Here is a 57,671-nt window from a genome sequence, read left to right as displayed (position 1 = left end):
ACCGCGACATCGCTTTGATCAGGGCTTGTTTTGAATTTGGGCCCCACTTGAACCGGCGTGACCAACAACACCCGGCCCTCGTAACCATAGTTGGCCATGCTGCCCACCGGAATTTTTTGGGGGGCGGGCCAAATTAAATTGCCTGCCGTCAATCCCTCAGGCAACTGCCACTGCAGTTCGGTGGCTAAGCCCGAGTCGCCCGGATTGCGCCAATAAGTGTGCCAATGCGGTTGATGCTCTATTTGCAAACCCAACCAAAAAGTCTGCCCAGCGCCAAGGCCATTGGGGGCATAGACCTGCAAAGTGGCCTGAACTTGGGCGTTGCTGACCACCTGACCCTTGGCTTTGTTGGCCGCATTGACATTGGCGCCTCCCAATATTTGGGTTTGCGCTTGAACCGCACCCAGTAAAAACATCAACAAGCCGAAGAGCCATAGGGCGCGTAGCTTTTTGATTGCATGGTGAAGAGAGAAAACGAACATCAGATGCTGGCCAGAGAAAGAATTACGACACTCTACACCCGAAATTCTTTTCCCCAGGACCGCCAGTCTATTAAACTGACACCCTAGTCAACAGGCTTCCCATGTCACTCAACACCCATTTTTGGTCAGATTTAAACACCCAAGACTTTGCGGGCATGGACAAGTCGCGCGCCATTGCGGTCTTGCCACTGGCGGCCACCGAGCAACACGGCCCGCACCTGCCCTTGTCGGTCGATACCGACATTGTCAATGCGGTCATTGCCCGCAGCGTGAGCGTGTTGCAAACCAAGGCCTCTAGCCTGCCTGTTTATTTTTTGCCAACCCAAGCGGTGGGCCTCAGTCCAGAGCACGCAGCATTTGCGGGTACCCTCACCCTGAAGCCCGAAACCCTCATTCGTTTGTGGACCGACATCGCTGAATCGGTCAAAGCCGCTGGTATTCACAAATTGGTCCTGTTCAATGCCCACGGCGGCCATGTGGGTGCCATGGATGTGGTGGCGCGCGATTTGCGGGCGCGTTTGGGCATGTTGGTGTACTGCGTCAATTGGTACCAATTGCCTTTGCTTGACGCGCAGGGTCAAGATTTGAACGCGCTGTTTTCTGACCACGAACACCGCTTTGGGGTGCATGCAGGAGATGTCGAAACATCGGTCATGCTGGCCCTCAAGCCCCAAGCGGTCCGTATGGACCAAGCCAAAAACTTCAGGTCATCTTCCGAAGATCGGGCTGCACAGTTCCCTATTTTGGGCAACGGCAAAAGCGCCAAGCTGGCTTGGCAAATGCAAGACTACAACCCTGCTGGTGCAGCCGGCAATGCAGCAGCAGCCACGTCCGAAAAGGGTCAGGCCTTGCTGAATGCCGCGGGCCAATCCTTGGCGCAGTTGTTCGTGGAAATAGATCAGCTGCCAGCAGACACGCTCAAGCCTTAAGCTGACTGCTTAATAGAATTCTTAATAAGACGGCAGACGCAATTCGTTGCTGCCCGGGAAAATTTGCTTGGGATATTCACGGGTTGAATCCAAGCACCCGCCATCCGCATAAACGCCTTTGGGATCGCGCATTTTCATCATGCGTTCAAGGACGCGCTTTAACTTTGTCGGGTTGCGCATGGTGTCGGCCATGCGTGCTTCCACCACGCTTTCGTCCATCCACTTCTCACCCTCAGAGTCGGTTTGCAGGCCATCTCGCCAGTGATAAATTTCGACGCATTTGGCCAACAAGCTATAGGGCTGGTCGCGTTTCCAAAAGTTGCTGAACAAGCCGCTGCCCATGTAAATGACCCACGAGCCTTCGTAGCCAGTGACATCCGAAGAGGCTTCGTCGGGGTTTCGAAACCAAAGGCGATCGCCAGGGACAAAGAAATGGCTGGGTAAAGGCTTTTCTAGGGTGCCGTATTCATGTAAATAGACATCGTGAAACAGTCCCGACCGCACGGCATGAATCTCATTGAGTTTTTGCAAATCTGTGAGCAGCGGCGAGTTGTGGTTTGACGCCTCTTGGGCCAAACCCAACAAAATCACGTACTCGCTGGCGCGGTAACAGGAAAAATCGTAAAGCTTGCCTGTGGCTTCGGGTTGAGTCGCGCTGACCAAGGCATCAATCAAGCACTGGCCTGGCTGCAAAATAAAACCAGCTTCTTCTTCGTAGTGCCAATACGCCTCGGGTCTTTCGGCCGCTTCGGTTTTGAAGGCCAAAGCGGTTTTGCGGGCCGCTAGTGCAATGTTTTTGCGAACGCGCACGCTACTGGCCAAGGCTTCTAGCGATTTGAATTCAAAGCCGACTGGGCTGACCAACAAGGCCCACAAAATTTCTTGAGAAATTTGGGTGGCAATGGCATGGAAAGACAGGGTGTTGTTGTCAGGCGCAAAAACGGCCATCCATGCATCGCTCATTCGGCATTGCAAGGCGCCTGAGCTAGGCCGTATTTGAATTTCTTCTTCAATGCCGTGGGCGGCAAAAAAAGTACGGCATTCTTCGGCACTGCACCCGCCTACCGTCACGCCCTCCACTTGGAAGCGTTGCAAAAAAGACGAGGGTGCGACTTGCATGATAGGCATTCTTACAAGGATTTGAAAGCGCCTCTATCGGTGAAAACACTACAAAAATTGGGGGCTTTTGAAAGCCTCGTGTCAAGAATAAGTCACCCAGTCTTGATGAGGGGCCTTATCTAAGTGCGGCAAGTTGTTGTAAGACAGCAGCATGTGGCGTTTGGGCGTGAACGCAAATTCAGTCACCGCCGTGTTGCGAATTCTTAAATTCAGTTCAATGGCTGTTTCTGAGGGGGCCGATAAGACCTGACTCACGGCCGTCGCAATCGGGCCACCACTTGAAACAATCAGCACCCGCCCCTGATGTGTTTCCCGCACATGTTTCAGCACAGCTTGAATACCACCAGAAAACTCTGCAAAGCTGGGCATGCCTTTCGGTTGAGTTTCACCGGCCATCCACTTTTGTAAAGCAGTGCGTAACAAGCGGAAGTGGTGCTTGTACATCTCGGGTGTATCGGGCTTGGCCAAAGGCTCGGGATGCACCGTTTCAATCAGTGCATGGCTGTCGTATTCGTTCAAGCCTGGCCATATTTCGGGGGCCATCTGAAGGCCTGCACCTTCCGCAATGGCTTCCCAGGTTTGGCGATGGCGTTTAAGACTGCCGATCAGCACCGCATCAAACTGAAGCTCTTTGGCGCGCGCAGCTGTTTGACTGGCCTCTCGCCAATATTCACCCAAGCGATAGCCTTGGCGTTTGCCCAAGTCGCTCAGTTGGTCGTAGTCTTCTGCGCCGAAAGAAGCTTGGCCATGACGCACGAGTATCAGTTGTCCCATGCGGAAAGTCTAAAGTGAATTGGGCACATTCACTGTCGCCAAGTTGATGCCAACGACTGTTAAGCCACAGAATCAAAGACCGCTTTGAAACATCCAGATGGCCGTGATGACCAAGGCCAAAGCCATGCTGCGATTAAAAATCAGCAAGCGACGACCACGCGAGAGCCAATCTCGCAGCAAGCTGCCAACCAAAGCGTAGGCTAAGTTGCTGCTCAAACCAAATCCCATCATGATGGGCAGCAAAAACAGACAGCGCTCTAAAGTATTGTCTTTGCCGACCACCCAGCCCGCCACCACCGACAAAGCCAACATCCAGGCCTTGATGTTCAAAAACTGGACGGCCACACCTTGCAAAAATGTGATGTTCAATCTTTGGGTGTCGGCCTGAGCCAATTGTTGTGTGCCCCAAAGCTTGAAGGCCAGCCACAACAAATAAGACGTACCGCCCAGCATGATGAGCCATCGCAAGGCGGGTGCCGCCAAGACCAATTGCCCCACCCCCACCATGCAAAGCGTTAGCAGCAAGCCCCAGCCAACCGGCACAGACACAATGAACTTCATGGCCGAGCGCAAGCCCTGATTGGCTGCAATGGCCGTCGACAAAGCCGTGTTGGGTCCGGGCGTGAAACTCGCCGCAGTCGACAACACCAAGAGCGCCGTCAATTCCTCAGGGCTCAGGACGCTCATGCGGCAGAAAGCACTTCCCAGCGCTCGAGGGCGGCCAACAAGGCTTCGTCAATTTGTGCATCACGTGCAAACATGGCGGTAGCTTTGGCAGGATCTTTGGCAAACAAACTGCTGTCTGCTATGGCTTCGCGAATCTCTTGTTGCTCTTTCTCTAGGGATTCAATCAGCCCAGGCAGCCCCTCGAGTTCTTTTTGTTCTTTGTAGCTCAGCTTCACGCTGGACTTTGGCTTGCTAATGGGTGCCGGCGCTGCTGCTGGCGCGGGTTCAATTTGTGGCGTCTTGGGGGCGTTGTTGGCCGCCAATTTGTTTTGCGCTTGCAGAATTGCTTGGCTGCGCTGTGATTGCGTTAACCAATCTTGAACGGAGCCTTCGTATTCGCGCCAGAAGCCTGGTTTGTCGTCGGTGGCTTCGCAGGCAATGATGCTGGTCACGACGTTGTCCATAAAGGCGCGGTCGTGGCTCACTAAGAAGACGGTGCCTTCGTAGTCTTGCAGCAACTCTTCTAACAACTCCAAGGTGTCGATGTCCAAATCGTTGGTGGGCTCGTCCAACACCAGCACATTGGCGGGCCTTGCAAACAAGCGCGCCAACAGCAACCGGTTGCGCTCACCACCCGACAAAGACTTGACAGGCGACGTAGCGCGCGCGGGTGAAAACAAGAAGTCGCCCAAATAACTTTTGACGTGCTGGCGCTTGTTGCCAATCTCGATCCATTCACTGCCTGGGCTGATGAAGTCTTCGAGTGATGCCTCCAAATCCAAAGCGTTGCGCATTTGGTCAAAGTAGGCCACTTGCAAATTGGCGCCTTGGCGAATGCTGCCACTGTCAGCGGCCAATTCACCCAGGATCATTTTGAGCAGCGTTGTTTTGCCAGCGCCATTGGGGCCCAGCAAGCCAATCTTGTCGCCGCGCAACAAGGTGGCCGTGAAGTCTTTCACAATGACTTTGGTCTCACCATCGGGCGACACAAAGCTTTTGCATACGTCGGTCAGCTCTGCCACCAGCTTGCCGCTTGGCGCGCCAGAGGCTACTTCCATTCGCACACGGCCCACTTGCTCTCGGCGAGCGCTGCGTGTGGCGCGCAAATTTTCTAAACGCACAATTCTGCTTTGGCTGCGGGTGCGGCGCGCCTCTACGCCTTTGCGAATCCACACTTCTTCTTGCGCCAACAACTTATCGGCCTTGGCGCTGATGACAGCCTCTTGAGCCAGTTGTTCTTCTTTGTTAATTTGATACTGCGCAAAATTGCCAGGGTAGCTACGCATGCGGCCACGGTCTAATTCCAAAATGCAGGTGGCAATGCGGTCCAAGAAAGCGCGGTCGTGCGTGATGGCCACCACACTGCCTTTGAAATCGATAAGCAGTTGCTCCAGCCAAGCAATGGAATCTAAATCCAAATGGTTGGTGGGTTCATCCAGTAACAATACATCGGGATGCGTGACCAATGCTTGTGCCAGCGCAACACGTTTGCGATTGCCACCGGACAAGGTGCCTACTTTGGCGGTGGGATCTAAATGCAGACGATGCAATGTTTCATCGACGCGCTGCTCCCAGCCCCAGCCATCAAGCGATTCAATTTGACTTTGCAGTTGATCCAAATCGCCGACGCAGTTGCTGTAGTCTTCAATGAGCTGCAGCACAGGGGCCAAGCCCCTTTGTACAGATTCAAAAATACTGTCCTCTGGATTGAGGGATGGCTCTTGCGCCACATAAGCAATACGGATGCCCTGTTGAATGTGCAAGGTGCCGTCATCGGCATGCTCCATGCCTGCAAGGATCTTGAGGAAAGAAGATTTGCCTGTGCCGTTGCGACCAATTAAGCCAATGCGCTCTGAAGTTTCGAGGGCAAAGTCTGCGTGATCAAGGAGGGCCACGTGGCCAAAAGCCAGTGACGCGTCTAAGAGTGTGATAAGAGCCATGTCTTGATTATCATTGCCTAGAGAAAATTTTTTGCAAAAGACTTGCGCGCTCTAAAAAAGCTGTGCTATAGTCGCGGTCTTCGCTAAAAAACACAAGTTGATTAGCAAAGCAGTAAACGTCTACAGGCGCTGTGAAAGCAGTTAACGAAGAAGACGGCAACTGAAGAAGCCTGCAGAGGCTTTTAAAGACAGCGCAAAAGCTTCGGCCAAGCAAGTTTTTAAAAAAAGTGAAAAAAGTTAAAATTTTTTTCACCGGGCACAAAAAACCGTGCTAGACTGCAAGGCTTCGCTGAAATGAATTGAATTAATTTCAACCAGCTCAGCAAATCGGAATAAGCCCCGAGCAGTTTGAAGAAAATTAAAAAGTTTTGAAAATTTTTTAAGATTCATCAAAAGTACTTGAAAATAGTGCTACACTGCAAGGCTTCGCTGATCGCAGCGCAGTGCAACAAAACGACACTCAGTGTTCGCAAGTTGCGCAAGAGATCTTTAAAAATATACAGCCGATAAGCGTGGGCGTTTGATGGCGATTGCCAAGTTCTACGGAACTAAGTCTTAACTGACTTACAAACGCTCATGAGAATAGAAGTGAAGTTCACTTCAATTCCGTTTTTATGAGTTGCTCGAAAGAGCGAAAAAATTCAAGATCGAACTATAGAGTTTGATCCTGGCTCAGATTGAACGCTGGCGGAATGCTTTACACATGCAAGTCGAACGGTAGAGGGGGCAACCCCTCGAGAGTGGCGAACGGGTGAGTAATATATCGGAACGTGCCCAGTCGTGGGGGATAACGTAGTGAAAATTACGCTAATACCGCATACGATCTAAGGATGAAAGCGGGGGATCGCAAGACCTCGCGCGATTGGAGCGGCCGATATCAGATTAGGTAGTTGGTAGGGTAAAGGCCTACCAAGCCAACGATCTGTAGCTGGTCTGAGAGGACGACCAGCCACACTGGAACTGAGACACGGTCCAGACTCCTACGGGAGGCAGCAGTGGGGAATTTTGGACAATGGGCGAAAGCCTGATCCAGCCATTCCGCGTGCAGGATGAAGGCCCTCGGGTTGTAAACTGCTTTTGTACAGAACGAAAAGGTCTCTATTAATACTAGGGGCTCATGACGGTACTGTAAGAATAAGCACCGGCTAACTACGTGCCAGCAGCCGCGGTAATACGTAGGGTGCAAGCGTTAATCGGAATTACTGGGCGTAAAGCGTGCGCAGGCGGTTATATAAGTCAGATGTGAAATCCCCGGGCTCAACCTGGGAACTGCATTTGAGACTGTATAGCTAGAGTACGGTAGAGGGGGATGGAATTCCGCGTGTAGCAGTGAAATGCGTAGATATGCGGAGGAACACCGATGGCGAAGGCAATCCCCTGGACCTGTACTGACGCTCATGCACGAAAGCGTGGGGAGCAAACAGGATTAGATACCCTGGTAGTCCACGCCCTAAACGATGTCAACTGGTTGTTGGGTCTTAACTGACTCAGTAACGAAGCTAACGCGTGAAGTTGACCGCCTGGGGAGTACGGCCGCAAGGTTGAAACTCAAAGGAATTGACGGGGACCCGCACAAGCGGTGGATGATGTGGTTTAATTCGATGCAACGCGAAAAACCTTACCCACCTTTGACATGTACGGAAGGATCCAGAGATGGATTTGTGCTCGAAAGAGAACCGTAACACAGGTGCTGCATGGCTGTCGTCAGCTCGTGTCGTGAGATGTTGGGTTAAGTCCCGCAACGAGCGCAACCCTTGTCATTAGTTGCTACATTTAGTTGGGCACTCTAATGAGACTGCCGGTGACAAACCGGAGGAAGGTGGGGATGACGTCAAGTCCTCATGGCCCTTATAGGTGGGGCTACACACGTCATACAATGGCTGGTACAAAGGGTTGCCAACCCGCGAGGGGGAGCTAATCCCATAAAACCAGTCGTAGTCCGGATCGCAGTCTGCAACTCGACTGCGTGAAGTCGGAATCGCTAGTAATCGTGGATCAGAATGTCACGGTGAATACGTTCCCGGGTCTTGTACACACCGCCCGTCACACCATGGGAGCGGGTTCTGCCAGAAGTAGTTAGCCTAACCGCAAGGAGGGCGATTACCACGGCAGGGTTCGTGACTGGGGTGAAGTCGTAACAAGGTAGCCGTATCGGAAGGTGCGGCTGGATCACCTCCTTTCTGGAAAAACTGCAATCTAAATTGAACGCTCACACTTATCGGTTGTTGGAAGGTTGTCGCCGACGACATTGGCTTAATGCTGGTGCAAGACGCGACCGGCTTGGGTCTGTAGCTCAGTTGGTTAGAGCACCGTCTTGATAAGGCGGGGGTCGTTGGTTCGAGACCAACCAGACCCACCAGTCCTTTCACACAAGACGCATAATAATAAACGGGGGATTAGCTCAGCTGGGAGAGCACCTGCTTTGCAAGCAGGGGGTCGTCGGTTCGATCCCGTCATCCTCCACCAATTACTTATCGTATTGATGATTTCATTCAAAACCAAAATTGCTTTAACAAAGGCTATTTTGGTGTTGGTTGGTATCTATCAATTAACAAAGAGTCGCAAGACTCACGGCTGTTCTTTAAAAATTCATAGAGTCGAATTAGATGTCATTAAGGGAAACTGCACATTCGTAAAGGTTTAGTGCAGACCGTGCCCTTAATGACGAGATTTTTGATTGCGTCAAAACGAATATTCAAACCTAGTTTGAATTCAGTAATGACGAATAAAGTTCTCGATATAGGCAGCAATGTCTGTGTCAAAGAGTTATTCACATTACGGCATAACGCGTCAGGTGAAAGACCTGACAATCAGTCCTTGAAATAAACGATGAAATCTCGAAAGAGAAATCAAAGTTATAGGGTCAAGTGACTAAGAGCACATGGTGGATGCCTTGGCAATGATAGGCGACGAAAGACGTGAAAGCCTGCGATAAGCTTCGGGGAGCTGGCAAATAAGCTTTGATCCGGAGATTTCTGAATGGGGAAACCCACCCTTAGGGGTATCGCATACTGAATACATAGGTATGCGAGGCGAACCGGGTGAACTGAAACATCTCAGTAGCTCGAGGAAAAGACATCAACCGAGATTCCGAAAGTAGTGGCGAGCGAAATTGGAAGAGCCTGTTAGTGATAGCACGATCTTTAGCAAAACAGTCTGGAAAGGCTGACCGTAGGGGGTGATAGTCCCGTATGCGAAAAGGAACGTGTGGTACTAAGTTAACGACAAGTAGGGCGGGACACGAGAAATCCTGTCTGAATATGGGGGGACCATCCTCCAAGGCTAAATACTCATCATTGACCGATAGTGAACAAGTACCGTGAGGGAAAGGCGAAAAGAACCCCGGGAGGGGAGTGAAATAGATCCTGAAACCGTGTGCTTACAAAAAGTAGGAGCCTCGCAAGGGGTGACTGCGTACCTTTTGTATAATGGGTCAGCGACTTACATTCAGTGGCAAGGTTAACCGAATAGGGAAGCCGTAGAGAAATCGAGTCCGAATAGGGCGTCATAGTCGCTGGGTGTAGACCCGAAACCAAGTGATCTATCCATGGGCAGGATGAAGGTGCCGTAACAGGTACTGGAGGTCCGAACCGACTAATGTTGCAAAATTAGCGGATGACCTGTGGATAGGGGTGAAAGGCTAAACAAACTTGGAAATAGCTGGTTCTCTCCGAAAACTATTTAGGTAGTGCCTCAAGTATTACCGACGGGGGTAGAGCACTGTTTTGGCTAGGGGGTCATGGCGACTTACCAAACCAAGGCAAACTCCGAATACCGTCGAGTACAGCTTGGGAGACAGAGCACCGGGTGCTAACGTCCGGACTCAAGAGGGAAACAACCCAGACCGCCAGCTAAGGTCCCTAAAATTGGCTAAGTGGGAAACGAAGTGGGAAGGCTAAAACAGTCAGGATGTTGGCTTAGAAGCAGCCATCATTTAAAGAAAGCGTAATAGCTCACTGATCGAGTCGTCCTGCGCGGAAGATGTAACGGGGCTAAGCCAGTTACCGAAGCTGCGGATTTGCAATTTATTGCAAGTGGTAGGAGAGCGTTCTGTAGGCCTGTGAAGGTGTCTTGTAAAGGATGCTGGAGGTATCAGAAGTGCGAATGCTGACATGAGTAGCGTTAAAGGGGGTGAAAAGCCCCCTCGCCGTAAGCGCAAGGTTTTCTACGCAACGTTCATCGGCGTAGAGTGAGTCGGCCCCTAAGGCGAGGCAGAGATGCGTAGCTGATGGGAAACAGGTCAATATTCCTGTACCGATTACAAGTGCGATGTGGGGACGGAGAAGGTTAGCTCAGCCAACTGTTGGATATGTTGGTTCAAGCCTGTAGTCATGCCCGGTAGGCAAATCCGCCGGGCTTAGATGAGGGGTGATAAGGAGTGTGCTTGCACACGAACTGAGTGATACCCTGCTTCCAGGAAAAGCCACTAAGCTTCAGCTTGTAACGACCGTACCGCAAACCGACACTGGTGCGCGAGATGAGTATTCTAAGGCGCTTGAGAGAACTCTGGAGAAGGAACTCGGCAAATTGATACCGTAACTTCGGGAGAAGGTATGCCCCTAGTAGGTGAACTCGAACAGAGGGAGCCCAATGGGGTTGCAAAAAATCGGTGGCTGCGACTGTTTAATAAAAACACAGCACTCTGCAAACACGAAAGTGGACGTATAGGGTGTGACGCCTGCCCGGTGCTGGAAGATTAAATGATGGGGTGCAAGCTCTTGATTGAAGTCCCAGTAAACGGCGGCCGTAACTATAACGGTCCTAAGGTAGCGAAATTCCTTGTCGGGTAAGTTCCGACCTGCACGAATGGCGTAACGATGGCCACACTGTCTCCTCCAGAGACTCAGCGAAGTTGAAATGTTTGTGATGATGCAATCTCCCCGCGGAAAGACGGAAAGACCCCATGAACCTTTACTGTAGCTTTGTATTGGACTTTGAACAGATCTGTGTAGGATAGGTGGGAGGCTTTGAAGCCGGAACGCTAGTTTCGGTGGAGCCAACGTTGAAATACCACCCTGGTGTGTTTGAGGTTCTAACCTAGGTCCATTATCTGGATCGGGGACAGTGCATGGTAGGCAGTTTGACTGGGGCGGTCTCCTCCCAAAGTGTAACGGAGGAGTTCGAAGGTACGCTAGTTACGGTCGGACATCGTGATAATAGTGCAATGGCATAAGCGTGCTTAACTGCGAGACTGACAAGTCGAGCAGATGCGAAAGCAGGACATAGTGATCCGGTGGTTCTGTATGGAAGGGCCATCGCTCAACGGATAAAAGGTACTCTGGGGATAACAGGCTGATACCGCCCAAGAGTTCATATCGACGGCGGTGTTTGGCACCTCGATGTCGGCTCATCTCATCCTGGGGCTGTAGCCGGTCCCAAGGGTATGGCTGTTCGCCATTTAAAGAGGTACGTGAGCTGGGTTTAAAACGTCGTGAGACAGTTTGGTCCCTATCTTCCGTGGGCGCTGCAGATTTGAGGAAGCCTGCTCCTAGTACGAGAGGACCGGAGTGGACACACCTCTGGTGTATCGGTTGTCACGCCAGTGGCATTGCCGAGTAGCTAAGTGTGGAAGAGATAACCGCTGAAAGCATCTAAGCGGGAAACTCGTTTCAAGATGAGATCTGCCGGGGCCTTGAGCCCCCTAAAGAGTCGTTCAAGACCAGGACGTTGATAGGTCAGGTGTGGAAGCGCAGTAATGCGTTAAGCTAACTGATACTAATTGCTCGTGCGGCTTGACCCTATAACTTTGATCGGTTGTTTGCTTGGAAATATTCAGGTAGGCAACTTCATGATCAAGGAAGTTATGCCAAGTTTGACGCATTCAAAATATGGCTGAAAAGCCGATCTAATTCGAACTCTGTGAATTTGCTGGTTTGACCGTGGTGGTCAGACGAGCACAAAAGTTTTGCCTGATGACCATAGCGAATTGGTACCACTCCTTCCCATCCCGAACAGGACAGTGAAACGATTCAGCGCCGATGATAGTGCGGGTTCCCGTGTGAAAGTAGGACATCGTCAGGCTCTTATAGCGAGAAACGCCCCATAGAAATATGGGGCGTTTTTTTTCGTCTAAATTTTTTGCTTGACTATTGCGTTTAGCTTCTTTGGAAGCGTAATGGCCGTGTAACTTACAAGTTAACAAGCCATTTTTCTTGAGAGACGTCTTTAAATGCCAGCGCCTTGCTGCGCTCTAAATCCAATAGCAACTCATCAAGCCACTCATCTACTTGCAAATGGGGGGCATGCATGCTGTGCAATGCTTGGATATAACGAATATTGGCAGCCCATGTCATGAAATCTGACTTCTGAACTTGGTTCAATTCAAGCAGTTTGTATTTCAATAAAACTTTGGCGCCATAGCGAGCGTGCTTTTCAGAATTCCTGACAAACCCGTCGAGTTTTTTTCTGGCATTGGACAAGGCCAAATCAACATCTTGAAAAATAGCCCCATGGCCTGGAATGACCCATTCAGGCTGAAGCGACTCAATCAAATCAAGCGTATCGGCTACTTCTTGAAAAGCTGAAATGCCCTCCAGCTCAGGAAAAACAACACCAAACCCATTGGCCCACAGCGCATCGGCTGAAATCAATATCTTGTGAGAAGCTTCAAACAAAATAACAGAGTGGGGGTCGTGGCCAGGCGCAGCCATCACTTGCCAATCTAAGTTGGCCAGTTGCAAAATTTGACCCGCTTGTAACAAGCCATCAAATTTAAATCGAGGGCAAAGTTGGCCAGTGGGCTCGTAACTTAAGGCGGATTCATTCCAAACAGCAACGGCAGGTGCTTCGCCTGGTGGAATGAAAGTTTTTAAATCGGGGTACTGTGATTGAAGCACCGCATTGCCACCACAGTGATCGCTGTGTAAGTGAGTATTCACCAATCGATCAAGTTGACGGCCGTTCAAGGCGTGGGCAATGAGTGCTACGGTTTGGTCTTGATGCGTCACATAGCCACTGTCAATCAAGGTGGCGGAGTTGGCATCGGTCAACAGAATGTTGTTGGCCGATAACCAGCCGCGTTCAAAGAACTGCAAACCGGGTATCTTCAAAATACTTTGCATCAGAGTTGGGGCATCAAGCGCATTGCACAATTTTCAGAAAATCACATTCAATGTGTATTGGTTCTTAATTCTCTGCGCAAAATTTTGCCGACGTTTGACTTGGGCAATTCGTCTCTGAATTCAATGTACTTCGGTTGCTTGTAACCTGTGAGGTTGTCACGGCAATAGCGCGCCACAGCTTCTTCGGTCAGCATGCCGTCGCTGCGAACCACAAACACCTTGATGGTCTCGCCTTGCATCGTGTCGGGTATGCCAATGACAGCGCACTCCAAAACACCTGGGCACAAAGAAATGACATTTTCTAATTCGGAAGGGAACACATTGAAGCCGCTGACAATGATCATGTCTTTGATGCGGTCAACAATTCTGAAGTAGCCCTGTTCGTCCATGATGCCCACGTCACCCGTGCGCATGTAGCCATCGGGGGTGAAGGCTTTTTTGGTTTCTGCTTCTTGCTTGTAGTAGCCCACCATGACGTTGGGGCCGCGAATGCAAATCTCGCCTGACGCGCCTTGAGGCAAGCTGTTGCCCGCCTCATCTTTGATGGCCATGTCAATGCTGGGCAAAGGCAAGCCAATGTTGCCGCTGAATGTGGAGCGTGTGACTGGGTTGTTGGTGCCAATGGCACAGGTTTCACTCATGCCCCAACCTTCAATCATGGCGCTACCTGTGGCCGCTTGCCATGCGCGCGCAGTGCCTTCAGACGCCGCCATACCGCCAGCCTGAGTCAGGCACAGGTGTGAAAAGTCAATGGTCTTGAACATGGGGTGCTGCAACAAAGCATTGAACAATGTGTTCACGCCAGGCAACAAGTGGAAGGGACGTTTCTTGAGCGTCTCAATGAACTTGGCAAAGTCTCTGGGGTTGGGAACCAAGGTGAGGTGCGAGCCCTGACGCATGGCCAGCAAACACAGCGTTAAAGCAAAGATGTGATACAGCGGCAATGCCGCAATGCTGTTGACTTTGCGCAGATCGGGAATTCTGGCCAAGGCCGGTGCAAACCAAGTTTCGGCCTGCAAGATAGAAGCCACAATGTTGCGATGAGTGAGTACGGCACCTTTGGACAAACCTGTGGTACCACCTGTGTATTGCAAAAATGCGATGTCATCCAAAGTTTGTGACACCGCTTTGAAACTCATTTGGCGGCCCTCGGCAATGGCTTGCTTGAAAGAGGTGACCTTGTGCTTTTCATGCAATGGCAACTCAAACTCGGGCACCATCTTGGCCAAATGCCTGACTGCAAACGTGATCCATCGGCCATAGAAGGGGCCGAGCAAGTCGCCCATCGAGGCCAGCACTGTGTGTTGAATGCCTGTGCGTTCTATGACCTCTGACAAAGTTAGCGCAAAGTTTTCCAAAATCACAATGGCGGTGGCGCCAGAGTCTTTCAGTTGATGTTCTAGTTCGCGCGCCGTGTACAAGGGGTTGACGTTGACGCAGGTGTAGCCGGCTCGCAAAACCGCGGCCATGGTGACAGCAAACTGCGGCACATTGGGCAGCATGATGGCAATCCGGTCGCCTGGCTTTAAGCCCTGCGCTTGAAACCAAGCGCCCAATGCTTGCGACAGGTGGTCCAACTCTTTGTAGGTCATCCACCGTTCCATGCAAACCGAGAAGGGGCTGTCGCCGTGCTTTTGGAATGCTTGATTCAACAAATCGGTCAATGACGCATATTCGTTGGGGTCGATTTCGTGTTTGACGTTGGCGGGATAACTATTAAGCCAAAGCTTGTCCATGTACTGCTCCTAGGAATGTGAGCATTGTCGCTATTCTGAATAGCCCTTGCCATGAGGCATTACCCCTGATATAAGTGTAAACCCTATGAAGCAATTCAAAGCACTTACAAAATCGCTCTGGCGGCGGTGGACACGCTGGATTCCTATTCGAATCTTGAGTGAAAAACATCGCCCCAAAATCATTGCGCACCTGCAAAGTTTGGGCGCGCAAGACCGTTACTTGCGTTTTGGCTACCCCGCCACCGACGAGCAAATTGAAAACTACGTCAACAAACTCAAATTTGAGCGCGATGACATTTATGGCGTGTTCAATCGGCGCCTAGACATCTTGGCCATGGCCCATTTGGCGTTTTCTGTCGATCCCGAGTGGTCCGCCTGCGCCGAGTTTGGGGTGTCGGTGGATGTGCGCTTGCGCGGCAGGGGCTTAGGAGCCAGACTTTTCGAGCGCGCAATGACGCACGCCCGCAACCAAGGCGTGGCCTTGATGTTCATTCATGCCCTTAGCGAAAACACGCCCATGCTCAAAATTGCCAAAAAAGCGGGTGCCCGTGTGGAGCGCGATGGCAGCGAAAGCGATGCTTATTTAAGCTTGCCAGTCGCCGATTTGGACAGCCAGGTGAATGAATTGCTGGAGGAGGGTATGGCCGATTTGGACTTTCAAATCAAGGCCCGCGCCAAACAATTCATGCAAATTCTCCATACGCTGCAGGAAGTCAGAAGGGGCGTGCGCGACGCGCGTCACCAATCCGGCATTTAATCCGCTATCCTAGAGGCTTAGCAACAACGGCGATTTGCCACCCACACTGTGTCCGACCCTCACCCTGCGCGCGAAGACAAACGCTCATTCCTGCAAAAACTGGCCGAGTTCATTCACCCAGGCCCAGACTCCAAAGACGAGCTCATCGAGACGCTCGTAGAAGCCGAAGACAACCGCATCATTAACGCCGAAAGCCGCGCCATGTTGGAAGGCGTCATTCGCATGGCCGACATGACAGCAGGCGATGCCATGGTGGCTGCACCGCGCATGGAGTTGTTGTCCATTGACGCGCCCTTCGATGAAATGTTGAACCAAATCATTGACACCGCGCACTCGCGTTTTCCGGTGTACGAAGGCGATCGTGAAAACATCATTGGCATCTTGATGGCCAAAGATTTATTGAAGTTGCAGCGCGCCCCCGAACTCAATATTCGCGCCTTGTTGCGACCCGTTGTGTTTGTGCCCGAGAGCAAGGGCCTGAACGATTTGCTCAGTCAATTTCGTTACAACCGCCAACACTTGGCCATGGTCATTGACGAGTTTGGCCGCACCGCTGGTCTGATCACCATTGAAGATGTGTTGGAAGAAATTGTGGGCGAAATTGAAGATGAATTTGACATTGACGATGACGCCGGTGACATCTTTGGTTTGGCCGATCAAACCTACCGCGTCAGTGGCGACACCTCCCTCGAACGCGTCTCAGAAGCCTTTGGCGTCAAGCTCAATCCCGAAGTCGAAAACGAAGAGACACACGACTTCGACACCATCGGCGGATTGATTGCGCACGAGATGGGCCATGTGCCCAAACGCGGAGAGAAATTCAGTTTGTCGGGCCTTGACTTTGTGGTGCTGCACACCCGCGGTGGTGCCGTACGCTGGTTCAAGGTTTCGCCCACCAACAAGAACAAGTAATGACCATGTGGCCATGGCTCGTGTCCATTTTGGCGGGCGTGCTGCATGGTTTCTCTATGGCTTGGCCCGCTTTTTTAGGCGGTGATGCGCTTTTAATTTCTGGAACGGCTTCTGGTGTTTTGCAGTGCCTGAGCACGGCTGTGCTGGCCACTTTGCTGCTGCGTTTGGCCGCTAGCGACGGGCCGCAAAAACGTTTGTGGCTCAAAGCATTTTGGTTGTCGGGCCTCTTTGCAACCAGCGCCATGGCCGCTACGTGGGGCTGGATGTACATCTCTATGCACCGTTACGGCGGCCTGCCGTCTTGGCTTTCTGCACTTGCCGTTTTGCTCTTGGCCATGGCCTTGTCCATTTACTTTGCCGCTGCGGGTGGCCTGTGGGTCGCTCTTTATAGGCGCTGGATATTGAGCGACAGAAACAATGAAGCGCGCTATGCCAACCAAGCAAGCGGTTTGACCTGGGATGTGCTCCGTCAAGGTTTGGTGGGCAGCAGTTTGTTTGCCGCTTTGTGGACCTTGGCTGAGTTGTGCAGAGGCCAGCTAATGACAGGATTTCCATGGGGTGCTGGGGGCTATGCGCACACCGACAGTTGGCTGGCCATTTATTTGCCCTGGGTGGGCGTGTATGGCGTAGGCGCAGTGTCTGCTTTTGTGGCGATGGCCTTGCCTATTGCGGTGGCCATGTTCATGGCGCAACGAACCCACGCGTGGCGATGGTTGGCGTTGTCTGTCGTGGGCGTAGGGGCCGTCATACCTTGGGCGCTTGAAACTTCTGGCACTTCATTTTCGGATGCGGCGGGGCGCATGTCAGTGCGCTTGTTGCAGGGCAATATTCCTCAAGACGAAAAATTCATTCCAGGCCAAGGCGTGAAGTTGGCCATTGATTGGTACCGGCAGCAGTTGTTAGAAAGCACAGAAAGTTTGGTGGTGACACCCGAAACGGCCATGCCTGTTTTGCCACAGCAATTGCCGCGCAGTTATTGGCAGCCGCTGCAGGACAAGTTTGCGCCTCCAGTTGCTTCAATGAAGCCTCAGTTGACGTTGCTTGGCTTGCCTTTGGGAGGGGGCGGCATAGGTTATAGCAACTCTGCAGTTGCCATTGGCCCGCACAACGGTTCTCAGAACGACCCGCATACCAGTCTGAAGAATGGCCCGTCATCGGTTGCTGATGCAGCATTTCAAAATTGGCTGTATCGCTACGACAAGCAGCACCTCGTGCCTTTCGGTGAATTCGTACCGCCTTTTTTCCAGTGGTTTGTGCGCATGATGAACATCCCTTTGGGCGACTTTGGTCATGACCGCCCGCCACCTTCGGCGCTGCATTGGCAAGGTCAGCGCTTGCTGCCGCAAATTTGCTATGAAGACTTATTTGGCGAAGAAATGGCACAGTATTTTTCAGACGCCGCAGCCGCACCCACAGTCTTGGTCAACATGAGCAACTTGGCGTGGTTTGGCGACAGCACCGCGTTGCCCCAACACTTGGCCATTTCACGCATTCGCGCCCTTGAATTTCAAAGGCCTGTCATTCGGGCCACCAACACGGGGGCAACGGGGTGGGTTGATCACAAAGCCCAGGTCAAGGCGGTCTTGCCAGCCTTCACGCGCGGTGCTTTGGTCGTAGAGTTTGAAGGCCGGAAGGGGCTCACACCCTACGCCCAATGGACCTCGCGTTGGGGATTGGCACCGCTTTGGATCCTTTGCGCTGCAATTGTTCTGGTTTTGGGCTTTATTTCTCGTCGCTCAGGCGCTCGGGCGCTTTAAAATCAAGGGTTGCCGCCGCTGTTCGGGGGCGTTCTCATTTTGAAGCCATGTTGACCTTCCAACAAATTATTTTGAAATTGCAGTCCTACTGGGACGCACAAGGCTGCGCGCTGTTGCAGCCCTATGACATGGAAGTGGGTGCAGGCACTTCGCACACCGCCACTTTTTTGCGCGCCATTGGCCCCGAGCCATGGAAGGCAGCGTATGTGCAACCCAGCCGCCGTCCTAAAGACGGCCGCTACGGCGAGAACCCCAATCGCTTGCAGCACTATTACCAATACCAAGTGGTGCTGAAGCCTGCGCCTTCTAATATTTTGGATTTGTATTTGGGCTCACTTGAAGCTTTGGGTTTCGATCTCAAAAAGAACGACATTCGTTTTGTCGAAGACGATTGGGAAAATCCAACCTTGGGTGCTTGGGGTTTGGGTTGGGAGGTTTGGCTCAATGGCATGGAAGTGACGCAGTTCACATACTTCCAACAAGTGGGAGGCATCGACTGCAAACCCATCACTGGCGAAATTACTTATGGCCTCGAGCGCTTGGCCATGTACTTGCAAGGCGTCGACAATGTCTACAACTTGAAGTGGACCGACACCCTCAGCTATGGCGATGTGTATCACCAAAACGAAGTGGAGCAGTCCACTTACAACTTTGAACACTCCGATGCCGAGTTCTTGTTCACCGCGTTTTCTGCTTATGAAAAACAAGCGCAACATTTGATTGGTGCACAACTGGCTTTGCCCGCTTACGAGCAAGTGCTTAAAGGCGCGCACACTTTCAACTTACTAGACGCACGTGGCGCCATCAGCGTCACTGAGCGTGCCGCCTACATTGGCCGCATTCGCAATTTGGCACGCGCTGTGGCGCAAAGTTATTTCGAAAGCCGCGAGCGTTTGGGCTTCCCTATGGCGCCACGCGAGTGGGTCGAACAGCTCAATGCCTTGAGCAAAAAAGCAGCCTGAAGGTAAGCATCCAAATGACACATCAAAACCTTCTCGTTGAATTGTTTGTTGAAGAGTTGCCACCCAAGGCACTCAAGAAATTGGGCGAATCCTTTGCCAACGTGTTGTTCGAGCAACTGCGCGATGCAGGCCTGGCCAATGCGCAATCGGTAGTCACTGCGTATGCCTCGCCACGCCGATTGGCCGCGCACGTCACGCAAGTGGCCGCACAAGCTGCCGACAAAGGCATCCAGCAAAAGCTGATGCCTGTTGCGGTGGGCCTCGATGCCAGCGGCAATGCTTCACCTGCTTTGTTGAAGAAGCTGCAAGCTCTGGGTGCCGACGTCAGCAATCCCGCAGCGCTTGTGGCTTCTTTGAAGCGCGCGCCCGATGGCAAAGCTGAAGCTTTGTTTTACGACAGCGTGGCCAAGGGTGCTAGCTTGTTACAAGGTTTGCAAAAAGCCTTAGACGAAGCCCTGGCTAAATTGCCCATCCCCAAGGTCATGACGTACCAATTGGAAACCGACTGCGAATTGCCAGGCTGGACCAGCGTCAACTTTGTGCGCCCAGCCCACGGCTTGGTGGCTTTACATGGCAAAGATGTGGTGCCTGTCAAAACATTGGGCCTTAAGGCCGGTCAGCAAACGCATGGCCATCGCTTTGAAGCCAGTGTATCGCCCGTCGTCATTCAAGACGCCGACAGCTATGCCGCCACATTGGCGCGCGATGGTGCTGTCATTGCCAGCTTTGCCGAGCGCCGCGCAGAAATTGTGAAGCAACTCAACGCTGCAGCCGCCAAAGTAGGCGGTGGTGCCAAGGCCATTGACGACGATGCTTTGCTTGATGAAGTGACCGCCTTGGTCGAGCGCCCCAATGTGCTCACTTGCGAATTTGAAAAACAGTTTTTGGAAGTGCCTCAGGAATGTTTGATCCTGACCATGAAGGCCAACCAAAAATACTTTCCGCTGCTGACGGCAGAAGGCAAGCTCACGCACCAGTTTTTGGTGGTTAGCAATATTTCGCCATTAGACGCCAGCGCTGTCATTGGTGGCAACGAGCGCGTGGTACGTCCACGTTTGGCCGATGCCAAATTCTTCTTCGACCAAGACCGGAAGAAAACTTTGGCATCGCGTGTCGAAGGTCTGAACAAAGTTGTGTACCACAACAAACTGGGCACGCAAGGCGAGCGCATGACGCGTGTGCGCGGCATCGCCAAGGCCTTGGGTCAAGCTCTGGGGGGTGATGCGTTAGCGCAAGCTGCCGACACGGCCGCTCAGTTGGCCAAAACCGATTTGCTCACCGACATGGTGGGCGAGTTCCCTGAGTTGCAGGGCATCATGGGTGGCTACTATGCGCGCCACGATGGTTTATCCAACGACATTGCCGACGCCATTGAAGACCACTACCGCCCCCGCTTTGCCGGTGACGAATTGCCTCGCAACAACGTGGGCTTGGTCGTGGCCTTGGCCGATAAGCTAGAAACTTTGGTGGGCATGTTTGGCATTGGCAACTTGCCAAGCGGCGACAAAGATCCGTTTGCACTGCGTCGTCACGCATTGGGCGTCATTCGCATGCTCATGGAAAAAGATTTGGCGCTCGATTGGCGTCAATTGCTGGCCATGGCGGTGCCTGTGTTTGGCGACAAAATTACAGACCCTTCAGAAGCCCTGCCCACATTCTTGTTTGACCGCTTGGCTGGCGCACTGCGCGAGCAAGGTTATAGTGCCCAAGAGGTCGATGCTGTGTTGGCATTGCATCCGGCACGCTTGGGCCAAGTGCCTAAGCTGTTGGCCGCTGTACGTGCCTTTGCGGCCTTGCCCGAAAGCCCCGCATTGGCCGCAGCCAATAAGCGTATCGGCAACATTTTGAAGAAGGCCGATGAAGTAGATGCGCATGTCAATTCTGCGCTTCTTAAAGAAAATGCCGAACAAGCTTTATACGAAGTGATGCAACGATTGTTGCCCGAGTCTGAAGCCTTGTTCAAAGCGGGTGACTACACCGGCTCATTGCAAACCTTGGCGGCCTTGCGCTCGCCCGTCGATGCGTTCTTTGACGACGTGATGGTCAATGCAGAAGAAATGGACGTGCGTTTAAACCGCCAAGGCTTGCTCAAGTGCTTGCATGTGGCCATGAACCGTGTGGCCGATTTGTCGCGCTTGGCTTCTTAAGTATTTATGAAGCTCGTCATACTCGATCGCGATGGCACCCTCAATCACGACAGTGATGAGTACATCAAATCGCCTGAAGAGTGGCAGGCATTGCCGGGCGCGTTAGAAGCAGTGGGCCGTTTGAATCATGCGGGCTATCACGTCATTTTGGCCACCAACCAATCGGGCTTGGGTCGTGGTTTGATCGATGTGGCATCGCTCAACGCCATTCACAAACGCATGATGAAACAATTGGCCGCAGTGGGTGGCCGTATCGATGCTATTTTTTATTGCCCGCACACCCCCGAAGACACCTGCACTTGCAGAAAACCTTTGCCTGGTTTGTTAGAGCAAGTGGCCGATCGCTTTGGCGTAGACATCAAAGGCGTGCCCTTTGTGGGCGACAGCCTGCGCGACATGCAGGCCGCAGTGGCCGCAGGTTGCGCGCCGCATTTGGTCTTGACGGGTAATTCTGAAAGTCTGCGCGGCAGTGGCTTGCCACCCACATTTCCAGCGGGCACGCATATGCATTTAGACCTCAACGCATTTGTCGATGCGCTACTGAAAAAAACGGTGGATCTCGCTGTATGAACTTCATTCGATCGCTGCTTCACATGATTTGGATGACGGTCACGGTCATTCCTTGGGCCCTGGTGGTGGTGGTGGCTTCCGTGTTTATAAGCAGCAACCGTTTGTATTGGTGGTGTGCGGCTTGGCTGCGCAACGCCATCAACAGCGGCACATTGATATTGGGCATTGAAAACAGAATCACGGGCATGGAAAATTTGCCCTTGGGCGAAAAAGATCCCGTCATTTTGTTGGTCAAGCACCAATCGACATGGGAAACTTTTTTGATGCCGGCCATCATGCCGCACCCCTTGGCTTATGTGTTCAAAAAAGAATTGTTGAGCGTGCCATTCTTTGGTTGGGCCATGGGTCGTTTGGACATGATTCACATTGACCGCAGCCAGCGCGCGCAGGCCTTTACCAAGGTGGTCACGCAGGGTAAGCGTTTGATGGAGCAAGGTGTTTGGGTCATCATGTTTCCTGAAGGCACACGAATTCCACGCGGCCAAAAGGGCGTCTACAAAACAGGCGGCACACGTTTGGCCATTGAAGCGGGCGTGCCGGTCATCCCAATTGCCGTCACCTCCGCCAAATGCTGGCCCACCAAAGCTTTCATCAAGAAGCCAGGCATTGTGGACATCTCTATTGGCAAGGCCATTTCTAGTGAAGGCCGTCAACCCGAAGAGTTGATGCAAGAAGTAGAAACTTGGATTGAGGCGGAGATGCTGCGCTTGGATCCCGAGGCTTATTCAGCAGCCTCTCAAGTTGCAAGCCTAGAAGTCAATTCAAAGTCCTAATTAGAAACACCCGATGCGAAATCCGCTTCAACTTGTTTTTGATTTCTTAAGCCCGCCGCCAGCGACGCCATCTCTTCGGCAAACTATTTCACCATCGACGCCGAGTTCCTCTCCAGCATCCAATTCAAATGTCACAGTCTCGCCCTTCATCAGCGTAGCGTCGCCTGCGTCTGGTGCTGGCCGCATGCCTTTGGCTTCATCGCATCGACCCTTGGTGCATCCCCGCGCCAATCGCGAAACTGTGCTGGAAGGCATGCATGTGGCTTATTTGTTTCAGCGAGTTCGCCGCCGTTCTATTGGCTTTGTGGTGGGGCCCGACGGCTTAGAGGTGCGCGCGCCCAAATGGGTCACCATCAAAGAAGTGGAGTTGGGCCTGCAAGAGCGCGGCGAGTGGGTGCTGCGCAAATGGGCGGAGATGCAAGAGCGCCAGAAAAATATTCGACAAATTGAATGGCGCGAGGGTGCCAGCTTAGATTATTTGGGCGCCCCTATTCATTTACACCTTAGCCCAGAAAACGGCCGCAGCGAATTGAACGATCAACGCGAGTTGTTGCTGGCCTTGCCCCACAACGCAGAGCCCTCCCAAATCAGAGATGCGGTGCAAGCATGGCTAATGCGTGAAGCCAAAGTGCTGTTTGAAAGCCGCCTGAATTTTTATGCGCCGCTAATGGGCGTGCAGTGGCGCCGTTTGAGTTTGTCCAACGCCGGTTCACGTTGGGGCAGTGCGCGTGTGGATGGCGCCATTCGTTTGAACTGGCGCCTCATTCACCTTAAGCCCGATGCCATTGACTATGTGGTGGTGCATGAGCTAGCGCATTTGCACGAGATGAATCACAGCCCTGCATTTTGGAAAGTGGTGGCCAGCATCCTGCCCGATCACATGGCGCGTCGCAAAGAATTGCAAAAAGAGAATTTGGCGAACTGGGCCTGAAGTTCAATGTCACGTTCAATTTGACGGTCGATTTGAGGCTGAATTTGAGACGCTAGGCCTGCGCCATCAAATGGTTTGAAACCGCCAAACACCTTGGTCGTCTTGAAAGCGTTTCATCTTGCCGGCGTGCCATAGCGCATGCAAATGGGCGACCGATTCGCCCATGGCGAATGTGGTTTGATGAAAGTCCAAAGGTCTTTTGAAAATAACGCTCAGCATGTCGTAGGCGCTGCTTGGTTTTTCTCTACACGCTTCCTGCACATCGACCAAGCGCTCTTCGTGATGTTGTACCAATTGTGCAATGCGCGTGTGCAGGCCGCGAAACACGCGGCCGTGCGAGGGCATGACCAAGGTGTCGGCGGGCAAATCGGCAAACTTCTTCAAAGAGTTCAAAAACAGCGTCAGCGAATTGGCTTCTGGCTCTTGGGTGTACACGCTCACGTTGGTCGAAATTTTCGGCAAGACCATGTCGCCGCTGATAAGTACCTTGGCTTCTTCGCTGTACAGCGCGATGTGCTCTGGCGAGTGGCCAAACCCACTGATACAGCGCCAAGTGTTCTGACCAATTTTGACAAGCTGGCCGTCCATCAAGCGGCGGTAAGTCTCGGGCACAGCGGGCACCATCTTGCTGTAATAAAAAACCCGCTCGTTCACCTTGGCTTGGTCTTCAGGATTGTTCCAACCGTTGGCGGAAAAGAATTGTTGTGTGCCCACACCGCCAAAATTAGAGGTGCCATGTGAAGACATGGTGGCCGATTGGTATTCTGTGGCGCTGATCAGCAGGGGCGCTTTGAATTTGTCGCACAACCAATGCGCCAAGCCCATGTGGTCGGGGTGCATGTGCGTGACCAGCACGCGCAAGATAGGCAGCCCTTTCATGGGGCCAGCAAACACTTGTTCCCACGCTGCCTGCGTGCCGGGGTTGGTCACACCGCAATCGACGGCGGTCCAGCCTTTGCGCACACCTGTTGGGGTTTCTTCAGAATCCTCTAGCAGCCACAAGTTGATGTGGTCCAACGCAAAAGGCAGTTGCATCCGAATCCACAAAATGCCGGGCGCCACTTCCAAGGCCTCGCCCAATGCGGGTAAGGCGTCACCCAATGGAAAGCTCAGCGCTTTTTCGCCGGCCGGTGCGGGTGAGACGGGCGTCGTGACGGCTGGGGCAGAGGCTGAAGTCATGAAATGGGGAACCTGTTTTTGCCCAACGGGGGCGGAATCTTGCATAATTGACGTTTACGTTAACGTCAATTATATTGATGGCATTGTAAAACGCAGCGTAATGACCTTCTGTCGCCTGTGTGCAATTGGGAACTAGCATGGCAAATCAATATTCAATCAGTGACCTGGCCAAAGAGTTTGACCTCACCACCAGAGCCATTCGCTTTTACGAAGACATGGGTCTTCTAGAGCCAGAGCGATCAGGTCCTGGGGGTCGCAACCGAATTTATTCAGCCCGTGACCGCACGCGCCTCAAGCTGACATTGCGTGCCAAGCGTTTGGGTTTGTCGCTCAAAGAAGGCAAAGAGCTGATTGACATGTATGACAGCCCCCGCGACACGGGGCCTCAGCTCAAAAAATTCTTGATAGTGTTGGCCGAGCATCGTCGTCAGTTGGAATCTCAATTGTCTGACCTGCATGCCACTTTAGAAGAAGTCAAAACCCACGAAAAAGAAGCGCGCAATTTGTTGTCGCGCGTTGAAAAACCAGCCAACAAAAAGGTGGCAGCATGAGCTTGGATTTATCGACACCCGTTGCCCAAAGAGTGGCCGCCAGCTTTGCTCGCCAAGGCATGATGAACCATTTAGACGCCAAACTGCTCAGGGTTGTCGCAGGCGAGGTAGAAATTGCTTTGCCCTATGGCGACAAAGTGACGCAACAACAAGGCGGCTTTCATGGCGGCGCCATGGGGGCGTTGGCCGACATTGCAGGTGGCTATGCCGCGCTAACCGTATTGCCAGAAGGCATGGAAGTCACCACCGTCGAATACAAAATTAATTTTTTAAGTAGCAAGCAACAAGGCGAATTGCGTGCGGTGGGCAAAGTGGTGAAGGGCGGCAAGCGAATTGTTGTGACCACCGCCGAAGTGTTTCACCTAGACGCGCTAGGCCAGTCAACTTTGTGCGCTGTGATGCAGCAAACCTTGGTGCCTGTGGCCCAAACATATTGAATCAAAAATTTTTGGAGAAAACCCCATGAACATGCCCGGCCTGAATTTCCAATTGGGTGAAGACATCGATGCCCTGCGCGACGCCGTGCGCGATTTTGCGCAAGCCGAAATTGCCCCTCGCGCTGCAGAAATAGACCACAGCGATCAGTTTCCGATGGACCTGTGGCGCAAGATGGGCGAAATCGGCGTGCTTGGCATCACAGTGCCCGAAGTCTATGGCGGCGCCAACATGGGCTATCTGGCACACATGATTGCCATGGAAGAAATTTCTCGCGCATCGGCCAGCGTGGGCTTGTCGTATGGCGCGCACAGCAATTTGTGTGTCAATCAAATTAAGCGCAATGGCTCTGAAGCGCAAAAGCAAAAGTACTTGCCCAAACTCATTACCGGTGAGCACGTCGGTGCGCTGGCCATGAGCGAGCCCGGCGCTGGCTCTGACGTCATTAGCATGAAGCTCAAAGCCGAAGACAAAGGCGGCTACTACTTGCTCAATGGCAACAAGATGTGGATTACCAACGGCCCCGATGCCGACACCTTGGTGGTCTATGCCAAAACCGAACCCGAGATGGGCGCGCGCGGCGTGACGGCTTTCTTGATTGAGAAAAACATGAAGGGCTTCTCGGTGGCGCAGAAGCTCGACAAACTGGGCATGCGCGGCAGCCACACTGGCGAGTTGGTATTTCAAAACGTCGAAGTGCCCGCCGAAAATATTTTGGGCGGCCTCAACATGGGCGCCAAAGTGCTCATGAGCGGTTTGGATTACGAGCGTGCGGTGTTGGCGGCGGGCCCCTTGGGCATCATGCAGTCGGTGATGGACAACGTCATTCCGTACATTCACGATCGCAAACAGTTTGGTCAAAGCATTGGTGAGTTTCAACTCATTCAGGGCAAAGTGGCCGATATGTACACCGTGTTGCAAGCGGGCCGCGCCTTCTGCTACACCGTCGGCAAAAACCTCGACATGCTGGGCACCGACCACGTACGTCAAGTGCGCAAAGACTGCGCCAGTGTTATTTTGTGGTGTGCCGAAAAAGCCACTTGGATGGCGGGCGAGGGCGTGCAAATTTTTGGCGGCAACGGTTACATCAACGAGTACCCCTTGGGCCGCTTGTGGCGCGATGCCAAGTTGTACGAAATTGGCGCGGGCACCAGCGAAATTCGCCGCATGCTGATTGGCCGTGAATTGTTTGCGGAAACGTGCTGAAGATTTTTCAGAGTTTTTCAAACATTGAGACAATGCAGGCATGACTTCAAAACACCTCTCTCATCTCTTCGACAACAACCGTGCATGGGCTCAGCGTATGGAGCGCGAGCAGCCCGGTTTCTTCAACCATTTGGCGCAGCAGCAGTCGCCCAAATATTTGTGGATTGGTTGCTCCGACAGCCGTGTACCTGCCAACCAAATCACCGGCCTTGAGCCTGGCGAAGTGTTTGTCCATCGCAATGTGGCCAACGTGGTGGTGCACTCCGACTTGAATGCGCTGTCGGTCATTCAATATGCCGTCGATGCTCTCAAAGTAGAGCACATCATGGTGGTGGGCCACTACGGTTGTGGTGGTGTGTTGGCCGCGACGCGGGGCTCGCGCATTGGCTTGGCCGACAACTGGCTGCGCCATGTTCAAGACGTGCGTTTGCGTCACCGTCAGCGTTTGAATCATTTGCCGCAGCAGCAATTAGAAGACGCCATGTGCGAGATGAATGTCATCGAGCAAGTGGGTAACGTGGCTTTGTCCAACGTCATGCAAGACGCTTGGAGCCGTGGCCAAAAAGTGGCGGTGCATGGCTGGGTCTATGGCCTGAACGATGGCTTGGTCAAAGACATGGACGTCACCATGACCAATGCCAATGAAGTGGTCGATGTGTTTCGACGGGCCTTCAAGCGTTATCCACGCGGCGAATAAAGCAATTTAAATTTTTAACATTCAGGAGTATTTCAAATGACCACATCCCACGACCCCGTCGTCATTGTTAGCGCAGCCCGCACACCGATGGGCAGTTTCCAAGGCGACTTTGCTGCCTTGTCCGCACACGATTTGGGCGGCGCCGCCATCAAGGCCGCTGTTGAGCGTGCTGCCAATGGTTCCAAGTTCAGCGCTGAGTTGGTCACAGAAGTATTGTTTGGCAATTGTTTGATGGCGGGTCAAGGCCAAGCGCCTGCACGGCAAGCTGGCTTTAAGGGCGGCTTGCCCAAGAGCGCTGGCGCTGTCACCATGTCCAAGATGTGTGGTTCGGGTATGCGTGCCGCCATGTTTGCGCACGACATGTTGTTGGCTGGTTCACACGATGTGTTGGTGGCGGGCGGCATGGAAAGCATGACCAACGCGCCTTACCTCATGCTCAAAGGTCGCGGTGGCTATCGCATGGGCCACGACAAAATTTACGATCACATGATGCTCGATGGTTTGGAAGACGCCTACGAAGCCGGTCGCTCGATGGGCACCTTTGGCGAAGACTGCGCTGCCAAGTACAGCTTCACGCGGGCCGAGCAAGACGCCTTTGCCACAGCCAGTGTGGAGCGCGCAAAAGCTGCTACGACCTCTGGCGCTTTCCAAGCAGAAATTACCCCTGTCACCGTCAAGTCTCGCAATGGTGAAACCGTGGTCAGCATTGACGAAGGCCCTGGCAAAGTGAAGCTCGACAAAATCACCTCGCTCAAGCCTGCGTTCAAAAAAGACGGCACCATCACGGCGGCTTCTAGCTCTTCCATCAATGACGGTGCAGCCGCTTTGGTCATGATGCGTCAAAGCACTGCCGACAAATTGGGCTGCAAACCCTTGGCACGCATTGTGAGCCACGCTACACACGCTCAAGAACCCGAATGGTTTGCAACAGCGCCAGTAGGTGCAACCCAAAAAGCTTTGGCCAAAGCAGGATGGCAAGTAGGCGATGTCGATTTGTGGGAAGTGAACGAAGCCTTTGCCGTAGTGCCGATGGCCCTCATGAAAGAGCTCAACGTGCCGCACGACAAGGTCAATGTGAATGGCGGCGCTTGTGCCTTGGGTCACCCCATTGGCGCGTCGGGTGCTCGCATTATGGTGACGCTCATTCATGCACTCAAGGCGCGCGGCCTGAAAAAAGGATTGGCCACTTTGTGCATTGGCGGCGGCGAAGGCACGGCCGTGGCCCTCGAAATTGTGTAAGTGAATTTGTTAGCCAACATCTAAGAGAACGCCATGATTCTGTCGCCCGACCAAGAAATGATTCGCGACGCAGTGCGCACATTTGCCAAAGAAGAACTTTGGCCCAACGCGCCTGCGTGGGACAAGTCCCATGAATTTCCCAAAGCGGCGCACAAAGGTTTGGCGGCATTGGGCGCTTATGGCATTTGCGTGCCCGAGTCATTGGGCGGCGCCAATTTAGATTACCTCACGTTGGGTTTGGTGTTGGAAGAAATTGCAGCGGGCGATGGCGGTGTAAGCACCACCATCAGCGTGACCAACTGCCCTGTCAACGCCATCCTCATGCGCTACGGCAACGACGCCCAACAACAAAAGTGGCTGACGCGTTTGGCCCAAGGTGAATTATTGGGTGCGTTCTGTTTGACTGAGCCGCATGTGGGCTCGGACGCTTCTGCCTTGCGCACCACGGCCACGCGCAAAGGTGATGCGTATGTGATCAATGGCGTGAAGCAATTCATTACCAGTGGCAAGCACGGCGACGTGGCCATTGTGATTGCTGTGACCGACAAAGGCGCTGGCAAAAAAGGCATGAGCGCTTTCATTGTGCCCACCGCCACACCGGGCTATCAAGTGGCTCGCTTGGAAGACAAGTTGGGCCAGCACTCTTCAGACACAGCACAAATCAATTTTGAAAACTGCGAAGTGCCCGTTGAGAATTTGATTGGCCAAGAGGGCGAAGGCTACAAAATTGCTTTGTCTGCTTTGGAAGGCGGCCGCATTGGCATTGCTGCACAAAGTATTGGCATGGCGCGCAGCGCATTGGAAGTGGCCATTGAGTATGCCAAGCAGCGCGAAAGCTTTGGTACTGCCATCTTCAACCACCAAGCGGTGGGCTTTAGATTGGCCGAGTGCGCCACCCAGCTGGAAGCCGCACGCCAACTCATGTGGCACGCCGCCAGCTTGCGCGATGCCAACTTGCCCTGCCTGAAAGAAGCCGCCATGGCCAAGTTGTTTGCCAGCGAAACCGCCGAAAAAATTTGTAGTGCCGCCATTCAAACCTTGGGCGGCTATGGCGTGGTCAGCGACTTTCCGGTGGAAAGAATTTACCGCGATGTGCGAGTGTGCCAAATTTACGAAGGCACCAGCGACGTGCAAAAGATCATCATTCAAAGGGCGTTGGCTTGACACTGCCTGCGCCTACTGTGTGCCCTTGCGGTGGCTCGCCCACTGCGCTCAAGGGCAAGAGTGCTGAAGCAAGTTATGTCCATTGTTGTGGCCGATTCATCGAGCAAGGGCAGTTGCCACCCGATGCTTTGCATTTGATGCGTTCCCGCTACACCGCCTTTGTTTTAGAAAACGAAGCCTATTTAAAACACACTTGGCAAGAAGCCTTCATGCCCAGCAGTGTTGAGTTTGAGGTGGGCGCTAAGTGGTTGGGCCTAGACATCAAAGACTTTGTCAGCACGGGCCTACAAGACGGCCAAGAAACAGCCGAAGTTGAATTTGTAGCGCGCGTCAGGGTGGGCGGCAGAGCCAATCGCTTGCACGAGCGCAGCCGTTTTGTGTGCGAAGACGGACAGTGGCGTTATGTCAATGCCGTTTGATGCGGTTAACATTGGCGTATGAATTTTCAGGCGGTTTTATTTGATTGCGATGGCGTGCTGGTCGACAGCGAGCCCATCACCAATGGCGTGTTGCGGGACATGCTGGAAGAGCGTGGCTGGGTCATGTCGCCCGAAGAATGTTTCAAGTTCTTTGTGGGCAAGGCCGTTAAAGATCACAAAGACACCATCGAAGCCAAAACCGGTTTGCCTTTAACCGAAGAGTGGTTGCACGCTTTCAGGCTAAGGCGGAACGATGCCTTGGCTGCCAACTTAACCGTGATGCCTGGCGCCCACGCAGCGGTGGCAGCAGCTTATGAAATTACCCAGGGTGCCATTGCCTGTGCATCGGGTGCCGACCGCTTCAAAGTAGAAATGCAATTGGCCCATGTCGATTTGATGCCGCACTTTGAAGGCCGCATTTTCAGTGGCCATGAAATGCCGCGCACCAAACCCGCCCCCGATGTGTACTTGGCTGCGGCCGCCCACTTAGAACGCGACCCTGCGCACTGCTTGGTCATTGAAGACAGCACCACCGGTGTGCAGGCGGGCGTGGCGGCAGGCGCAACGGTGTGGGCTTTGTGTCCAGAGCCACACATGGCCTCAGCCTTGATGGCGGCCGGTGCTTCGCAATTGTTCCCTCACATGGGCGCTTTGCCCGAGCTTTGGCGCACATCCCGAAAAGCCGCTGGCGTTTGACCTGTCCATTGTTTGAAGGCCCGAATGAAACTTTTTTCATTCTGAAAACCGGCGCTTTCGGCCACCTGCTTGATGGGCTTGCGAGTTCTTTGTAGCAACTCAATGGCGCGTTCGCGTCGCACTTCGTCTTTTAAAACCTGCAGGCTGGTGCCTTCTTCTTTGAGTTGCCTGTGAAGACTGCGGGGCGACAAATTCAAAAGCGGTGCGAGGTCTTCTGCGCTGTGAGTGTCTTGCGGGTGCATGGCCAAAGTTTGTTTCACTTGTGTCAGCAACAATCGGTCTTTGCGGTATTGCATCACTGTCAAAGTGAGCGCAGTTTCTAGCATGCGTTGCAAGGCGGCTTCGTCTCGGCGCAGGGGCAGGTTCAAGTAACTGGCGTTCATGACCAATTCAGAAATACAAAACGCCTCTTCAGTCGCAGGCTGATCTTTTGACAGGGCACCATCCCATTTTGAATTGCCAAACTGCACCGGCCCCTGAAACATCAGGGGGTACATCGCACTATGCGCCGGCGCTTCAAACGCAAAGCGCACCTGCTCCAGCGTGATGCGCGAGTCAATGAGCCAACAAGCCACCCCATACAAATTGCGCAAAATGGACAGCACGCCAAACTCACGTTGCTCGCCTAAGTCTTTCAGTTCGCGCAAACGAATGTGCGCTTTGCCATCGCGCTCTTGTACCGACAGTTCAATGTCATCGGACATCAGGCTGTGATGTCGACACCAGCGTTTGAGGGCCACACCCAGGGTGGGCGAGGTTAAAGACGCACGCACCAACATACCATAGGTGCCCCAAGGCAATGGACGGCTTAGGCATCCCAAAGACTCGTCATTGAGTTCGTGCATGGCAAAACTAGAGATGCGCTCCATCTGCATGGCAGTGATGCGCGTATTGAGTTTTTTGGCTTGCACTGGCGTAATTTGTGCAAACTCCAAAGCCTTGTTGGGGCTTTTTTCTTGGGCTGCATAAGCCCTCAGCATGGCTTGAACAAAGGCCATTGGCGTGGCGGCAACAGGGGGTCTTTTGGCGGGGGTAGGGCGCATGACCTATTTTGCGTTATTTTTGGCGCAATTTGCAACCTCTGAGTCTCCCTTAAATGGCGGCCTAGGTCTATCCTTGCGCATCAGGAGATTTCAAACATGTCGGTGCTTCAAACCCAGCTCAACAGCCGCTCAGCGGATTTCTTGGCCAACGCTGCAGCCTTGCAGGCCGCCGTAGACGACCTTCGCGTGCAGCTTCAAAAGTCTGCCGCCGGTGGTGGCGAAAAAGCCCGTGCCAAACACGTGGCCCGTGGCAAGTTGCCCCCGCGCGAACGCGTGCAAATGTTGTTGGACCCAGGCACACCATTTTTGGAATTGGCACCTTTGGCTGCGCACGCCATGTACCTCAACAAAGACGGCATCGAAGACGCACCCTGCGCCGGCATGATTGCAGGCATTGGCCGCGTCAATGGCGTCGACTGCATGATTGTGTGCAACGACGCCACCGTCAAGGGCGGCACCTACTACCCCATGACCGTCAAGAAACATTTGCGTGCGCAAGAAGTGGCGCAGCAAAACAACTTGCCGTGTATTTATTTGGTCGACTCGGGCGGTGCCAACCTGCCCAACCAAGACGAAGTGTTTCCCGACCGCGATCACTTTGGCCGCATCTTTTACAACCAAGCCAACATGAGCGCCTTGGGCATTCCGCAAATTGCGGTGGTCATGGGCAGCTGTACGGCAGGTGGCGCTTATGTGCCCGCCATGAGCGACGAAGCCATCATTGTCAAAAACCAAGGCACCATCTTTTTGGGTGGCCCACCTTTGGTCAAAGCCGCCACCGGCGAAGTGGTCAGTGCCGAAGACTTGGGCGGTGGCGATGTGCACACCCGCTTGTCGGGCGTGGCCGATCATCTGGCGCAAAACGATGCGCATGCACTTGCATTGGCGCGTCAAGCTGTGGGCTCGCTCAACAGAAAGAAAAACATCGAATTGCAACTGCGCGAACCAGCCCCGCCTTTGTATGACAGCCAAGAAATTTATGGCGTCATTCCGGCAGACAGCCGCAAGCCTTTCGATGTGCGCGAAATCATTGCACGCATTGTGGACGGCAGCGAGTTTGCAGAATTCAAGGCGCGCTTTGGGCCTACCTTGGTGTGCGGCTTTGCGCACATTGAAGGCATGCCGGTGGGCATCATTGCCAACAATGGCATTTTGTTTTCAGAGTCGGCGCTCAAGGGTGCGCACTTTATTGAGTTGTGCTGCCAACGCAAAGTGCCCTTGGTTTTTTTGCAAAACATCACCGGCTTTATGGTGGGTCGCAAATACGAAAACGAAGGCATTGCGCGCAACGGCGCCAAGATGGTCACCGCAGTGGCCACAGCCAAGGTGCCTAAATTCACCATCATCATTGGCGGCAGCTTTGGTGCTGGCAACTATGGCATGTGCGGCCGCGCGTTCAGCCCTCGCTTCTTGTGGCTGTGGCCCAACGCGCGCATTTGCGTCATGGGCGGCGAGCAAGCGGCTGGCGTGTTGGCCACCGTCAAGCGCGATGGCATTGAAGCGCGCGGCGGTACGTGGAGTGCCGAAGAAGAAGCGGTGTTCAAGCAGCCCATCTTGGATCAGTTTGGCAGTCAGTCGCACCCTTACTACGCCACGGCGCGTTTGTGGGACGACGGCATCATTGACCCGGCCGATACACGCCGTGTATTGGCATTGGGCTTGTCTGCTTCGTTGAATGCACCCATTGAAGACACTAAGTTTGGTTTGTTCCGCATGTGATGTTGCGCGTTTAAATCACGTGAATTATTCGATCAAGAGAGATAAACCATGACAAGCACTGCGCCAACACTAGACATCCGCCGCCCCTCCAAATGGGTGGCCGAGGTGTGGCTGAACCGCCCCGATGTGCGCAACGCGTTCAACGATGCGGTCATTGCCGAACTGACTGAAGCCTTCCAACAATTGGGACAAGACACAGACCTGCGCGCCATTGTGTTGGGTGCCCATGGCAAAGCCTTTTGCGCAGGCGCCGATTTAAATTGGATGCGCGCCATGTCGGGTTACAGCTGGGAAGAAAACCGCGCCGATGCCCAAAAACTGGCCGACATGTTGTGGACGATTGACCAATGTCCTGTGCCCATCGTGGGCCGCGTGCAAGGCGATTGCTATGCGGGCGGCATGGGCTTGGCCTCGGTGTGCGATGTACTGATTGCATCCGACAACGTGACTTTTTGTTTGTCTGAGGCGCGCCTGGGTTTGTTGCCCGGCACCATCAGCCCGTATGTGGTGCGCGCCATGGGGGCGCAAGCCTCCAAGCGATACATGGTCACTGCCGAAAGATTTTCTGCAGCGCAGGCGCAGGCCATGGGCATGGTGCATGAACTGTGCACGCCCGACAATTTGGATGCCAAAGTGGCCGAGATCGTCACCACCCTGTGTGGCAATGGCCCGCAAGCTTTGCGCGCCTGCAAACGCTTGGTGCAAGACGTAACCGACCAACCCATCAACGAAGCTTTGCGCCAAGAAACCGCAAGGCGCATTGCCGACATTCGGGCCAGTGATGAAGGCAAAGAAGGCTTGCAGTCCTTCTTGCAAAAGCGACCCGCGCAGTGGACGCAGGCGCAGTAAGCCTTCATGGCATCGAACGACACATCAGAATTTAAAGATTAAATAGCCAGGCTGAACATGTTCAAAAAAATCCTCATAGCTAACCGCGGCGAAATTGCATGCCGTGTAGCCGCCACAGCTAAACGCATGGGCATTCAAACCGTGGCGGTTTATTCCGATGCAGACGCCCATGCCAAGCACGTGGCCGCTTGCGACGAAGCCATCCATGTGGGTGGCTCTGCCCCCAAAGACAGCTACTTGCGCTGGGAGGCCATCATTGAAGCGGCCAAGGCTACAGGTGCCCAGGCCATTCACCCTGGCTATGGTTTCTTGAGCGAGAACGAAGCCTTTGCCGAAGCGTGTGCCAAAGCAGGCTTGGTGTTCATCGGCCCACCCGCATCGGCCATTCAGGCCATGGGCCTCAAAGCCGAGTCCAAACAACTGATGGAAAAAGCCGGCGTGCCTTTGGTGCCGGGCTATCACGGTGCCGATCAAAACCCCGACTTGTTAAAGCGCGAAGCCGATCGCATTGGCTATCCCGTGTTGATCAAGGCCAGCGCAGGCGGTGGTGGCAAAGGCATGCGCGCAGTAGAAAAATCAGAAGACTTTGCAGACGCCTTGGCCTCGTGCCAACGCGAAGCGCAAAACAGTTTTGGCGATCAAGCCGTGCTCATTGAAAAATATGTGCAGCGCCCCCGCCACATTGAAATTCAAGTGTTTGGCGATACGCAAGGCAACTGCGTTTATCTGATGGAGCGCGATTGCTCGGTACAACGCCGTCACCAAAAAGTATTGGAAGAAGCGCCTGCACCCGGCTTGTCTGAAGCACTGCGCCAACAAATGGGTGAGGCCGCAGTGGCGGCGGCGCGCGCTGTGAACTACGTAGGCGCGGGTACGGTTGAATTCATTGTGGAGCAGCGCGACAACAAATCGACTGGCCAAGTCGACATGAACTTCTTCTTCATGGAGATGAACACCCGCTTGCAAGTGGAGCATCCAGTGACCGAAGCTGTGACGGGTTTGGATTTGGTGGAGTGGCAGTTGCGCGTGGCCAGTGGCCAGCCCTTGCCGCTCAAGCAAGATGAAATCAAACTCACAGGCCACGCCATTGAAGCGCGCATCTGCGCCGAAACGCCCGACAACAATTTCTTGCCCGCCACAGGCCATTTGCAGGTGTATCAAAAGCCAGTCCACACTGCCTTCGAACGCGGCACCGTGCGCTTTGACGATGGCGTGCGTCAAGGCGACACCATCAGCCCTTATTACGACTCCATGGTGGCCAAGCTCATTGTGCATGGCGACACGCGTGAGCAAGCCTTGGCTTTGCTCGATCAAGCCTTGGCGCAAACGCAAGTGGTGGGCTTGTCGACCAATGTGCAGTTTTTAAGGCATGTGGTCAGCAGCGCTTCTTTTGCTGAAGCACGCTTAGACACTGCACTTATTCCGCGCGAAGCCGATGCGTTGTTCAACCAAGAAAAGCTTGGCTTGAATGTGGCCGCAGCCGCCGTGGTGGCGCACACGCTGCACCAAGAAAATTCACAACAAGGCAATGACCCCTTTAGCAAGAGCGATGGCTGGCAGTCGCATGCTGAAACTAATCGACGTTTTCCTTTGGAGTTTGCTGGCGAGAACCATGTCGCTTGGTTGCGCTACGCACACGGTGGCAGCATGTACCTCACATGGGGCGATGCAGCAGGGCCTGGCGTGCAAAGCGATGCGGATGCGTTTGAGTTTTCTGTTGCGGGCAATGCATCGCATACAAAATCGACAGCCCTCAACGTCACATGGCAAGGCCAACGCGTCATCAGCCAAGTGGTCATGCAGTTGGGCAAACCCGGCCAACCCGCAGAACTGGCGCACGTGTTTGCCGCGCACGGCGCAAGCCGCATCCGCTTAATCAACCCCTTGGCGCACGCCGAAGGCGCGCAAGATGAAAAGGGCGGCTTAACCGCGCCCATGCCAGGCAAGGTGGTGTCCTTTGCTGTCAAGGTAGGCGACAAGGTCAAGGCCGGCCAAAGCTTGGCTGTGATGGAAGCCATGAAGATGGAGCACACCATCGTGGCGCCCAAAGACGGTGAAGTGAAAGAGCTGCTGTATGCGCCGGGCGATCAGATTGCAGAAGGCGCTGAGTTGTTGAAGTTGGCGTGAGTCAACTCAAAATTCCAAAGCAATTTAAACTGAGAGATTATTTATCCCAGTAAAGCGCTTGGATTTTTCATGAAAATTGTTTTTTGTTGCACCCATGCTGTTGCCGAGCCTTGGTTAGAAGGTTTTCGCCAGGCTTTGCCGGGGGTCGATATTTGGGAATGGCAAGCGGCTGAGCCTGGTCAAGCGCCCAAGTTGGCCGACCATGCCGTGGTGTGGGCGCCGGCCCAAGCCTTCATTGATGAGCAAACCCAATTGCAAAATTTGTTTTGCATTGGTGCTGGTGTAGATGGCTTGCTCAAATTGCAGCTGCCCGACAAACTCAGTGTGGTGCGCCTTAACGATGCGGGCATGTCGGTGCAAATGGCGGAGTATGTGTGCCATGCCGTCATTGCTTATTTTCGTGAATTTGGCGCCTACGCCCAAGACGCTGCCGCCAAGCGGTGGTCGTTTAAAAAACCATTGGTTCGCGCTGACTTTGCGGTAGGCATATTGGGCGCAGGCGTGTTGGGTAGTCGAGTGGCTTCGGCTTTGAAACACTTTGAATTTCCAGTCAATGTCTGGAGCCGTACGCCCAAACAAATGGATGGCGTTCAAAGCTTTGCTGGTCAAGAGCAGTTGCCTCATTTTTTGAAAGCCACTCGGGTGTTGGTGAATCTGCTGCCCTTAACGGCAGAGACAGAAAATATTTTGAACCGTGCCAACTTGTCGCAATTGCAGCCAGGGTCTTACCTCATCAATGTGGCGCGCGGCCATCATTTGGTGGAGCAAGATTTGCTGGACTTGCTGCAAGAAGGTCACATGGCTGGTGCCACACTGGATGTGTTTCGCAAAGAGCCCTTGCCGCAAGACCATGCTTTTTGGCTGCATCCTCAAATTACCTTAACGCCGCACGCTTCGGCCAGAACTTTGCGCGAAGAAAGCGTGGCTCAAATTGCCAGCAAAATCAAAGCGGTCTATGCAGGGCAGCCCATCGAGGGGCGAGTGGGCCGTGAGCGTGGCTATTGATACGACTAAAGCAGAAACCACTTGCCTGCATCAACTTTCCAAATTCGTTAAAGTTCAAACATGACAATTCCTTCACGCGTTAAATTGGTGGATGTGGGCCCTCGCGATGGTCTGCAAAATGAAAAGCAAACCGTGCCTGCGGCCATCAAAATTGAGTTGGTGCATCGCCTCCAAGACGCGGGCCTGACTGAAATTGAAGTCACCAGTTTTGTCAGCCCCAAGTGGGTGCCGCAAATGGCCGACAACGCCGAAGTCATGGCGGGCATTCAAAGAAAAGCAGGCGTGCGTTACTCTGCGCTCACGCCCAACATGAAGGGTTTCGAAGCCGCGTTGCTTAGCAAGCCCGATGAAATTGTGGTGTTTGCTGCAGCCAGCGAAGCCTTCAGCCAAAAGAACATCAACTGCAGCATTGAAGAAAGCATTGAGCGTTTTGCGCCCGTGGTAGAGGCTGCGCGCAACGCTGGTATTTTTGTGCGCGGCGCTATGTCGTGCGTGGTGGGCTGCCCTTACGAAGGCGAAGTGCCACCCTCTAGCGTAGAGCGATTGGCCCAACTCATGAAGGGCATTGGTGTGCAGCACATTGGCGTGGCCGACACCATTGGTGTGGGCACACCCAAAAAAGTTCAAGCGGCCATGGAGGCCACTTTGAAGCACTACGACCTTAATGATGTGTCGGGTCATTTTCATGACACGTATGGCCAAGCGGTGGGCAACACTTTAGCGTCTTTAGAAATGGGCGTTTGGCAATTTGACACATCCGTGGCCGGCTTGGGCGGCTGCCCCTATGCCAAAGGCGCCACCGGCAATGTGGCCACCGAAGACGTGGTTTACATGTTGCACGGCATGGGCATCGAGACTGGCATCGACTTAGACAAGCTGGTGGATGCGGGTGCGTTCATCAGCGATTTTTTGCAGCGCAAATCTAATTCGCGTGTGGCTACAGCCATCTTGAACAAGCGCTTGGGCTAAATTTAAAATATCGCCAATGCACATGAGCGCCATCACCCGACTCAAAGACCGAGCCCAACAAGTGTTGGCTTCAGATTCGGTGCATGTGCCTTCACCTTGCGTGTCCATTTGTGTGGTCAACCCCAACACAGGCTTGTGCGAAGGCTGTCTGCGAACGCTCAATGAAGTGGCTGCGTGGGGCCAACTGCCCAGCGCCAAACAACGCGAAGTGTGGCAACTCATTCAAGCGCGGTGCGATGCGGCCAGCGGCCATGTATAAATCCGCATGAAAGAAATTCATTTTTACTTCGATGTGATTTCGCCTTATGCGTGGTTGGCGTTTCAGGCCTTGCCCAAAAGCTTAGAAGGCATTTCGCACACAGTGCGTTACCACCCCGTGGTGTTTGGCGCCATGCTCAAACACCATGGCCAGCTTGGCCCTGCAGAAATGCCAGGCAAGCGCGATTGGACTTATCGACAAGTGATGTGGCTGGCCAAGCAGCAAGGTACTGTGCTGCAGATGCCTGCTTCCCATCCCTTTAATTCATTGGCGCTGCAGCGCATGGCGGTGGCCACGTCGCCCAAGGGTGAGCCTTCGCGAGAAGTAGTTGAAGCTATTTTTAAGCACGTGTGGTGCAATGGTTTAGAAGCCACCGATGAAGCGCGAATTGCCGAGTTGCAAAAACATCTCACACAGATGGTGCAAGTTTCTGAGCCAGGTTTTCAAATCGACATTCAATCGGCAGAAGTTAAACAACAGCTTCTGCAGCAAACACAAGCCGCCATCGATTTAGGTCTGTTTGGTGTGCCCAGCATGGTGGTCGACGGCCAAGTGTTTTGGGGGCAAGACGCATTGCCCATGCTGCGTGCGTATTTAGACGGCGATGCTTGGTTTCAGTCTTCCGATTGGCTGGACGTTGGCAAATTGCCCGTGGGTATCAAACGCTCCCAAGCATTGACCCACAAGGCATAAACCCAGGTGATGATTAAAAAGATCAACACCGAACCCTGAGCCGCCATCCAAAAGCCCAAAGGGCGATCAAAGAACACTTCGTCAAAGCTGCGGGCAAAAAACGCCACGCAAAAAGTGACGCTGCCCCATACCAACAACAAGCCCCAGCGCAGTCGGTTAACGCGCAATTCAAACTCGGCTTGAGTGATTTGTTGGGGCATGCAAATATTATGTGTTGCAAATCTGTTGCAAACGCAGTCTAGGGGCTTACCCTGCTTAAGCCGCTAATCTCACCATGTGGAACAAAAACCAAGGGTTTCACCTCATGCTGTCAGCCCATGTTGGTTTCGCGTCAGAAGGCGGTCAGAGCACTACCGAAGAATCGCCCCCAAGCCTTCGTGTCGAGGGCTATTTTTTGGAGACAGCTAATATGGCTACAACTGATCCCCGCCCGATGTCGGCCGAAGAGAAGAAGGTTATCTTCGCTTCGTCGCTGGGCACCGTGTTCGAGTGGTATGACTTCTACCTCTACGGTTCACTCGCCGCAATTATTGCGAAACAATTCTTCAGCGGCTTGGATGAAGGCTCAGCTTTCATTTTCGCGCTGTTGGCTTTTGCCGCCGGCTTCATCGTCCGTCCTTTCGGCGCCATTTTCTTTGGCCGCTTGGGCGACATGATTGGTCGCAAGTACACCTTCTTGGTCACCATCCTGATCATGGGTATCTCCACGTTCATCGTGGGTATCTTGCCTAACTACGCCAGCATTGGCGTGGCCGCTCCCGTCATCCTGATCTGCTTGCGCTTGTTGCAAGGTTTGGCTTTGGGTGGTGAGTACGGTGGTGCTGCTACTTATGTGGCCGAGCACGCGCCCATGGGCAAACGCGGTGCTTACACTTCTTGGATTCAGACCACAGCCACATTGGGCTTGTTCTTGTCACTCATGGTGATTTTGGGCACACGTACCGTCATTGGCGAAGAGGCCTTTGCCGATTGGGGCTGGCGCGTTCCGTTCATCGTTTCTATTCTGTTGTTGGCCGTGTCGGTTTACATCCGTTTGAGCATGAACGAGTCACCTGCTTTTGCCAAAATGAAAGCAGAAGGCAAAACTTCTAAGTCTCCTTTGTCCGAATCTTTCGGTCAGTGGAAAAACCTGAAAATCGTGATCTTGGCTTTGGTTGGCTTGACAGCCGGTCAAGCTGTGGTTTGGTACTCTGGCCAGTTCTACGCTTTGTTCTTCTTGACACAAGCCCTGAAAGTGGACGGCGCTACTGCCAACATCATGGTGGCCGTTTCTTTGATCATCGGCACACCGTTCTTCATCTTGTTCGGCTCACTGTCTGACAAGATTGGCCGCAAGCCCATCATCTTGGCTGGCTGCTTGTTGGCTGCCGTGACTTACTTCCCAGTGTTCAAGGCATTGACCGCTGCTGCCAACCCAGACTTGGCCGCTGCACAAGCCAAATCACAAGTGGTGGTGTCTGCTGATCCAGCAGAGTGCTCATTCCAGTTCAACCCCACAGGTACCAAGAAGTTCACTTCTTCTTGCGACATTGCCAAACAACGTTTGGCTGGCGCATCAGTGAGCTACTCTAACGAAGTGGCACCTGCCGGTACACCTGCCACCATCAAGGTTGGCGAGACTTTGGTGAAGGTTAAGTACACACCTGAAGACATCGCTGAAGCCAAGGCCAAGGCCGAAGCTAAGGTTGCTGAACTGACTGCTGCTCAACCACAAGACGCCAAAGCCTTGGAAGCTGCTAACAAGTCTGTTAAAGATTTGAGCAACGAGAAGACTGCTGGCAACATTTTGTTGGGTGCCAATTTGGGCGCTGCTTTGAAGGCTGCTGGTTACCCACCAAAAGCTGACATGGCTAAGTTTGACAAGGTCAAGGTCATTATCATTCTCACTTACTTGGTGATTTTGGTGACCATGGTGTACGGTCCTATTGCTGCCATGCTGGTAGAAATGTTCCCAACACGCATTCGTTACACCTCTATGTCCTTGCCTTACCACATCGGTAACGGTTGGTTCGGTGGTCTGTTGCCTACAACCGCTTTCGCGATCGTGGCTCAGACGGGTGACATGTACAACGGTCTCTGGTACCCCATCATCATTGCTGGCGCTACCGTGGTCATTGGTGGCTTGTTCATCAAGGAAACCAAAGACGTTGACATTTACGCCAACGACTAATTTGTAAGCTTTCCGGGACCTTCCCGGTGCTACATTCGAGCCCTCCCTTCGTGGAGGGCTTTTTTAATTGGGGTCAGATCAACATTAATTTCCAATCAAAGCCGGGTAAAGGCTAAGGGGGCTTCCTCATACTGGGGTACCAGAAATCGTTCAGCCCCCTTAGCTTTTACCCGACTTCGATTGACCAAATTAATGTTGATCTGACCCCAATTAAAAAATGTGTTTAGACCTGACCTGATTAACGATATTTTTTTGGAGAAAATTATGTGGAAAATTGCTGTTGGATTTGCTATCTTCGCCGGCCTGGCTTTGTACGTTATCTCTAAAGGCGGCGACAGCCTCGACATGGGCGGTGAAAAACACGGCGCCGATGCCGTACACGCACCTGCACCCGCCGAAGCACCTGCTGCTGCAGCGCCCGCAGCTGCTCCTGCTGCTGCCCCCGCTGCACCAGCAGCACCTGCACCTGCCGCCAAGTAATCGCTTCAGTCAATCTGGCTGTGCTTCTCGCCCAGCCAGACGGCACCAACCCCAATTGATTTCTCAGCAGGGGAAAATTAATGTTGATCTGACCCCAATTAAATTTAGAAATACCCCAAATCTACGGGGTATGCGGGTGTGCCGAAGTTTTTGAGGTTGGGCAGCACCAAGGGAAGTTCGGTGGGGCTCACGCCAAACCACTTGGCCAGCGTGGCGGCATATTGGTCAACTGAGGTGGTGGGTAGCAAGCGGCCCTGGCCTACGTGCCATTGGTCGTCGGGGGCGGCGGTGTCGCCCACGCTCACAGGGGGTGGCGTGCCGTAAAAAGCAGCACCTTTGACAGCGCCTCCCACCACAAAGTGATGCGAGCCCCAGCCATGATCCGAGCCGTCGCCGTTGGACGTTAGCGTGCGGCCAAAATCGGAAGCCGTAAAACTGGTCACTTGATTGGCCACCCCCAACTCCACTGTGGCTTTGTAAAAAGCCGTCATAGCCTCGTCCACTTTTTGCAGCAGTGGGGCATGGCGTGTGTCCAAATAATCGTGCAAGTCAAAGCCACCCAATGTGACCATGAAAACCTGGCGTTTGGCACCTAAGCTCGACCGAGCACCAATCAGTTGAGCCACCGTTTTAAGCTGGTCGGCCAAATTGTTTCCGCTTGGAAAAGGCGTGCTTAAGGACACGCCCGCCAAGCCCTGAGACACAACCGATTGCGCATTAATACCGCGCTTCATCACGGTGTTGTACTCATTCTCCAAAATATGCGAGCTGCTTTTTTGCAGCATTTGCATGAAGGCTGTTTTGAGCTCGGACTGGTTAAAAAAGTAGCTGGTGGCTGGGTTGACGGGAATGGCGCCTTTGGTGCTGCACTGGTATTGCAATGTGCTGTTGCCCGACAAAAATACATTGTTGCCCGACAAAGAAATGCAGGTGAAGAGCGAGTTGGCATTGTTGCCCATGGCTACATCGCCAAAGCGCCCACCCCAACCCACGGTTGAGCCTTCTGCCGCAGAAGATTGCCATACAGACTGCTGGTCGTTGTGTGAAAACAGTTTTGGCGGCAGCGGATATTTTTGTCGGTCTGGGCTGTTGTATTGAGCGCGAGTTAAAGGCACCACCAAGGGGCCGACATTCAGTTGCACTGCGGCTTTGCCTGAATTGAAAAGCTGCGTCAGTCCAGTCATGCTGGGATGCAAGGCATATTTTCTGCCACCAGCTAATGCTTGCGTTGGTTTAAGCTCTGTAGCAGCCAGTGCCGATTGTGACAACACCACCCCCGAGGTGTAACTGCCCGAGCCTGCCGCGCGAATGGCAAAGTATTTGGCGTAGCTGTCGTTGTCGTAAGTGACCACGGTATTGGCGTAGTCGTTGCCGCCCAACAAAAAAACACAGACCAAAGCCTTGTAATCGGATGCGGAAAAGGCGGCCGCCTCACCGATTGCGGCCAAGTTGGCCAACCAGGGTGCTGCCATGCCCGTTAAAGAAAGTTGGCCTGCTTGCCGCAAAAAATTGCGTCGTGAATTTGAAGTATTGGAATTCATATCAAGAGCTTTGTTGGGCATGGTTATTTCTGAACCAAATATTCAGCGCAGCACATCACAAACATGATGGCCTTGGCCACATAAGCGCGCTTGCTGTTGTCGCTGCTGCTTGAAGTGGTAGGCTCGTACGCAAACACACTGGTCATGTCTTTCAGGGTGGCATCTGAAATTTGCCCCGCGCACAGCAGCATATTGAGTCGCGCAAACAAAGCCTGCGGGTTGCCAACCAATGCAATTTCGGCGCTGTAATCTGGCACGATGTCGGGTCCATCGGTGGCGGTAGGGTTTTCTGGCGAGGTAATTAACTCAGGCGCCCTGACCCACATGCCGTTGATTAAGTTGTCTTGCAAATAGTTGATATACGACGCCGTGGTGCTCTCGTTCACCAATTGAAACTCGGGGGCGGTGTATTGCAGGGCCGCCATTGCCGTATTGGGCGGCACATAGCCTGGCCGGAAAAAATTAAACACAGATGGCGCTTGCAAGGGGCTTTGGCCCAGCGCGTTAACGGCCGAATAATTGGGATTGCCTATTTTCCAAGTACCCTTGAGCGACTTGACTTTGAAGGTGCGCCCCCATTGCGCGATTCGCACCATGGGTTCGCGCAATTTGCCAAAACTGGCGTTGCTTAAGCCTGCTGCATCGGTGGCCTCGGCGTCTGTCAAGATGGCTTTGAATACCGCTGCCAAATCGCCTCGCACGCCCTTGCCGTTGTTGTTAAACACAGCGGTCACCCGGCCCACATAGGCGGGAGATGGGTTGCTGCACACCAAACGCTGAATCATTTGTCGGCCAAAGAAAGGGCCAACGTTAGGGTGCTGAAATAAAGTATCTAAAGCAATTTTCAATGCCGCAGAGCCCTCGGTACCTGCAGGCACCACGGCGCCTAAAAACCGGGCTTCCAGCATGGAGTGACGGTTTGCGTTCAATTTCATGGGGCGGCGGGTGTAGCCCACCTTGCGCACCCTGTAAGAAGGTGTTGAAGAGCTGTCAAAGTAGCCTTCGGTGTCGTCGGCCTCGTAACCCGTGAATACGCGCGCCAAATTGGACACGTCCGATTGAGTGAAGGTATCAACTGGCGCGCCATTCACCTTCACCACGGTGCCGTCAAGGTTGAGTTGCTGCAAGCCGATGGTGAAGAGTTGCATCACTTCGCGAGAATAGTTTTCATCGGGCAAGCGGCCTGAGGCGACGTCTTCTTTTTGATTGCCCAGTGTGTTCAAAAACTCGCCCATGGCGATGCTGAGCGTGACGTCTTCCAGCAATTTGCGGTAGTTGCCAAATGCGTTGTTGCAAAGAATGTCCCAATAATGCGCCATGGCAAATTGGGGCCAGCTCACGGTCGATACGCCTGAGATGCCCACCACAAAAAACTCCGACAAAGCCAGCGCCATGCGCCTGCGAACGCCATCGGGCGAGGCCATGATTTGGTACCAAGCCATGTAGTTGGCATGGAAGTCCATTTCATAAAATCTGTTGTTGTCAATGGCGCTGTAGCCACGCGCCGAGAGCCAGTCCCAGCCGCCAGTGCTGGAGGGGGTGCTCATTTGTGCATCTAACCATGCGCTTGCGCCCATGCTTTTGACGGATGCTATTTCTGCTTCAGAGCTGGAAAACTGTGCGCGCTGCAGAAAACGGGCTGCGGCGTAGTCGGTGGCAAAGGTAATTTTGTCGCTGACGGCAGGGGGTGCGGGCGCAGAGCTGCCACCGCAAGCTGCCAAGAAGCTGGCTGCTGCAATTGCCGTTGTTGTTGCTTTGAAAGGCAAGCCCTGGGCTGGTTTGTCCTCGATGTCCGATACCACTTCAGTCATGAATGCCTCCAATGCCAAGCATTGTGGCCAACAATTGGGGTCAGATCAACATTAATTTCCAATCAAAGCCGGATAAAGGCTAAGGGGGCTTCCTCATACTGGGGTACCAGAAATCGTTCAGCCCCCTTAGCCTTTATCCGACTTCGATTGACCAAATTAATGTTGATCTGACCCCAATTAAATTCATCTCAAGCCTAGAATGTTGAGCCTCCACCCAAAAAGCTTGCATGTATGTCTAACGGTTTGATCAAGATTCGCGGCGCTCGTCAGCACAACCTCAAGAACATTGATTTGGACATCCGCACGGGGGAGTTGACAGTGGTCACCGGGCCCAGTGGGTCGGGTAAATCGAGTTTGGTGTTTGACACTCTGTACGCTGAAGGACAGCGGCGCTATGTGGAGACGTTCAGCGCTTATGCAAGGCAGTTTCTAGACCGCATGGACAAGCCTGCGGTGGACAAGGTGGAAGGGGTGCCACCCGCCATTGCCATCGACCAAACCAATCCCGTTAGAAGTTCGCGTTCTACCGTGGGCACCATGACCGAGCTGAACGACCATTTGAAGTTGTTGTTTGCGCGATTGGGCCATTTGCATGACAGGGACACCGCAAGGCCTGTGAAGCACGACACGCCTGAGTCTATTTTTGCGGAGTTGGTGAAGCGTGCCGAAGCGGCAGGGGATCCGCGATTGGTGTTGACGTTTCCTGTGGAGTTGCCAGGCAACACAACTGCCGAGCAGGTTGAGCAGTGGTTGTCGGCCAGTGGCTTTACCAAGGTGCAAGCTGAGCGAGAAGTGGCTACGCCTACTGGACCGCGCAAGGTGTTGGATGTGGTGGCGGACAGGTTTAGGTTGGGGAATGCGGAGAAGGCGCGGGTGGTGGAGGCCATTGAGGTGGCGCTTAAAAGAGGGGGGCGGTTAAATGTTTATGTAGTTGAGGAAGGTGCTCAATTGGGGTCAGAGCCAAAAAAATTGGATTCGCCCGGTTCGGGCTCACCCAATTTATTTGGATCTGACCCCAATTTATCCAGCGATCAAACCACTATGTGGCGCTTCTCCGCCGGCCTCCACTGCCCCGAAAGCGATCTGCGATATCCCGAGCCACTGCCTTCGATGTTTTCGTTTAATTCGGCGGTGGGGGCTTGCGAAACTTGCCGTGGATTTGGACGGGTGATTGGTGTGGATCTGGGCTTGGTCATTCCGAATGACAAACTCACCCTGAGAGCCGGCGCCATCAAGACCATTCAAACGCCTGCATGGAAGGAAGCGCAAGACGACCTCATGCGCCATGCCGAAGCGGCGGGCATTCCGCGCGACACACCCTGGTTCAAGCTAACCGCAGAACAGCAAAAGTGGGTGATTGAAGGCTCGCCCAACTGGAATGGCAAATGGAACCAGCAGTGGTACGGTGTGCACCGCTTCTTTGGCTACCTCGAAAGCAAAGCCTACAAGATGCACATCCGCGTGCTCTTGTCCAAATACCGCAGCTACACCGAATGCGGTTCGTGCGGGGGTGCAAGGCTTAAAGCCGACAGCCTCATCTGGCGCATCGGCAGCGCAGAAGATGCCAACGCCACATTGCCCAAAGAAAAACGCTTCATGCCCAAAGGCGTGAAGTGGACGCGTCAACAACTCGAAGCCTTGCCTGGCCTCAGCCTGCATGACCTCATGATCATGCCCATCGACAAGCTGCGCAATTTTTTCGATCGCATGTCGGCCACGGCCATTCAAGAAAACAGTCAAGACGGCGAAGCGCAAGCGCTCAAACTTTTGCTAGAAGAAATTACCAACCGCCTCAAATACTTGTGCGATGTGGGCATTGGCTACCTCACACTCGACCGCCAAAGCCGCACCCTCAGCGGCGGTGAAGTGCAGCGCATCAACCTCACGACTGCATTAGGAACATCACTCGTCAACACGCTGTTTGTGTTGGACGAGCCCAGCATTGGCCTGCACCCACGCGACATGAGCCGCATCACGCAAGCCATGCACCGTCTCCGAGATGCTGGCAACACGCTGGTGGTTGTTGAACACGACCCCGCTGTGATGCTGGCCGCCGATCGCATGATCGACATGGGCCCTGGCCCTGGCGAGAAGGGCGGCCACATTGTGTTTGATGGCAGCACGCAAGATTTAAAAAACGCCAACACCCTCACGGGCGATTACTTGGGCGGCCGCAAGCAAGTGGGCATGGGCTTCAAGCGTTTGGTCACCGACAACACGCCACGCCTCATCCTGGAAGGCGCCAAAGAGCACAACCTCAAAAACGTCTCGATTGATTTTCCGTTGCAGCGTTTGGTGTGTGTGACGGGTGTCAGCGGCTCAGGCAAATCCAGTTTGATTCAAGACGTCTTAGCTCCCGCACTTTTAAGACACTTTGGCAAGAGCACCGAAACACCCGGTGCACACGACCGTTTGTTGGGCGCCGATCATTTAAGCGACGTGATATTTGTAGACCAATCGCCCATCGGCAAAACAGCGCGCTCAAACCCTGTCAGTTATGTGGGCGCATGGGATGCACTGAGAGAAATTTTTGCAGTAGCGTCACTTTCAAAACAACGTGGCTACACCGCTTCCAAGTTCAGTTTCAACAGCGGCGATGGCCGATGCCCCACTTGCGGCGGCTCTGGCTTTGAGCACGTCGAAATGCAGTTCTTAAGCGACGTGTATTTGCGTTGCCCCGATTGCGATGGCAAGCGTTACCGTCCCGAAATTTTGGAAATTACCATTGAGCGACAAGCCATTGGTGATTTGCGTGCGCGTCGATTGAATGTGGCCGATGTACTCGACCTCACAGTCAGCGAGGCAGCAGCCTTGTTCGCGCAAGATCGCGATGTGATTCGTGCACTGCAACCCATCGTCGATGTGGGCCTTGAGTATGTGAAGTTGGGCCAGCCTGTACCGACTTTGTCAGGCGGCGAAGCGCAACGTTTGAAGCTGGCGGGGTTCTTGGCGGGTGCTGCCAAATCTGCCACGTCAAGCAAACAATCTTTGGCCAAAAAAGGCACCTTGTTCTTGTTCGACGAGCCCACCACCGGTTTGCACTTTGACGACATTGCCAAGTTGATGCGCGCTTTGCGCAAGTTGCTTGAAGGCGGTCATTCACTCATTGTGATTGAGCACAATTTGGACGTGATCCGAGCCAGCGATTGGCTGATTGACTTGGGCCCAGAAGGCGGCGATGCAGGTGGCTATGTGGTGGCCGAAGGCATGCCAGAAGATGTTCGAAATCATGCGACATCACATACCGCATTGGCGCTGCGTGAGTATGCACAAGCCATGGGCGAGTTGGGGGGCATTTTGCAAGTTGCCGAGGCTCCCAAGCAAGCGCTTGCCAAAGTGGCTCGAAAACAAACTGCAGAAGACAACAGCATTCGAATCGTCAACGCCAAAGAACACAACCTCAAAAACCTAAGCGTCAACATTCCACGCGGTCAATTCAACGTGATCACCGGCGTCAGCGGCTCTGGTAAATCCACCTTGGCCTTTGACATTCTGTTCAACGAAGGTCAACGCCGTTACCTCGAAAGTTTGAACGCCTACGCGCGCAGCATTGTGCAACCCGCTGGTCGTCCTGAAGTAGACGCGGTGTACGGTATTCCGCCCACAGTGGCCATTGAACAACGCTTGTCACGCGGCGGTAGAAAAAGTACTGTGGGAACCACCACCGAGGTGTGGCACTTCTTAAGACTTTTGTACGTCAAGCTAGGTACACAACATTGCATTCACGACAACGCCGCCGTGGCGCCGCAAACACCCGATAGCATTGCCGCGCAGCTGCTCAAAAATTTCAAAGGCCAGCACATTGGTTTGCTGGCGCCTTTGGTCATGAACCGAAAAGGTGTTTACACCGAACTGGCCGAATGGGCACGCCCCCGTGGCTACACACACTTGCGAGTGGATGGCAATTTCTTGCCCACACAAAATTTCCCGCGCATTGACCGCTTTAAAGAGCACACCATTGAGCTGCCTGTGGCCAGCCTCAAAATCAGTGCCGATCAAGAAAAACAACTCAGAGAAGCACTGACCAAAACTTTGGAATTGGGCAAAGGCGTGGTGCATGTGTTGAGCGATTTAAATGGCTTGCAAGACGCCATGGAAGCCAACCAAGCCACGGCACACATTGGCAAGTTGCAAGTGTTCTCAACACTGCGTGCTTGTCCTGTTTGTAGCACCTCTTACAACGAACTCGATCCGCGCTTGTTTAGCTACAACAGCAAACACGGCTGGTGCCCCGAGTGTGTGGGCACAGGGGTGAAATTGACCAAAGATCAACGCAAAGTGTTTGACGACTCGGTCAGAGATGACGATCAAAAAGGCCGCGAGCAAAGTTTTGCTGAGCCCGAAATTGAAGATTTGATTGAGCAAGTGTGTCCGCACTGCGAAGGCACACGACTGAACCAAACTGCGCGCCATGTGAAGTTCACAGCGCAGCTTTTGCCCATCACCGATATTGCCAGCATGAGCGTCACCGACGTGCGCAAATGGGTGCAAAGTTTGGCCAAAGCCAACGAGTTGTCGCAACGCGAACAAGACATTGCACGCGACCTCTTGCCCGAAATTGAAAGCCGCTTGGAGTTTCTCGAAGAAGTAGGTTTGGGCTATCTCACGCTAGACCGCGGCGCCCCCACACTCAGCGGCGGTGAAGCACAGCGAATCAGGTTGGCCGCGCAATTGGGCAGCAACTTGCAAGGTGTGTGCTACGTGCTCGACGAACCCACCATCGGTTTGCATGCACGCGACAATCAAATCTTGTTGAACGCGCTGCACAAGCTGGGCGACAAAGGCAACACGCTGGTGGTGGTAGAACACGACGAAGACACCATCAGAAGAGCCGACCACATCATCGACATTGGTCCTAGCGCGGGCAAGCGCGGGGGGCGCTTGGTGGCACAAGGCAGCGTGAAAGACATCACCGACGCCGCTGATTCGCAAACGGGCAAGTACCTCTTGCACGCCATGAAGCATCCGCTGCAAACGAGGCGCAACATGCCCTCTTTCAAAGTAGGCAGCAAGGCTGACAAAGAAAACACGGAAGTCCTGAAGTGGCTAGAACTCAAAGGTGCCAACCTGCACAATTTGCAAAACGTCAACGTGCAAATTCCATTGCAACGCTTGGTGGCCGTGACGGGTGTGAGCGGTTCTGGCAAATCCACCTTGGCCCGCGATGTGTTGCTGGCCAACGTACAAAGCCATGTGAGCCAACGCAGCACCAAAGCTGGCAGAGATGAACAAGACGCCGGCAAATTTCCTGCGCTCAGTGGGTGCACAGAGCTGAAAGGTTTTGAAGCGGTTGACCGCGTGCTAGAAGTGGACCAAACCCCCATTGGCAAAACCCCCCGCAGTTGCCCGGCCACCTACATTGGTTTTTGGGACACCATTCGAAAACTCTTCGCTGAAACATTGGAAGCCAAAGCGCGCGGCTATGCAGCAGGCAGATTCAGCTTCAACACGGGCGAAGGCCGATGCCATACGTGCGAAGGCCAAGGCCTGCGAACCATTGAGATGAGTTTCTTGCCCGATGTGAAAGTGCCTTGCGAGGCATGTCATGGCGCGCGTTTCAATCCAGAAACTTTGGCGGTCACATGGCGTGGCAAAAGCATTGGCGATGTGCTCAAAATGGAAGTAGACGAAGCCGTTGCATTCTTTGAAACCATGCCGTCCATTGCGCACCCCTTGCAACTTCTAAAAGACGTTGGCTTGGGCTATCTCACGCTGGGTCAGCCATCCCCCACACTGAGCGGCGGTGAAGCGCAGCGCATCAAGTTGGTCACCGAACTCACCAAAGTGAGAGACGAAGTGGGCAAGCGCGGCAACAAAGCGCCGCACACCTTGTACGTGCTGGACGAACCCACGGTGGGCCTTCACATGGGCGACGTCGACAAGCTGATTCATGTCTTGCACAGATTGGTGAATGCGGGTCACAGCGTGTTGGTGATTGAGCACGACTTGGATGTGATCGCCGAAGCCGACTGGATCATTGACCTGGGGCCTGAGGGCGGTAAGGCGGGGGGGCAAGTGGTGGCCAGCGCCAGTCCGGAAGAGGTGGTTAGGCTGGGAACACACACTGGCAAGGCATTGCAAGCTGTGTTATTGCGCTGAATTGGTCAATTTGTGTACTAAAATTATAATTTTTCGAACATGAAAATTACGCCCGTCATTCTTTGCGGAGGGTCAGGTACCAGGCTGTGGCCTTTGTCCCGCTCGGGCTTTCCAAAGCAATTCATTGCGCTGTCTGGCGAGCACAGTCTTTTCCAGCAGGCCGTGAAGCGCGTTCAAGACCTTGGCCATGACGGGTTTGCGGTGGGCACAGCGCTCATTGTTACCAACGAAGAGCATCGCTTCTTGGCCTTGGACCAACTCAAAGACATGCCTGGCGTCAATGCGCAGCTCATTCTTGAGCCCACAGCGCGCAACACAGCCCCCGCGCTAACGCTTGCGGCATTAGAGGCTTTGGAGCAAGGCGAAGACTCGGTCATGGTGGTGTCACCTGCCGACCACGCTGTACAACACCTCGACGTCTTTCAAACACAATTGGCCCAAGCCATTCGCGTGGCCCAAAGTGGTGGCATTGTCACCTTGGGCATCACACCCACCAAACCCGAAACGGGCTACGGCTACATCAAAGCCGCGCCACAAAGTTTGGCGCATGGCCAACGCCAAGTTGAGCGCTTTGTCGAAAAGCCCAACTTAGAAACTGCGCAGCAGTACCTAGACAGTGGCGCGTATTTTTGGAACAGCGGCATCTTCATCTTGAAGGCCAGCGTTTGGTTGGAAGCCTTGCAAGCATTTCGGGCCGACATTGCAGACGCCTGTCGCCATGCATGGCACCGCAAAAGCATTGAATACAAATTTGTCAGACCCGACACAGAATTGTTTTTGCACATTCCCAGCGAATCCATTGATTATGCTGTGATGGAAAAATGCCCCGGCTCACAGTTTCCCATTCACACCATTCCCTTAGATGCGGGCTGGAGTGACCTAGGTTCTTGGGATGCTGTGTGGGAGTTGGGCGCTAAAGATGCGCAAGGCAATGTGCAGCATGGCGACGTTTTGATGTCGGGTACACACGGCACCTTGGTGTATGCCGCTTCTCGCTTGGTCACCACCGTGGGGGTTGATGACATGGTCATCGTGGAAACTGCCGATGCCGTTTTGGTGGCGCACCGCGATCGCAGCCAAGAGGTCAAAGCCATCGTGCAAAGCTTGTCAAAGCAAGAACGCTTTGAACAAACCCTGCACCGCAAAGTACATCGCCCTTGGGGTTGGTACGACAGTGTGGACGAAGGCGATCGCTTTAAGGTGAAGCGCATTTGCGTCAATCCAGGGGGTGTCTTGAGTTTGCAAAAACACAATCATCGTGCGGAGCATTGGATTGTGGTGAAAGGTGTTGCAGACGTCACTTGCAACGACCAAGTCAAGCGACTGAATGAAAACGAATCGACTTACATTCCTCTGGGTTCGGTTCACCGACTGAGCAATCCAGGTACAACGCCTCTGGAATTGATCGAAGTTCAAACGGGCGGCTACCTGGGTGAAGATGACATTGTGCGGTTTAAAGATTCCTACGGAAGAAGCACCGCTGAATGAAGATTGCAATCGTCCACGACTGGTTGGTCACCTTTGCTGGCGCAGAGCGCGTGCTGGCAGAAATGATGGTGTGCTACCCAGACGCAGACATTTTTGCAGTCATTGATTTTTTAAAACCTGAAGACCGTGGTTTCTTGAATGGCAAGCACGTCACCACCAGCTGGTTGCAAAAATTGCCAGGCGTTCACAAGTTTTACCAGCGCTATTTGCCGCTGATGCCGTGGGCGATACAAAGCCTAGATTTGAGCCAGTACGATGTGGTGATTTCAAGTTCACATGCGGTTGCCAAAGGGGTCCGGCTGGCGCCGCATCAGTTGCATGTTTGCATGTGCTACACCCCCATGCGCTATGCATGGGACCTCCGCACTGCCTATTTAAATGACGCTGGTTTGAATACTGGCATCAAAGGATGGCTGGCCAATTGGTTACTAGACCGCATTCAAAAATGGGATTTTGAAAATTCCAAGAATGTGCATCACTTTGTGGCCATTTCCAATTACATCGCAGAGCGCATTGCCCGATGTTATGGCCGCACCTCCGTACTTGTGTATCCACCGGTGGATGTAGCGGGTTTTGGTTTGAAAACTGCACCCCCTCAAAACTATTTCATCACAGCGTCTAGGTTGGTGCCCTACAAAAATGTGGCACTTATCATCAAAGCCTTTGCACAGATGCCCGATTTGCATTTAAAAGTGGTGGGCACAGGCTCTGAATTTGAACATTGCAAAAAGTTGGCAGGCCCCAATGTTGAAATGATGGGTTTTTTGCCGCATGACGAACTGGCGCAGCAAATTCAAGGCGCGCAGGCGTTTATCTTTGCGGCAGATGAAGACTTCGGCATTGCACCCCTTGAAGCGCAAGCCTGTGGAACCCCCGTCATTGCATATGCCAAAGGTGGTGCGTTGGAAACTGTGGCAGTGAAAGAACGGCCCACCGGCTTATTTTTTCACGCACAAACAGAAAGCGCCATTGCACAGGCGGTTAGAAGTTTTGATCTGCAGAACTTCCAGGCTGCCCACTGCCGTCAAAACGCCATGAAGTTCTCGGCTGCCAATTTCCGCGACAATTTCAAGCAAAAAATCGACCTGTTTTGGCGCGAATTTCAAGTTCAATTAAATGGCAGCAAAGCGGGAGTTGCTGCATGACCTGGGACCCCGAAAATTTTCAATTTGCAGGACGCGGAGCCCTGCGCTTATCGTCCCCTTGGGTGCGTTATCTGGCCCTGCTGGCCGACTGCGCATTGGTTTGCATTGCGGGTGTTGTTGTTTACAACCTTTACCACCAAAAATCTTACGGGTTTTTTGAACTGCCGACCAGTTATCAAGTTTTGATTTTGAGCGCTGGTGCATTGCTTGGATTGTTCATTGAGACGCTGTATCGCTCATGGCGATTGCAAAACTTGTTTCACATGTTGCGAATTTTGCTCATGGTTTGGCTCGGCGTCATGGCCATTGAAGTCATGGGCTTGTTCTTGGTGAAAAAAACTACCGATGTTTCCAGGGCTTGGTATGTGTTTTGGGGCGTTAGCAGTTTTTTGCTGTTGTCCATAGAGCGTGTCTTGGTTTACTTGTGGTTGCGCGGATTGCGCCGCAAGGGTTTGAATTTCAAAACAGTGTTGGTGGTGGGCATGAACAGCATTGGTGATCAAGTCATTGAAAAATTAAAGAACGCCAATTTCACTGGCATGAAAGTTATCGGTCATATTGAACCTTCACAAGTGGTTGACTACATGGATTTGCCGCAGCACCAACAGCCTCAAGAAGTCTGGATTTGCCTGCCTCTCAGTGACTCACTAGGCATTCAAACCAGCTTGTTTGCACTGAACCAAAGCGTTGCATCCATTCGTTTAATTCCCGATTGGTTTTCAAGCAAGCTCATGGGCCATGGTTTAAGCGAAGAACTGGGCATGCCCATGGTCGATCTTTCCTATTCGCCCATTTCTGGCACCACTTGGTTTGTCAAAGAGTTGGTGGACCGTGTGTTGGCGGCGCTGATCCTGGTTTTCGTCAGCCCTCTGATGTTGTTGATTGCACTGGCCATTTATGCCACCATGGGTGGTCCTGTTTTGTTCAAACAAGCTCGCAACGGGTGGAATGGCAAGCTCATTCGGATATATAAATTCCGAACCATGCAGCACCACCAAGAATCCGAGGGCCAGGTCTTGCAAGCGCAAAAGAACGACCCCAGAGTGACGCCCTTAGGTGCTTTTTTAAGAAGAACCAGTTTGGACGAGTTGCCACAGTTTTTCAATGTTTTGCAGGGCCGCATGTCCATCGTTGGGCCACGCCCCCACGTGGTCACACACAATGAGTATTATCGAAATATGGTGCCTAGATACATGCTTCGACACAAAGTCAAACCTGGCATTACAGGTTGGGCGCAAATTAATGGCTTCCGAGGTGAAACAGACACTCTCGAAAAAATGGAAAAACGGGTTGAGCTAGATCTTTATTACATCGAGCGCATGTCGATTTGGCTCGATTTGAAAATCATTGTGCTCTCAGTGTTCAAGGGCTTTGTTCATCGCAACGCGTACTGACAACCCAGCATGAATTTCATTGTTAAAACTCTCCAACAAGCATGGCAATACCGTGGGTTTGTGCTTGGCAGCGTGAAGCGAGAGTTTCAAGCCAAATACCATCAGTCACTTCTGGGGGTCGTCTGGACACTGATTCAGCCCTTGACCATGATTTTGGTTTACACCCTCGTTTTTTCACAGGTTATGAAAACCAAACTCCCAGGCACAACGTCTGGCTTTGGCTACAGCATCTACCTGTGTGCGGGGCTGTTAACTTGGGGTTTGTTCGCCGAAATGGTCAATCGAAGTCAGACCCTTTTCATCGACAACGCCAACTTGCTCAAAAAACTTAACTTCCCCAGCGCCTTGCTGCCGCTCATTTCCATGTGTCATGCGCTGGTCAACTTCGGCATCATCTTCGGATTGTTCTTGATTTTTCTGGTGGTCAGTGGGCAATGGCCAGGCTGGGTCATTGCCGCGCTATTACCTGTGCTGGCCGTGCAACTCATGATGTCCTTTGGTTTGGGGCTTATTTTGGGCGTGCTCAATGTGTTCTTTAGAGACGTCGGACAATTTTTCTCGGTGTTCCTGCAACTTTGGTTTTGGTTAACACCCATTGTTTACCCAAGCAGTGTTTTGCCCAGTTCGCTGCAGCCTTACCTGGCTATCAATCCCATGTACGGCGTTGTCTCTGCGTACCAAGAAATTTTGGTTCATGGGCAATGGCCCCAATTTGCCAATTTGGTTTGGCCCTTGACCTTCGGTGTTTCAGTGTGTGTTCTGGGCGGCCTTTTGTTCAGTCGGCGCGCCGGTGAATTGGTGGACGAACTCTGATGATCGCAATCGCTGTTCAGGGTCTGGGCAAGGCCTATCAACAATACGACAACCGATGGCACAGGTTATGGGAATGGCTATGGCCTGGTGCCCAAAAATGGCATCGTCTCAACTGGGTCCTTCAAGATTTAAGTTTTGAAGTGAAGGCTGGCGAAGCAGTCGGCATCATTGGTGTTAACGGTGCCGGTAAAAGCACCCTTTTGAAAATCATCACAGGAACCACGCAGGCCAGCACCGGACACGTTCAATTGCAGGGACGCGTTTCGGCCTTGCTTGAGTTGGGCATGGGCTTTCACCCAGACTTTACAGGTCGACAAAATGTCATCATGGCAGCCCAATTGATGGGCCTGTCGACAGAAGACGCTTGGGCTTTAATGCCCGACATCGAAGCCTTTGCAGAGATAGGACCGTACATTGACTCGCCCGTCAGAATTTACAGCAGCGGTATGCAAATGCGGCTGGCCTTCAGCGTGGCCACTGCGGTTCGCCCCGATATTTTGATCGTGGATGAAGCCTTGTCGGTAGGTGATGCCTATTTCCAACACAAAAGCTTCGAGCGCATTCGGCAATATCAAAAAAGTGGCACCACCTTGTTATTGGTCAGTCATGACAAGGCGGCCATTCAAAGCATCTGCAACCGCGCTATCTTGCTCAACCAAGGCTGCAAGGTCATGGAGGGCGAGCCAGAGTTGGTAATGAACCACTACAACGCCATGTTGGCCGACGCAAAGGGCGACAGCATTCAATTGCGCGCAACACCTTCTGGCCTCACCAGCACGCATTCAGGCACAGGTGAGGTGGTCATTCAACAGTTGAAATTGTTGAATCAAGATGGCGCACACGTTGAAACTTTGCGTACGGGTGAAAAAGCTCGCATGCAATTGGTCGCCCAAGTGAAACAAGCCGTGGCCGAGTTGGTCATGGGTGTCATGCTCAAAGACAGATTGGGGCAAGTGGTGTTTGG

Annotated in this window: 44 protein-coding genes, 2 tRNA genes and 3 rRNA genes (2 of these 49 only partly in view); 37 read left to right on the top strand and 12 right to left on the bottom strand. The window is 53.1% G+C overall.

Annotated elements, in window-relative coordinates:
- Positions 1-416, bottom strand: partial view of a protein-disulfide reductase DsbD family protein gene (locus AMM03_RS06345; protein WP_228764628.1) — the start only. The gene continues 1,624 nt to the left of window position 1, outside the view; only the first 416 of its 2,040 coding nucleotides appear in the window; its start codon is at positions 414-416; its stop codon lies off the left edge, out of view.
- Positions 417-583: 167 nt separating this feature from the next.
- Between AMM03_RS06345 and AMM03_RS06340 the strand changes: the two genes are divergently transcribed.
- Positions 584-1,411, top strand: coding sequence for a creatininase family protein (locus AMM03_RS06340; RefSeq protein ID WP_090129662.1), 828 nt, complete (start codon positions 584-586; stop codon positions 1,409-1,411).
- Positions 1,412-1,432: 21 nt separating this feature from the next.
- Here AMM03_RS06340 and AMM03_RS06335 read toward each other — a convergent pair whose 3' ends face one another.
- From AMM03_RS06335 to AMM03_RS06320, 4 genes are all read right to left on the bottom strand, one after another.
- The gene (locus AMM03_RS06335) at positions 1,433-2,530 is read right to left on the bottom strand and encodes a hypothetical protein (protein WP_194942806.1); all 1,098 of its coding nucleotides are present in this window, start codon (positions 2,528-2,530) and stop codon (positions 1,433-1,435) included.
- A gap of 81 nt (positions 2,531-2,611) precedes the next feature.
- Positions 2,612-3,304 (bottom strand): histidine phosphatase family protein, encoded by a 693-nt coding sequence (locus tag AMM03_RS06330; RefSeq protein ID WP_090129659.1) that lies wholly within the window; start codon positions 3,302-3,304, stop codon positions 2,612-2,614.
- A 72-nt stretch (positions 3,305-3,376) separates the two neighbouring features.
- On the bottom strand, positions 3,377-3,991 hold the full coding sequence (locus AMM03_RS06325; RefSeq protein WP_369793669.1) for a LysE family translocator: 615 nt from the start codon (positions 3,989-3,991) through the stop codon (positions 3,377-3,379).
- A complete protein-coding gene (locus AMM03_RS06320) occupies positions 3,988-5,910 on the bottom strand; it encodes an ATP-binding cassette domain-containing protein (RefSeq protein ID WP_090129657.1) in 1,923 nt (640 codons plus the stop codon). Before AMM03_RS06320 ends, AMM03_RS06325 begins: the two co-directional genes overlap by 4 nt.
- 649 nt (positions 5,911-6,559) lie before the next feature.
- On the opposite strand from AMM03_RS06320, the gene AMM03_RS06310 reads away from it, so the two are divergent.
- The 5 genes from AMM03_RS06310 to rrf all read left to right on the top strand — a co-directional run bounded on the left by AMM03_RS06310 (position 6,560) and on the right by rrf (position 11,931).
- Positions 6,560-8,090, top strand: a 16S ribosomal RNA gene (locus AMM03_RS06310).
- Between the two features lie 102 nt (positions 8,091-8,192).
- Positions 8,193-8,269, top strand: a tRNA-Ile gene (locus AMM03_RS06305).
- A 31-nt stretch (positions 8,270-8,300) separates the two neighbouring features.
- Positions 8,301-8,376: transfer RNA gene (locus tag AMM03_RS06300), tRNA-Ala, on the top strand.
- Between the two features lie 395 nt (positions 8,377-8,771).
- Positions 8,772-11,650, top strand: a 23S ribosomal RNA gene (locus tag AMM03_RS06295).
- Between the two features lie 168 nt (positions 11,651-11,818).
- Positions 11,819-11,931: ribosomal RNA gene (rrf, locus tag AMM03_RS06290) — 5S ribosomal RNA — on the top strand.
- The 16S, 23S and 5S rRNA genes sit together here with 2 tRNA genes alongside, the layout of an rRNA operon.
- Positions 11,932-12,038: 107 nt before the next feature.
- Here the strand turns inward: rrf and AMM03_RS06285 are convergent.
- The gene (locus AMM03_RS06285; protein ID WP_090129653.1) at positions 12,039-12,971 is read right to left on the bottom strand and encodes an MBL fold metallo-hydrolase; all 933 of its coding nucleotides are present in this window, start codon (positions 12,969-12,971) and stop codon (positions 12,039-12,041) included.
- A 47-nt stretch (positions 12,972-13,018) separates the two neighbouring features.
- Positions 13,019-14,707: an AMP-binding protein gene (locus AMM03_RS06280; protein ID WP_090129651.1), complete on the bottom strand. Its 1,689-nt coding sequence runs from the start codon at positions 14,705-14,707 to the stop codon at positions 13,019-13,021.
- An 85-nt stretch (positions 14,708-14,792) separates the two neighbouring features.
- Here AMM03_RS06280 and AMM03_RS06275 point away from each other — a divergent pair, with 85 nt between their 5' ends.
- Genes AMM03_RS06275 through AMM03_RS06240 form a run of 8 tightly spaced genes read left to right on the top strand, consistent with a single transcriptional unit; the run spans position 14,793 to position 23,516 of the window.
- Positions 14,793-15,464: a GNAT family N-acetyltransferase gene (locus AMM03_RS06275; RefSeq protein ID WP_194942805.1), complete on the top strand. Its 672-nt coding sequence runs from the start codon at positions 14,793-14,795 to the stop codon at positions 15,462-15,464.
- A 48-nt stretch (positions 15,465-15,512) separates the two neighbouring features.
- Complete coding sequence (locus tag AMM03_RS06270; RefSeq protein WP_090129647.1) at positions 15,513-16,376, top strand: HlyC/CorC family transporter; 864 nt, start codon at positions 15,513-15,515, stop codon at positions 16,374-16,376.
- A 5-nt stretch (positions 16,377-16,381) separates the two neighbouring features.
- A complete protein-coding gene (gene lnt, locus AMM03_RS06265; protein ID WP_228764592.1) occupies positions 16,382-18,133 on the top strand; it encodes an apolipoprotein N-acyltransferase in 1,752 nt (583 codons plus the stop codon).
- A gap of 47 nt (positions 18,134-18,180) precedes the next feature.
- Entirely contained in the window at positions 18,181-19,095 is a 915-nt protein-coding gene (glyQ, locus tag AMM03_RS06260) for a glycine--tRNA ligase subunit alpha (RefSeq protein ID WP_055359217.1), read from the top strand.
- A 14-nt stretch (positions 19,096-19,109) separates the two neighbouring features.
- The gene (gene glyS, locus AMM03_RS06255; RefSeq protein WP_090129645.1) at positions 19,110-21,242 is read left to right on the top strand and encodes a glycine--tRNA ligase subunit beta; all 2,133 of its coding nucleotides are present in this window, start codon (positions 19,110-19,112) and stop codon (positions 21,240-21,242) included.
- A gap of 6 nt (positions 21,243-21,248) precedes the next feature.
- The gene (gmhB, locus tag AMM03_RS06250; RefSeq protein ID WP_090129643.1) at positions 21,249-21,812 is read left to right on the top strand and encodes a D-glycero-beta-D-manno-heptose 1,7-bisphosphate 7-phosphatase; all 564 of its coding nucleotides are present in this window, start codon (positions 21,249-21,251) and stop codon (positions 21,810-21,812) included.
- Positions 21,809-22,585 (top strand): lysophospholipid acyltransferase family protein, encoded by a 777-nt coding sequence (locus AMM03_RS06245; protein WP_090129640.1) that lies wholly within the window; start codon positions 21,809-21,811, stop codon positions 22,583-22,585. Before gmhB ends, AMM03_RS06245 begins: the two co-directional genes overlap by 4 nt.
- A 13-nt stretch (positions 22,586-22,598) precedes the next feature.
- Entirely contained in the window at positions 22,599-23,516 is a 918-nt protein-coding gene (locus AMM03_RS06240) for a M48 family metallopeptidase (protein ID WP_090129638.1), read from the top strand.
- 66 nt (positions 23,517-23,582) lie between these two features.
- On the opposite strand, the gene AMM03_RS06235 is transcribed toward AMM03_RS06240, so the two are convergent.
- A complete protein-coding gene (locus tag AMM03_RS06235; RefSeq protein ID WP_090130671.1) occupies positions 23,583-24,695 on the bottom strand; it encodes an MBL fold metallo-hydrolase in 1,113 nt (370 codons plus the stop codon).
- A gap of 137 nt (positions 24,696-24,832) precedes the next feature.
- Between AMM03_RS06235 and AMM03_RS06230 the strand changes: the two genes are divergently transcribed.
- The 8 genes from AMM03_RS06230 to AMM03_RS06195 are packed head-to-tail and all read left to right on the top strand — an operon-like array spanning position 24,833 to position 31,102.
- Positions 24,833-25,246, top strand: a complete 414-nt coding sequence (locus tag AMM03_RS06230; protein WP_090129636.1) for a MerR family transcriptional regulator — start codon at positions 24,833-24,835, stop codon at positions 25,244-25,246.
- Entirely contained in the window at positions 25,243-25,683 is a 441-nt protein-coding gene (locus AMM03_RS06225; protein ID WP_228764591.1) for a PaaI family thioesterase, read from the top strand. The genes AMM03_RS06230 and AMM03_RS06225 overlap by 4 nt, the downstream gene beginning before the upstream one ends.
- A 25-nt stretch (positions 25,684-25,708) precedes the next feature.
- Positions 25,709-26,887 (top strand): isovaleryl-CoA dehydrogenase, encoded by a 1,179-nt coding sequence (locus AMM03_RS06220; protein WP_090129634.1) that lies wholly within the window; start codon positions 25,709-25,711, stop codon positions 26,885-26,887.
- A 40-nt stretch (positions 26,888-26,927) separates the two neighbouring features.
- The gene (gene can, locus AMM03_RS06215) at positions 26,928-27,584 is read left to right on the top strand and encodes a carbonate dehydratase (protein ID WP_090129632.1); all 657 of its coding nucleotides are present in this window, start codon (positions 26,928-26,930) and stop codon (positions 27,582-27,584) included.
- 36 nt (positions 27,585-27,620) lie between these two features.
- The gene (locus AMM03_RS06210; protein WP_090129630.1) at positions 27,621-28,823 is read left to right on the top strand and encodes an acetyl-CoA C-acyltransferase; all 1,203 of its coding nucleotides are present in this window, start codon (positions 27,621-27,623) and stop codon (positions 28,821-28,823) included.
- A gap of 33 nt (positions 28,824-28,856) precedes the next feature.
- Positions 28,857-29,987, top strand: a complete 1,131-nt coding sequence (locus AMM03_RS06205) for an acyl-CoA dehydrogenase family protein (RefSeq protein WP_090129628.1) — start codon at positions 28,857-28,859, stop codon at positions 29,985-29,987.
- A complete protein-coding gene (locus tag AMM03_RS06200) occupies positions 29,984-30,406 on the top strand; it encodes a YchJ family protein (RefSeq protein WP_090129626.1) in 423 nt (140 codons plus the stop codon). The genes AMM03_RS06205 and AMM03_RS06200 overlap by 4 nt, the downstream gene beginning before the upstream one ends.
- Positions 30,407-30,424: 18 nt before the next feature.
- On the top strand, positions 30,425-31,102 hold the full coding sequence (locus AMM03_RS06195) for an HAD family hydrolase (RefSeq protein ID WP_090129624.1): 678 nt from the start codon (positions 30,425-30,427) through the stop codon (positions 31,100-31,102).
- Here AMM03_RS06195 and AMM03_RS06190 read toward each other — a convergent pair.
- Positions 31,045-32,145 (bottom strand): AraC family transcriptional regulator, encoded by a 1,101-nt coding sequence (locus tag AMM03_RS06190; protein ID WP_228764590.1) that lies wholly within the window; start codon positions 32,143-32,145, stop codon positions 31,045-31,047. The two genes, AMM03_RS06195 and AMM03_RS06190, sit on opposite strands and share 58 nt — an antisense overlap.
- Positions 32,146-32,241: 96 nt before the next feature.
- Here AMM03_RS06190 and AMM03_RS06185 point away from each other — a divergent pair, with 96 nt between their 5' ends.
- From AMM03_RS06185 to AMM03_RS06155, 7 genes are all read left to right on the top strand, one after another.
- Positions 32,242-33,864: a carboxyl transferase domain-containing protein gene (locus tag AMM03_RS06185; protein ID WP_090129622.1), complete on the top strand. Its 1,623-nt coding sequence runs from the start codon at positions 32,242-32,244 to the stop codon at positions 33,862-33,864.
- A gap of 48 nt (positions 33,865-33,912) precedes the next feature.
- Entirely contained in the window at positions 33,913-34,713 is an 801-nt protein-coding gene (locus tag AMM03_RS06180) for an enoyl-CoA hydratase/isomerase family protein (protein WP_090129620.1), read from the top strand.
- Between the two features lie 57 nt (positions 34,714-34,770).
- Positions 34,771-36,840 (top strand): acetyl-CoA carboxylase biotin carboxylase subunit, encoded by a 2,070-nt coding sequence (locus AMM03_RS06175; RefSeq protein WP_090129619.1) that lies wholly within the window; start codon positions 34,771-34,773, stop codon positions 36,838-36,840.
- A gap of 69 nt (positions 36,841-36,909) precedes the next feature.
- Positions 36,910-37,845, top strand: a complete 936-nt coding sequence (locus AMM03_RS06170) for a 2-hydroxyacid dehydrogenase (protein ID WP_090129617.1) — start codon at positions 36,910-36,912, stop codon at positions 37,843-37,845.
- Positions 37,846-37,905: 60 nt separating this feature from the next.
- Positions 37,906-38,814 (top strand): hydroxymethylglutaryl-CoA lyase, encoded by a 909-nt coding sequence (locus AMM03_RS06165; RefSeq protein ID WP_090129615.1) that lies wholly within the window; start codon positions 37,906-37,908, stop codon positions 38,812-38,814.
- 22 nt (positions 38,815-38,836) lie between these two features.
- Positions 38,837-39,073 carry a DUF1289 domain-containing protein gene (locus AMM03_RS06160; protein ID WP_090130668.1) on the top strand — a complete coding sequence of 79 codons (237 nt, stop codon included), beginning with the start codon at positions 38,837-38,839 and terminating at the stop codon, positions 39,071-39,073.
- Between the two features lie 6 nt (positions 39,074-39,079).
- Positions 39,080-39,766 (top strand): 2-hydroxychromene-2-carboxylate isomerase, encoded by a 687-nt coding sequence (locus tag AMM03_RS06155; protein ID WP_090129613.1) that lies wholly within the window; start codon positions 39,080-39,082, stop codon positions 39,764-39,766.
- Here the strand turns inward: AMM03_RS06155 and AMM03_RS06150 are convergent.
- A complete protein-coding gene (locus AMM03_RS06150) occupies positions 39,688-39,966 on the bottom strand; it encodes a DUF4212 domain-containing protein (RefSeq protein WP_090129611.1) in 279 nt (92 codons plus the stop codon). The genes AMM03_RS06155 and AMM03_RS06150 overlap by 79 nt on opposite strands.
- A gap of 209 nt (positions 39,967-40,175) precedes the next feature.
- On the opposite strand from AMM03_RS06150, the gene AMM03_RS06145 reads away from it, so the two are divergent.
- Positions 40,176-41,936: an MFS transporter gene (locus tag AMM03_RS06145; protein WP_090130662.1), complete on the top strand. Its 1,761-nt coding sequence runs from the start codon at positions 40,176-40,178 to the stop codon at positions 41,934-41,936.
- 264 nt (positions 41,937-42,200) lie between these two features.
- A complete protein-coding gene (locus tag AMM03_RS06140) occupies positions 42,201-42,416 on the top strand; it encodes a hypothetical protein (protein ID WP_090129609.1) in 216 nt (71 codons plus the stop codon).
- A gap of 104 nt (positions 42,417-42,520) precedes the next feature.
- Here AMM03_RS06140 and AMM03_RS06135 read toward each other — a convergent pair whose 3' ends face one another.
- Both AMM03_RS06135 and AMM03_RS06130 read right to left on the bottom strand, forming a co-directional pair.
- The gene (locus AMM03_RS06135) at positions 42,521-43,957 is read right to left on the bottom strand and encodes a DUF1501 domain-containing protein (protein WP_090130660.1); all 1,437 of its coding nucleotides are present in this window, start codon (positions 43,955-43,957) and stop codon (positions 42,521-42,523) included.
- A 23-nt stretch (positions 43,958-43,980) separates the two neighbouring features.
- Positions 43,981-45,768, bottom strand: coding sequence for a DUF1800 domain-containing protein (locus AMM03_RS06130; RefSeq protein ID WP_090129607.1), 1,788 nt, complete (start codon positions 45,766-45,768; stop codon positions 43,981-43,983).
- A 231-nt stretch (positions 45,769-45,999) separates the two neighbouring features.
- Here AMM03_RS06130 and uvrA point away from each other — a divergent pair, with 231 nt between their 5' ends.
- The 6 genes in view from uvrA to AMM03_RS06100 are tightly spaced (at most 39 nt apart) and all read left to right on the top strand, a layout consistent with a single transcriptional unit that may run on beyond the window.
- On the top strand, positions 46,000-51,867 hold the full coding sequence (gene uvrA, locus AMM03_RS06125) for an excinuclease ABC subunit UvrA (protein ID WP_090129605.1): 5,868 nt from the start codon (positions 46,000-46,002) through the stop codon (positions 51,865-51,867).
- Between the two features lie 39 nt (positions 51,868-51,906).
- Positions 51,907-53,355, top strand: a complete 1,449-nt coding sequence (locus tag AMM03_RS06120) for a mannose-1-phosphate guanylyltransferase/mannose-6-phosphate isomerase (protein ID WP_090129603.1) — start codon at positions 51,907-51,909, stop codon at positions 53,353-53,355.
- Entirely contained in the window at positions 53,352-54,500 is a 1,149-nt protein-coding gene (locus tag AMM03_RS06115; protein WP_090129601.1) for a glycosyltransferase, read from the top strand. Before AMM03_RS06120 ends, AMM03_RS06115 begins: the two co-directional genes overlap by 4 nt.
- Positions 54,497-55,894 (top strand): undecaprenyl-phosphate glucose phosphotransferase, encoded by a 1,398-nt coding sequence (locus AMM03_RS06110; protein WP_090129600.1) that lies wholly within the window; start codon positions 54,497-54,499, stop codon positions 55,892-55,894. The genes AMM03_RS06115 and AMM03_RS06110 overlap by 4 nt, the downstream gene beginning before the upstream one ends.
- Positions 55,895-55,903: 9 nt before the next feature.
- Positions 55,904-56,707, top strand: a complete 804-nt coding sequence (locus AMM03_RS06105; RefSeq protein WP_090129598.1) for an ABC transporter permease — start codon at positions 55,904-55,906, stop codon at positions 56,705-56,707.
- On the top strand, positions 56,707-57,671 hold the 5' portion of the coding sequence (locus AMM03_RS06100; RefSeq protein WP_090129596.1) for an ABC transporter ATP-binding protein. The gene runs 259 nt beyond the window's last position; the window shows 965 of its 1,224 coding nt (coding positions 1-965); the start codon lies at positions 56,707-56,709; the stop codon falls past the right edge of the window. The genes AMM03_RS06105 and AMM03_RS06100 overlap by 1 nt, the downstream gene beginning before the upstream one ends.

Origin of the sequence: Limnohabitans sp. Rim11, assembly GCF_001269365.1 — a bacterium.
Lineage (GTDB): Bacteria > Pseudomonadota > Gammaproteobacteria > Burkholderiales > Burkholderiaceae_C > Limnohabitans_A.
Note: the sequence above shows the minus strand (reverse complement) of the source record. Positions and strands in the feature narration are given on the sequence as shown.

Coding starts and splice junctions, on each gene's coding strand:
- AMM03_RS06185 (WP_090129622.1), top strand. CDS start 32,242: ATGTCGGTGCTTCAAACCCAGCTCAACAGCCGCTCAGCGGATTTCTTG.
- AMM03_RS06145 (WP_090130662.1), top strand. CDS start 40,176: ATGGCTACAACTGATCCCCGCCCGATGTCGGCCGAAGAGAAGAAGGTT.
- glyQ (WP_055359217.1), top strand. CDS start 18,181: ATGTTGACCTTCCAACAAATTATTTTGAAATTGCAGTCCTACTGGGAC.
- AMM03_RS06235 (WP_090130671.1), bottom strand. CDS start 24,695: ATGACTTCAGCCTCTGCCCCAGCCGTCACGACGCCCGTCTCACCCGCA.
- AMM03_RS06220 (WP_090129634.1), top strand. CDS start 25,709: ATGAACATGCCCGGCCTGAATTTCCAATTGGGTGAAGACATCGATGCC.
- lnt (WP_228764592.1), top strand. CDS start 16,382: ATGTGGCCATGGCTCGTGTCCATTTTGGCGGGCGTGCTGCATGGTTTC.
- glyS (WP_090129645.1), top strand. CDS start 19,110: ATGACACATCAAAACCTTCTCGTTGAATTGTTTGTTGAAGAGTTGCCA.
- AMM03_RS06225 (WP_228764591.1), top strand. CDS start 25,243: ATGAGCTTGGATTTATCGACACCCGTTGCCCAAAGAGTGGCCGCCAGC.
- AMM03_RS06330 (WP_090129659.1), bottom strand. CDS start 3,304: ATGGGACAACTGATACTCGTGCGTCATGGCCAAGCTTCTTTCGGCGCA.
- AMM03_RS06170 (WP_090129617.1), top strand. CDS start 36,910: ATGAAAATTGTTTTTTGTTGCACCCATGCTGTTGCCGAGCCTTGGTTA.
- AMM03_RS06280 (WP_090129651.1), bottom strand. CDS start 14,707: ATGGACAAGCTTTGGCTTAATAGTTATCCCGCCAACGTCAAACACGAA.
- AMM03_RS06240 (WP_090129638.1), top strand. CDS start 22,599: ATGCGAAATCCGCTTCAACTTGTTTTTGATTTCTTAAGCCCGCCGCCA.
- AMM03_RS06160 (WP_090130668.1), top strand. CDS start 38,837: ATGAGCGCCATCACCCGACTCAAAGACCGAGCCCAACAAGTGTTGGCT.
- AMM03_RS06105 (WP_090129598.1), top strand. CDS start 55,904: ATGAATTTCATTGTTAAAACTCTCCAACAAGCATGGCAATACCGTGGG.
- AMM03_RS06325 (WP_369793669.1), bottom strand. CDS start 3,991: ATGAGCGTCCTGAGCCCTGAGGAATTGACGGCGCTCTTGGTGTTGTCG.
- gmhB (WP_090129643.1), top strand. CDS start 21,249: ATGAAGCTCGTCATACTCGATCGCGATGGCACCCTCAATCACGACAGT.
- AMM03_RS06115 (WP_090129601.1), top strand. CDS start 53,352: ATGAAGATTGCAATCGTCCACGACTGGTTGGTCACCTTTGCTGGCGCA.
- AMM03_RS06340 (WP_090129662.1), top strand. CDS start 584: ATGTCACTCAACACCCATTTTTGGTCAGATTTAAACACCCAAGACTTT.
- AMM03_RS06165 (WP_090129615.1), top strand. CDS start 37,906: ATGACAATTCCTTCACGCGTTAAATTGGTGGATGTGGGCCCTCGCGAT.
- AMM03_RS06150 (WP_090129611.1), bottom strand. CDS start 39,966: ATGCCCCAACAAATCACTCAAGCCGAGTTTGAATTGCGCGTTAACCGA.
- AMM03_RS06135 (WP_090130660.1), bottom strand. CDS start 43,957: ATGAATTCCAATACTTCAAATTCACGACGCAATTTTTTGCGGCAAGCA.
- uvrA (WP_090129605.1), top strand. CDS start 46,000: ATGTCTAACGGTTTGATCAAGATTCGCGGCGCTCGTCAGCACAACCTC.
- AMM03_RS06155 (WP_090129613.1), top strand. CDS start 39,080: ATGAAAGAAATTCATTTTTACTTCGATGTGATTTCGCCTTATGCGTGG.
- AMM03_RS06130 (WP_090129607.1), bottom strand. CDS start 45,768: ATGACTGAAGTGGTATCGGACATCGAGGACAAACCAGCCCAGGGCTTG.
- AMM03_RS06180 (WP_090129620.1), top strand. CDS start 33,913: ATGACAAGCACTGCGCCAACACTAGACATCCGCCGCCCCTCCAAATGG.
- AMM03_RS06275 (WP_194942805.1), top strand. CDS start 14,793: ATGAAGCAATTCAAAGCACTTACAAAATCGCTCTGGCGGCGGTGGACA.
- AMM03_RS06190 (WP_228764590.1), bottom strand. CDS start 32,145: ATGCGCCCTACCCCCGCCAAAAGACCCCCTGTTGCCGCCACGCCAATG.
- AMM03_RS06320 (WP_090129657.1), bottom strand. CDS start 5,910: ATGGCTCTTATCACACTCTTAGACGCGTCACTGGCTTTTGGCCACGTG.
- AMM03_RS06175 (WP_090129619.1), top strand. CDS start 34,771: ATGTTCAAAAAAATCCTCATAGCTAACCGCGGCGAAATTGCATGCCGT.
- AMM03_RS06230 (WP_090129636.1), top strand. CDS start 24,833: ATGGCAAATCAATATTCAATCAGTGACCTGGCCAAAGAGTTTGACCTC.
- can (WP_090129632.1), top strand. CDS start 26,928: ATGACTTCAAAACACCTCTCTCATCTCTTCGACAACAACCGTGCATGG.
- AMM03_RS06140 (WP_090129609.1), top strand. CDS start 42,201: ATGTGGAAAATTGCTGTTGGATTTGCTATCTTCGCCGGCCTGGCTTTG.
- AMM03_RS06110 (WP_090129600.1), top strand. CDS start 54,497: ATGACCTGGGACCCCGAAAATTTTCAATTTGCAGGACGCGGAGCCCTG.
- AMM03_RS06285 (WP_090129653.1), bottom strand. CDS start 12,971: ATGCAAAGTATTTTGAAGATACCCGGTTTGCAGTTCTTTGAACGCGGC.
- AMM03_RS06120 (WP_090129603.1), top strand. CDS start 51,907: ATGAAAATTACGCCCGTCATTCTTTGCGGAGGGTCAGGTACCAGGCTG.
- AMM03_RS06245 (WP_090129640.1), top strand. CDS start 21,809: ATGAACTTCATTCGATCGCTGCTTCACATGATTTGGATGACGGTCACG.
- AMM03_RS06195 (WP_090129624.1), top strand. CDS start 30,425: ATGAATTTTCAGGCGGTTTTATTTGATTGCGATGGCGTGCTGGTCGAC.
- AMM03_RS06205 (WP_090129628.1), top strand. CDS start 28,857: ATGATTCTGTCGCCCGACCAAGAAATGATTCGCGACGCAGTGCGCACA.
- AMM03_RS06335 (WP_194942806.1), bottom strand. CDS start 2,530: ATGCAAGTCGCACCCTCGTCTTTTTTGCAACGCTTCCAAGTGGAGGGC.
- AMM03_RS06210 (WP_090129630.1), top strand. CDS start 27,621: ATGACCACATCCCACGACCCCGTCGTCATTGTTAGCGCAGCCCGCACA.